The organism is Pseudomonas sp. B19(2017) (assembly GCF_002113165.1).
Classification (GTDB): domain Bacteria; phylum Pseudomonadota; class Gammaproteobacteria; order Pseudomonadales; family Pseudomonadaceae; genus Aquipseudomonas.
This window is the reverse complement of the sequence record NZ_NEJR01000006.1, coordinates 57,242-113,519: the sequence shown is the minus strand read 5'-3', so window position 1 is coordinate 113,519 and position 56,278 is coordinate 57,242. Positions and strand designations below refer to the sequence as shown.

Sequence of the window (56,278 nt, the reverse complement as noted above, 5' to 3'; positions counted from 1 at the left end):
CAAAGCGAACCAGGCGAGGATGTCGGTGATCACCGCGGCATTCATCACCAACGGCGACAATGAACGATGCGGGAACCGCGGATCAGCGAGGATCCCGGCCAGCACCGGAACCGCCGTGGCGCCCATGACGACGCCGAAGAACAGCATGTACGGCAGCCGCTCGACATGCCCTGAAAACACACCATGGCTGACATGCCCGAGCAGCATGCCCGCCAGGCCCGCGCCAATGAAGCCGCACAGGGCAATCGGCAAGGCCTTGCCTGCCTTGGCTTGCGCTGGGCCAGGTTCTGTCGCCCCGGCTTCCAGGCCAAGGCCGAACATGATGAAGATCAGGCCGATTTTGCCCAGTACCATCAACCCCGAAAGGTTGGCGAACAGTGCGCTGCTCAGGCCCGGGTCGAATGCACCGAGGACCATGGGCCCGACAACCACGCCGGTCAGCAGGTAGCCGATGACGGCGGGTTGCCCCAGCCAGTAGCTGATGCGGCCCAGGCAATGGGAGATCCCGAGGATCACCAGTAACTGCAGGAAAATGCTTGCTGTGTTCATGGCCATTCAGTCCTTGGCTAGCGGGTTGCATGCGTGCTGCCCATAAGCCCGCCGCGGGTCCGTTACGCGGCTTTGCCTGGTAAACCAGGCATGCGCAGAAACGCCCAGCAGCGCGATCAGGCAGACCATGACGCTGTAGATGATCGCGGCGATGGCCATGTCGACACTGCCAATCAGGCTGGCGATGACCATCGCCAGCGCGCTGTTCTGGATGCCGATCTCGACAGTGATCGAGCGCCGCTGCTCGCGGCCCAGCCCGGCCAGCCACGCCACCAGCCAGGCCAGGCCCATGGTCGCGCTGAACAGAACCAGCAGGCTGGCCCCCAGGCGCGAGGCGTAGTCTTCGAGCAGCGCGTACTCCCGGACCACCACGGTCAGGATCATCAGCATCAGGAAGGCGAAGCCGAGCAGGCGCAGCGGCTTCTGCAGCCGAACGCTGGCGTTCGGCCATTGACGGGCGATCAGCATGCCCAGGGCCAGCGGCAGCAAGGTGAGCAGAAACAGCCGCCATACCGTTTCGCCCATCGGCAGGCGCACCTCGTGACTGAACAGGCCGAAGTGCGCCAGGGCCAGCGAGGCCAGCAACGGCACACTGACAAACGCCACGCAGCTGGAAATCACGGTAAGCGAGATCGACAGCGCCACATCGCCCTTGACCAGGTAAGTGATGGTGTTGGAGGCCACGCCGCCGGGGCACAGCGCCAGAATGATCACGCCTAGTGCCAAGGCGCCGTCCAGCGCGAACAGCCAGGTGACCCACACGCCCACCAACGGCAACACCACCACCTGGCCCAGGGTACCGATCACCACACCCGCAGGCGCCCGGAGCAGGTTGGCAAAATCCGCGACCTCAAGGCCCAGCCCCATCCCGATCATCATCACGAACAGGATGACCGGCGCCAGGGTCCTGGCCAGTTCTATGGTTTCCATGTGCATGCCTCTGAAGTGTTCGCGGCGAGTCGAGCCTGGAGAAAGGCCACGACCTGTTCCTGGGCCTGGTAAGTGGGATGGCTTGGGTGGTCGACGTAGCTCACCCCCAGCACCGAATGGGCCCAGCGGCCGATCCCGTGCGGGTTGCGCGCACTGGAGTCGATTTCGCATGCCACGAAGCGCTCGCCGAAGGCCTGTTTCAGGCTTTCGAAGCGCGCGTTCGGCACTGCTGGGTCGCCCGTGAAGCGCAGCCCCAGCACCGTGATGTCCTGCTCGCTGGCGCGCCGGCTGATGGTTTCCAGTACCGCGTGCTCTAGGCCCAGTGCCCCTGCTTTGCCAGCAGACAGGGCAAACGGCAGCGACGGGTTGGCGAGCACCGGGGCAATCACCGCGGCATCCGCCATCATGGCCAGGCCGAAACCACCGGTCAGGCACATCCCGATCACGCCTACGCCGGGCCCCGCACAGGCCTCGTGGGCGCAACGGGCCAACGCTCGCAGCCAGTCGGTGATCGGGCTGCGGCGCCGGCTGGCCAGCACCTTGAACTCCCGCGAGATACACACCTTGCCCATGCAGCTGGCCACGGATAACGCCGAAACCCGCACCCCGGGCTCACCGAACAACACCGGCAGCCAGACGCTCAGGCCGGCGTCTGCCAGCCGACGGGCCAGCCGCACCACCCCCTCATGCAACCCGGGGACCTCATGCATCAACAACACGGCCGGCCCTTCGCCCAGGCGAAAGACCTGGCGCGACACGCCTTCATGAGAGAAGCGGAAGTCCGTGAAACCTGCGAACAGTCCGCTGGAGAATGCTGTATCGCTCATCGATACCATCCTTGGTTGAAACATTGGAAAGGGCGGCGCGGCCGATTTCGCTCATGGCCGGCACCGCCAGCGGTCAGGCGAAATCGTGGGCCCGGCCGGCCTTGTGTGGCTGGCCCCGGTCGCGCGGCGCCTGCTGCACTGGCGCCATGCGCAAGTCTTCAAGACGCAAGCCCAGTTCGCGCAGCGAACGGTCGATATGCCGGCCCATGAAAATCCGCCGGCGCACCATGAAGTCCATCAGCGCGAAAATGATCCGCCAGCGGGTACGCCCCGCCTTGCCTTCGCGCACCAGCTTGGCGAACTCCGGTTTGTACGGGTTGTAACCAAGGTGCTTGAGGTCCGAATACATCAGCAGCCAGTTCAAGGTGAAGTTGCTCAGTACCGGGTTGGCGTGCACCTTGTCCTGGACCAGCCCCAGTTCGATGACCGCCCTGGTGACACCTGCCTGGTCGTAGTCCCAGGCATGAAACGGGGCCAGAATGCGCGGCAGCCTGACCTGCCCAGGGTATTGCTGCGGGTTCCAGAACAGCGCCCGCTCGTGCTCCTCGAACACCCCGTTGGCGAACAATTCATGCGGCGTCCAATCCTGGGCAATACGTTCCGGGGCCATTTCGTAGAGCATGCGTTCGGGCTCCGGCTGGCCAGGCGAATAGCCGGTGAAAATCAGCGGGATGTCTTTCTCGAGGGCAAACCGCAACAGGTCGCCCTCACGAATATCCAGCCAGAAATAGCAAACGGTGTGCACCGCCCCCTTGGGGCCTTGATTCATCAGCAGGTGGCGGATGAAGCGGCGGTAGACACTCTGCACCGGGCGGTGCACGTGATGGTCTACCCCCAGGGCCTTGATGGTGCGGCGAATGTTGTCCCAGGTTCTGGGCGGTATGTCGTAGTCGCTGGTATACGCCAGCACTTTCAGGCCGTAATCCTTCACCAGCCGATGCAAGAGGTAGCAACTGTCCTTGCCGCCGCTGAAGGAAACGATGCAGTCGTACTGCCTGCCACTGCCCTTGGCGGCGCGTAGCGTCGACTCCAGATCGTGCTGAAACTGCATGCGCCGCGCCTCCTGGCGCTCATTGCCACCTCCCTGCGCTACGCGGCACAGGTTGCAGATACCGTCAGAGTCGAGTGCCACCCCTTCGACGGCATCGGTCAGCAAGCAGGTGACGCACACTTTCTTGAACATACCGACCAGCTCCTTTCTATCCTTGTCGTATTCGAATAACAGTCCGTGTCAGATCACGCGCCGACCGTCGCCCGGCTGTGCTGCAGGCGGGCGTAGGCCTGCCGGGCCAGTTGCAAGGCCTCACCGAGGAAATCGCCATAAGCGGTCAGTGCCCGCTCGCCAATGGCAACCAGGTGGTCGGTGAACTCGGGCTTGGCCTTGATCAAATTGGCAACGACGCGGAAGTTGATATCGGTATGGCCAAAGTCGAAGCGGACATGTTCGGCCAGGAACGAAATGCTTTGCTGGCCACGCTCGCACAATGCCGCGCTGCAAGCTTTCATCAGCGGTGGGCCATATTGCGTGGTGATCAATTCAATCTCGACATCGATTGCAAGTTCCGCCCATGGCGCATCGCCCGCTACAACATCCTTGTGCAACTGGTGATAACGGCGCACCGACGGCGTCAAGTTGGAAACCAGCAAATCGTCGGCATTGAACGGCATGCCCGGGTTGTTCAAGTTCCACAGGTCGACCAGTTTGCGCACATCCGCAGCCGCCCATTCGTGATGGCCATCTTCTTCTTCGGTGTGTTCCTTGAAAAACTCGGCCAGGTCATGCAGGCCCAACGCCTCGCAGCGCATGCCGGCGGTGGCCAGATACTCGGGGATAGGCGTTGTCAGCGCGGCACTCATGGCGCTCCAGTAGATCATGAAGAGGTTCAGCAACCGAGGCTCCATCGGCGCGTTGAACAAGGCCTGTACATCTTCACGGCTAGCAAACCTTTCCCGCGCCACGGCCATACGTGTCTGGTACTCGTTGATCATTTCCGGGGTCAATTCAACATTCATTTTTCACGCTCCTTTGTAGGATCAATTAAAACCTTATATATCCAGATTTCGGCTGCACGCGGGTGCAAGCACCAACTTGTCGGTTCTTGTCCAGCGTTAACCTTTACCGCCAATCGATGTACCGCACGTTGTTTGATCAGAAGTAGTAATGAACCCCCGCATACAGTTGGTCGTTATCTCGAAACTCACCGAATATGCCTTCGTCATGCCCGGCAAAGTGCATGCCGCCGGCCCGCAGCTCCCAGTCGTCGGTCACCCGCCAACGCACTTGCAAGCGCATGAAACGGTCGGTCATGTTCATGAACTCGCGCCCCTGGAACTCCAGCCAGACATCCTCCCCTTTCAAGGGAACATTGACCCGCCAGGTCACGCTCGGCCGGTATTTGTCCGGTTGCATCTGGCCGTTGTGGTTGCGGATGTAATCCAGGGTGTACTGCAGGTTGACGTAGGTACGCGAAGCGAAGGTGTAATCCATGCCCGCCACGCCCCTGAGCGTGTCCCGGCGTTCCACCAGGCCGGGTACGCTGAGGTCGTAGGAGACGTAACCGGCGTCGGTCACGTAGGCCAGTTCTCCGCGCAGGCCGATGCCGTCGCGCCCCGATTCGAACGCGATCGAGCTGGTGTGCTGGCGGGCGTGGTACGGCTGCACCGTGCCGATTGCCTTGCCCCCCGGGTCGAACCCCTGGATATCGGCACGAAACGCCGCCAGCTGCTCGAAGTGATAGGCGTAGTTGAACGACAGGTCGTAATTGTCACCACGCAACACCCGGCGCAGCGCGAACACGCTTTCACCCAGCCCGCCCGACTCGATGGCGGTGGACCGCTCGGGCAGGCCCAGGCCACGCACATAGTTGTTCTCGACGAACAAGCTCCACTCTTCCCCTGGCTGCGCCAGCAGGTCCTGGCGGAACTGCGGCTGCCAGACCATCTCCACGAAACCGCCATCGTCGAGGAAGTAGCGGCCACTCACCGCCGTCACCGGCCACTTGCGCTCAAACCGGGTATGCACCAGGAAACTGCGAAAATCCTGCGGGGTGAAGCTGTCGATCACGCTGACTTCATCGGCCACACCCCACTGGATCACCTGGCGACCGATACGCCAGTTGGTGCTCTCGCCATCCCATTCCACGAATGCCTCCCAGAGCCGGACCTGGCTTTCGTTCTCGTCAGCCGTGCCGCGCATGTCCTTGTGCTCCAGTTCCATATCCGCCGACAGCACCGTGCGCAGGCCATCGCCCTGATGGTCCAGTTCCACCCGGGCACGCCCGCGCTGGCCGCTGTCCAGGTTGGACTTCAACGCGCTGGAGCCCACTTCACCACCGCTGCCAAGCCCGGCGGCCGAACGCACATCGACAAAGCCGGTGACCGTGCTCTGCCCGTGCGGGCCTGCCCATGCCTGGCTGCTCGCAAGCGGCCCAGTGGCCATCAGCAGGGCAGCGGCCAGCCCGTGGAGGTAACCGCCCATTCACTCCACCATCCCGTTGGTTGCCTCATCGACCACCCGCTGGATCTCTGCCGGGTAGGCAAAGTGCTCGATGCCTTTCTCCATCTGCCGCACCGATACCAGTGCAGCGGGCAGCCCGACATTCACCTGGACCCAACGTCGCTCCAGTTCGGTCTGGTGGCCATTGCGAAAATCCTTCACCTGGACCAGGCGCTCGTAAAGCGCATCGCCGTAAGCCCGGACATCGCTGCGCCGGACTTGCTTGATCAACGTGCCCACGCTGTCGAAGAAGTCGATCCGGCTGGGGAAGTAGCTGCCATCCGCACGAATGTAATAGCGGCGCTTGGCATAGGCGGAGTTCGACGAAGGCTTGGCCACGCAGTCGATGACATGCACGGCAAAGCCGTCCTCGCTGGCCTGCTCCACGTAGCGGTAGGTCCAGTCTTCGAGGTTGAGCTTCTGCAGGTCCTCGTAGATCAGGTCCGAGCCCACCCAGGTCTGGTGCTTCGAGGAAACCCGCCTTACCCGGCTGGCGGCCGGCAGGAACAGATACTGCAAGTCCTCGGCATCACGCACTTCCTCGTTGAAAGTGGCGATGTTGCGGATGCTGCGCGGGTAGAAGAACTTTTGCAGGTCGAGATCGCCTTGCTGGCTTGCCAGGTGATACCACAGCAGGCCACGCTGGCGGCGCACGCCTGCCTGGTCGGTCAGGGTCACCATCAGCATCGACACCGAGTCGTTGCCAATCGGGCGGCCTTCGGAGCGTTCGATCACTGCCCTGGGCTCCTCGGCCGGCGCCGTGGCCTCCGCCAGTGCCAGCGTCGGGCAACACAGCCAGGCAAGCAGGAATATCCGCTTCATGCGTGCATGCCTCCCGCCTGTCGATAGGTCGCCAGCAAGCCACCGGCCATGCCTTTAGGGCGGTACACCTCCTCCAGGCCGACAAACTGGTCGGTTTCTGCCAGAGCCGCGCGAATGGCGGCTGCAGCCGCCTCCAAAGCGCGCTGGCTCTTGCCGGGTACCGCAATCGCAAAGCGCACCTGAGCATCCCCCTGTTCGCTCGAAGCGCCTGGGTTGAGCGCGCCGCGTACACCATGGCTGACATACAGGTGATTGAGGAACGCGCGCGCCGGGCACAGGTGCGCTGCCATGCCGGCGAACGCCGCGCTGCCATGCAGGAACAGCCCATGCGCACCGGCACTCAGCCCGCGACCGGCACCCACCAGGCCATGCAGACGACGCACCTGATCAATGCGTGCACGTACGCGTTCCACCAGGCCGGACGGCTCGTGCATCGCCGCCAGCAGCCGGCGCTTGCCCATCAGGTCCAGGCCGCTGCCGAAGATCAGCGCCTGGTCGAGGCATCGCTCGAACAAGGCACGCTCACGCAGCGCCAGGAACCCGCCGATGGTCGTCGGCATTTCCTTGGTCGCACTCATCAACACACCGTCAGCCAGCTCGCACATGGCCTTGACGATGTGCAACTCGTCACTGTCGTGCCAGCCGCTGGCGTGTTCACGGACCAGGCAGGCATTGCTGATGATCCGCGTCGCATCGAGGATCAGCGCAATGCCGTGCCGGGCAGCCACTGCCTTGATTACCTGCAGGTTCTCGACCGACATCGGCGCACCGCCGATGGCGTTGGTGCACGGTTCCAGCACAATGAACGGCACCCGCTGACGCCCCACGCGACGGATGGCGCGCTCCAGCGCGGCACTGTCGAGGTCGGCAGCGAACGCGCCGTTGCCATCGACCGTCGTCACGCTGCACAGCGAAGCGCCCTTGAGCCGAACGTGAGCCTCGAGCGTGGGGAACGGCGCACTGCCCAGCACGCAGTCCCCTGGTGACACCAGGGCATTGACCAACAAGGCTTCGGCCAGCCGCCCCTGGGCCACGGCAATCACCTGTGGCAGGTTGAAAAGCCCGGCGAAGGCATTCGACAACTGCTCGTCCAGCTCGCGGTCAGCGTCCTGCTGTGCGGGGAAGCTTGGATAGGCCCGGTGCATCAGGCTGTCTGTCTGGTAGTCATCCAGCACCAGGCGTGACGGTACCAGGTCGAGATTGAAGCCGTGCCGGACGAGAATCTGCGCACGGCCTTCGGCGGTTTCTGCCTGCAACGTCATGCCAGCGCCCCTTGCGTGACGTCGAGCACCTTGTGATTCATGCGGTTGAGGTCGAAGAACATCACCTTCGGCAGCACGATCGGCTCGCGGAAACCCGGCACCAGGTCATGCAGCAGGTAGTTGACGCACTCGGTCGCCAGCAACGATGTGGCGATCAGCACGCCAACCGCTACCGTCGGTACCTTGCCGACTTCCAGGCTGCGGACGATGGCCTGCATGTGCTGCGGCACGAAGATTTCGTCGAAAACCCGTGGTAGCGAGCCCTGCTCCTTGGCGCCCTTGAGCGTCTCGGTCCAGTAATCCATGGCCAGCCCATCGGGCGCGGAGCACAGGGCGAAACAACCGAAGCCCATGATCGGCCCCGCGACGCTGAACACCCCTCGCTGGCGTGCCTTGGCGTGGATCGATTCGCGCAGCACGTGGGTGACGTTGGCGTCCAGGCAGTCGACCAGGATATCCGCGCCGCCGAGGAACTCGTCCTGGTTATCGGCAGTGATACCCTCGACGAAAATCTCGACCTTCGCCTGCGGGTTCAGGTCGAGAATCAGCTCGCGATAGACCAGCGCCTTGTTGCGGCCCAGCGTGGCCCCGGTCGCAGCCCATTGGCGGTTCATGTCCGGCGGATCGAAAACCCCCGGGTCCGCCAGTTTGAACGTCTGTACGCCCATGCGGCACAGCGTCAGGGCCATGGCGCCGCCCACGCCGCCGCAGCCGGCGATGACCACGCAGCTGGAAGCCAGCCTGTCGATGCCTGCCTCGGTCAACAGTGCAAGCGAGCGGTTCAGCATATCGTCGTTGCTCATCATGAGCCTCCTTGTTTCCACCTATGTAAATCTTCGCCTCGGGGTTGCCGAACGCTTGCCCGGCCCCCCCCGCAGACGTCTGATCCAGCCTTGCCATCCTGCGCAACGGGCGTGACGCAACTTGTTGCGGCCCGGTCGATGACCCGGGGCCTTGCTGCCCACACCATTAAACTAACGAGTCAATTAAGTAACCAAATTCCAAACACAACTCCGCCGCCATGCAAGTTCAACACGCGTAACAGAGCGCTGAACGGGCATTATTAAAACTGTCAGTTCATTATCACCATTATTAAACTTGAACGTTTACCTGCATGCTTTCCAAGCGCCTATATTGTTAAACCGGCAAGTTTAATTCCGACCTGGAAAAACCCTGAAAAACCGGTTCGAAACAGGCAGCACGACAGGTATCACAGCCTCGGCGATAGAAAATAAAATTCTTATAAATCAACAAGATACTGAACAAGAAACGAAACCATACCCACGCACTGGCCGTAGCCGCTTGCGCACAGGCAGGTGCACTTCCGATACGCCCAGGTACATCGCCTGGCGTTCTCCGGAAGAAACAGTCATTAACTTATAACGAAGACGATACTAAACGCAGAACCCACACTATTCAAGCAACTATTTTTGCAGTTTTGAATTTCCGGGATATTTGCGACGCACTCCGACACGCAGCGACATCTCTGCGCTGGCGTATTAAAACTGAAATATTCGACTTTTGTAGCGGGCGTTTATCCAGGCAAGCGCAGCCCCGACAACGGTCGTGTCGAGGCTGTACCTGGCAGCGGCGGTGGCGTTACGCCACGGCCATGGCCGCGAACGCGGCATTCAGGTCGTCGATCAGGTCGCGGTGATCCTCGATCCCCACCGACAGGCGCAGCAGGTTTTCGCTGATCCCCATCACGCCCTTCTGCTCCGGACTCAGCGAGCAGTGCGACATGCTCCAGGAGTGGTTGATCATGCTTTCCACGCCACCCAACGAGTCGGCCAGCACGAAGATCTGCAGCGCCTCGACCAGGCGGTTGAGTGCAGCGCGGTCGCCCTTGACCTTCATCGCCACCACCGCCCCGCCACTGCGCATCTGCCGTTTGCACAGCTCATGCTGCGGGTGGCTTTCCAGCCCCGGGTAATACACCTGCTCGATCTGCGCGTGGCCTTCCAGGAAGCGCGCTACCTGCAGGGCATTGGCACACTGGCGCTCCATGCGCACATCCAGGGTCTTCAGGCCGCGCAAGGCCAGGTAGCAGTCGAATGGCCCCTGTACCGCGCCAATCGCCATGCTGATGCGGCGCAGGCGCGCCAGCAGCGCTTCATTGGCCGCGACCACCACGCCCCCGGTCAGGTCGGAGTGACCGCCGATGTACTTGCTGGCCGAATGCATCACCAGGTCGACACCCAGACTGATCGGGCGCTGGTTCCACGGCGAGCAGAAGGTGTTGTCGATACAGGTGAGGATGCCCCGCGCCCTGGCCAGGTCGCACACCGCCTTGATATCGACCAGGTGCAGCAGCGGGTTGGTCGGCGACTCGATCCAGATCAGCTGGGTATTCGGTTGGATGGCGGCGGCCACGGCGTCGAGGTCGTTGAGGTCGACGTAGGTGGTGGTCAGCCCCGAGGTGTGGCTGCGGTAGTCTTCGAGGATGCGGAAGGTGCCGCCATAGACACCGTTCATCACCACCACGTGCGCATCCTTGGGCAGCAGCTCGAGCACCGTGGCGGTGGCGTTCACGCCCGAGGCGCAAGCGACCGCGCCAACGCCCTCCTCCAGAGCGGCGACACAGGTTTCGTAGGCATGCCGGGTGGGGTTGCCGACACGGCTGTAGGAGTACTCCGGCTTGTCGTCCAGGCTGCGCTTGGTGAACGAGCTGGCGGTGACGATTGCCGGGAAGATGGCGTTATCGGCGACGCTGAACTGCTCGCCGGCGTGAATGGTACGGGTGGCAAAATTGCGCAGCTTGTCGGACATGGTCAGGCCCATTGGCAGAGAGAAAGCCACCACTATCGCACAAGCCAAAACTTCCAGGCTTGGGGTAATCTGTGAAATATTTTTCGCCACGGCCCCCGCGCAATATGGACAGCTTCGACCAGCACATTCTCACCCTGCTTCAGCGCGATGCGTCGATCTCGCTCAAGGACCTGGCCGAGGCCGTCAACCTGTCTACCACGCCGTGCTGGAAGCGGGTCAGGCGCCTGGAGGAAGACGGCTACATTGTCGGCCGCGTAGCCCTGCTCGACCCGGAACGGCTGGGGCTGGGGCTGACGGTGTTCGTCCAGCTCAAGACCCAGCGCCACGACAGCGCCTGGCTGGAGCAGTTTGCCGCGACCGTGACCGGGTTCGAGGAGGTGATGGAGTTCTACCGCATGTCGGGCGACTGGGATTACATGCTGCGGGTGGTGGTGGGGGATATTGCGGCGTATGACCGGTTCTACAAGAAGCTGATCACCAGTACTGACGGGCTGTCGAACATCACGTCCAGTTTTGCCATGGAGCAGATGAAGTACACCACGGCTTATCCGGTGCATCGTTCCTGATCGGTGCTGGGTTCTTCGCGGGCTTGCCCGCTCCCACAGGTGCTGAAAACTGGGGGGTCCCTGTGGGAGCGGGCAAGCCCGCGAAGAGGCCAGCACAGGCAACCGATCAATCCGCGGCCAGCACCGCCGCAATCCGGCTCCCGGCCTTGGCCTTCTCGACCTTGATCGCCACAAACTTCGAAGTCGGGGTATAAGTTCCCTCGCCATAGCTTTCCAGCGGCACCAGCGGGTTGGTCTCCGGATAATAGGCCGCCGCCTGCCCCTCGGGCACGTCATACGCCACCAGGCGGAACCCCGACACTCGCCGCTCCACGCCATCTTCCCACAGCGACACCAGGTCCACATGTTCGCCCGGCTCGAAGCCCATCCGGCGAATGTCGACTTCGTTGACAAACACCACTTCACGCAGGCCGAACACCCCGCGATAACGGTCGTCCAGGCCATACAGGGTGGTGTTGTACTGGTCGTGCGAGCGCAGGGTCTGCAGGATCAGGTCGGGCTTGTCGCCGCGCGCCAGCACCTTGGCATTCACCAGTTGCTCCGGCAGCAGGTGCGGGCTGAAGCGTGCCTTGCCAGTGGCCGTGCGCCAGGTACGGTCGGCAGCGTTGTTGCCCAGGTGGAAGCCGCCCGGGTGCTGCAGACGCTCGTTGAAATCGGTAAAGCCGGGGATCACATCGGCAATCATGCTACGGATGCGGCCATAGTCGGCAACAGCGTATTCCCAGTCGATCGGCTGCTTGCCCAGGGTCGCCTGGGCCATGCCGGCGATGATCCACGGCTCCGAGCGCAGGTGCGGCGAGCGCGGGCGCAGCTGGCCGTGGGAAATGTGCACCATGCTGAAAGTGTCCTCCACGGTCACGCCTTGCGGCCCGTTAGCCTGCATGTCGATTTCGGTACGGCCCAGGCATGGCAGGATCAACGCATCGCGGCCGGTGACCAGGTGCGAGCGGTTGAGCTTGGTGGAAATCTGCACGGTCAGCGCGCAATTGCGCATGGCGGCATGGGTGCGCGGCGTATCCGGCGTGGCCTGGGCAAAGTTGCCACCCAGGCCGATGAACACCTTGGCCCGCCCCTCTTCCATGGCCTTGATCGCCAGCACCGCGTTGTGCCCGTGGGCACGCGGCACACGGAAGCGGAAGCGTTTTTCGATGGCATCGAGCAACGCCGCCCCGGGCTTCTCGTCGATGCCCATGGTGCGGTCGCCCTGCACGTTGCTGTGGCCACGCACAGGTGACAGACCGGCGCCGGGCTTGCCAACATTACCGCGCAGCAGCTGCAGGTTGACGATTTCCTGAACGGTCGGCACCGAATGACGGTGCTGGGTTACGCCCATGGCCCAGCACATGATTACCCGTTCGGCCTTGCGGTACATGCGCGCGGCCAGTTCGATCTCGGCCTGGGTCAGGCCCGATTGCTCGACGATGTGCGCCCAGGGCGTGGCATCCACGGCTTCCAGGTAGGCGTCGATGCCACTGGTGTGCTCGGCGATGAAGGCATGGTCGAATACTGCCGGCTCGCCGTTGGCCTGGGCCTCGCGCTCCCACTGCAGCAGGTATTTGGCAACGCCGCGCATCACTGCCATGTCACCGCCCAGGGCCGGTCGGAAGTAGGCCGTGTTGGTTGGCTCGGAGCCATTGCTGAGCATCTCGAACGGGTGCTGCGGGTGCTGGAAGCGCTCCAGGCCGCGCTCTTTGAGCGGGTTGAAGCAGACCACCTGGGCACCACGCTTCACCGCTTCACGCAGCGGTTCGAGCATGCGCGGGTGGTTGGTGCCAGGGTTCTGGCCGATGACGAAGATGGCGTCGGCCAGCTCCAGGTCATGGAACACCACGGTGCCCTTGCCCACGCCGAGGGTTTCCGACATGCCCACGCCGCTGGCCTCGTGGCACATGTTCGAGCAGTCGGGGAAGTTGTTGGTGCCGTAGGCGCGGACGAACAGCTGGTAAAGGAACGCCGCCTCGTTGCTGGCCCGGCCCGAGGTGTAGAACTCGGCCTGGTCGGGCGAATCGAGTGCGCGCAAGTGCTGGGCTATCAGCGCAAAGGCTTCTTCCCAGCTGGTTTCGACATAGTGGTCGGTGGCCGCGTCGTAGCGCATCGGGTGGGTCAGGCGGCCCTGGTACTCCAGCCAGTAGTCGGTCTGTCCGGCCAGCGCACTGACGCTGTACCTGGCGAAGAACGCCGGGTCCACCGAGCGGCCGGTGGCCTCCCAGTTGACCGCTTTGGCGCCGTTTTCGCAGAACTTGACCATGTCGTTTTCCGGCGACTCGCCCCAGGCGCAGCCGGGGCAGTCGAAGCCGCCGTTCTGGTTGGTCTTGAGCATGGCCCGCAGGTTCTTGAAGGCATTGTCGCTGCCCAGCCAGCTCTTGGTCACGCTCTTGAGCGCCCCCCAGCCGGCGGCGGCGCCCTTGTAGTCCCTGATATGTTGGTCCTGGCTCATGCGATGAATCCTCACGCTTCGATGCTTTTTTTCAGCCTATGGAGCGCGGGGTAGAGCCGTCCAATCGAAAGATCTTACGGGGTGATAGGCGGTTTCGATCATGCGCCGGCGATGATGATAGAAACGGTCGATCAAATGGTCGGGCAAAGCAATTTGACGGCCTTGCCCCCAGGTTATAGCTTGGAGTGCAGTCCCAACCCATTCGAGCGCGAACGTGGAACAGAACAGCCGGGCCCTGATCGACGGCTTCAACCGGAAAATCGACTACCTGCGGATGTCGGTCACCGACCGCTGCGACTTCCGCTGCGTGTACTGCATGGCCGAAGACATGCAGTTCCTGCCGCGCCAGCAAATCCTCAGCCTCGAGGAACTGTTGCAGGTGGCCGAGCGCTTCGTCGCCCTCGGCACCCGCAAGATCCGCCTGACCGGCGGCGAGCCGCTGGTGCGCCAGGGCATCGTCGACCTGTGCGGGCGCATCGCCGCCCTGCCCGGCCTGCGTGAATTGTGCCTGACCAGCAATGGCTCGCAACTCGGGCGCCTGGCCCAGCCGCTGTTCGACGCTGGCGTGACGCGCCTGAACATCAGCCTCGACAGCCTGGACGCCGACCGCTTCAAGCAACTGACCCGCACCGGCGACCTGCACCAGGTGATCGCCGGCATCGACGCCGCCCGCCAGGCCGGCTTCAAGCGCACCAAGCTCAACTGCGTGGTCCTCAAGGGCCGCAACGATCATGAACTGGTCGACCTGGTGCGCTTTGCCATCGACCGCGAACTGGACATCACCTTCATCGAAGAAATGCCCTTGGGCGTGATCAGCGAACATGAACGCGGCGAGTCGTTCTGCTCCAGCGATGAAGTACGTGCGCTACTGGCCGAGCAGTTCACCCTGGTCGAGTCGACCGAGTCGTCACATGGCCCGGCCCGTTACTGGCGCCTGGCCGAAGCCGCCAACACTCGGGTCGGCTTCATTTCGCCACACAGCCACAACTTCTGCGCCACCTGCAACCGCGTGCGCCTCACCGTCGAAGGCCGCCTGCTGCTGTGCCTGGGCAATGAGCACTCGGTGGACCTGAAGCAGGTGCTGCGCGCCCACCCCGGCAACCCCCAGCGCCTGGAAAAGGCCATTCGTGATTCATTGCACCTCAAGCCCTACCGCCATCATTTCGAAGTCGGGGGCGACGTGCAGATCCTGCGTTTCATGAACATGACCGGCGGCTAGGCAGCCGCCCCTGGATTTCCATGATCGTCCACCCCACCCCCGATGTGCTGCGTGTGCTGTTCACCCTCAAGGGTTCGATCGTCAAGCGCATTGCCCTGCGCTGCCTGATGGTGACCCTGCTGGCCGCACTGATCGTGCTGGTCGAGCGCCACTACCCGGCGTTTTTCTACCCGGTCAGTGCCACGCCGTTCACCTTGCTTGGCCTGTCGCTGTCGATCTTCATGAGCTTTCGCAACAACGCCTGCTACGACCGTTGGTGGGAGGGGCGCAAGGCCTGGGGCAAGCTGATCATTGAAACCCGCTCGTTCGTGCGTGAAAGCGTGGTGATTACCGACGAAACCCTGCGGGCCGAACTGTTGCGCAGCCTGTGCGGCTTTGCTCATGCGCTGAATGCGCGGCTGCGTAACGAGGACGAACTGGCCGCCGCCCGGCCCTGGCTGGCCCGGCCCGAAGCGATCAGCCCGCACAATGTGTGCGATGCCATCCTGCGCGAAATCGGCGGGCATTGCTCGCGGCTGGCCGAACGGCAACAGATCAGTGACTGGCGTTACAGCCTGCTGGAGCAACGGCTGGCAGGCCTGACCGAAGTGCAGGCCACCTGCGAGCGGATCAAGGGCACGCCGTTGCCGTTCCCCTACACACTGTTGCTGCACCGCACCATCTACATCTTCTGCCTGCTGCTGCCGTTTGCCCTGGCCGAACCGCTGGGCTGGCTGGCGCCGCTGTTCACCACCATCGTGGGGTACACGTTCTTCGGCCTGGATGCGATTGGCAACGAACTGGAAGACCCGTTCGGGCGCGATGAGAACGACCTGCCGACCGATGCCATGGTGCGGACCGTGGAGCGCGATGTGCTGGCCGGGTTGGGGGAACAACAGCTACCGCCGGCGTTGTTGCCGGTGGACCATGTATTGAGCTGACCGAATGCAGTGGCCTGTGCCGGCCCTTTCGCGGGTAAACCCGCTCCCACAGGGCCCCCACAGGTTTCGAACCCTGCGCGGTACCTGTGGGAGCGGGTTTACCCGCGAAGAGGCCGGTACAGGAGAAAACTCAGCCCCGGCTTGCACAGGCCTCGATCGGCTTCAGGTGCTTGACGAAGTTGCACGGCCGGTGCCGCGCATCCAGTTGCTCCGCCAGGATGCCCTCCCACGCCGTACGGCAAGCCCCGGTGGACCCAGGCAGGCAGCACACCAACGTGCAGTTGGACAACCCGGCCAACGCCCGGCTCTGCACGGTCGAGGTGCCGATATCGAGAATCGACAACGCGCGGAACAGTTCGCCAAAGCCATCGATGCGCTTGTCCAGCAGGCACTCTACCGCTTCCGGCGTGCTGTCACGCCCGGTAAAACCGGTACCGCCGGTAATCAGCACTACCTGCACCTGCTCATCGGCAATCCAGGTGGCGACCTGGGCGCGGATCTTGTAAAGGTCATCCTTGAGCAACGCCCGCGCCACCAGGCGGTGGCCGATCTCCACCGAGCGGCTGGCCAGCAGCTCACCGGAGGTGTCGTTGTCGTAGGTACGGGTGTCGCTGACGGTCAGCACGGCAATGTTGAGCGGTACGAAGACCGCGTCGGGTTGGACGCGCACGGTGGGGCTCCTCAAGTGGCATTGCCGCCACGCTAGAGGCATGGCCCAGGGGCGTCCAATCGATATGGCGTACCGACTGATCAATGACATCTATCGCAGACGTGGGTTAAGGTCTGCACAACCCGCTACCAGGCACTTCCATGGACATCAAGCAGCTCAAATTCCTCATCGCCCTCGACCAGACCCGCCACTTCGGCCAGGCGGCGGCGCTGTGCCATATCACCCAGCCGACGCTGTCCATGCGCCTGCGCAACCTGGAGGACGAGCTGGACCTGGTGCTGGTCAAGCGCGGCCAGCGCTTCGAAGGTTTCACCGAGGCCGGCGAGCGCATCCTGGCCTGGGCCCGCACCCTGCTCGCCGCCCACGACGGCCTGCAGGCCGAGGCCGCCAGCTGCCGTGGCCAGGTGGTCGGCAGCCTGCGCCTGGGCACCGTGCCGCTGGCCAGTTTCAACCCCATGCACCTGTTGCTGCCGCTGCGTGAAAAATACCCCGAGCTGCACTTCCAGCTCAGCTCGCTCAGCTCGGAACAGATCATCGACGGGCTCAGCCGCAACCAGCTCGACCTGGGCATCTGCTACCTGGACCAGGTCAACACCAGCTTCTTCGAAGTGATCGAACTGGGCACCACCACCATGGGCTTGCTGCACGATACCCGGCACTTCCAGTTCAGCAGCGATACCCTGCGCTGGGACGAACTGGGCGACATTCCGCTGGGCCTGCTGAGCAAGGGCATGCACTACCGCCAGTCGCTGGACCTGAGTTTCCGCAGCCGTGGCCTGGAGCCGAATGCGGTGCTGGAAAGCGATTCGAGCTTCCAGTTGATCCAGGCCATCACCACCGGCATGTGCTGCGCAGTCATGCCGCTGGACTGCGGCCTGGAAGACCTGAGCGAACACCTGCGCATCCTGCCGGTGGCCGACGCCGCCATCCACAGCCCGGTCGGCCTGCTGCTGCGCCGCAGCGAGCCACGTTCGGCGATCGCCGAACAGTGCTTCGATGAGGCGCGGGCGCTGTTTCAGGCCAACTGATCGCTGGTTGCCTGGCGGTACTGGCGCGGGGTGAAGCCGGTCAGTTGCTTGAACTGGCGGCTGAAGGCGCTGTGGTCGGTATAGCCACAGCACATCGCCACTTCGGTGATCGGCAGTTCCGAGTGCAGCAGGCGATGGGCATGTTCCAGGCGTGCCTTGTGGATCATCTGCCGTGGCGTCAGGTGGAACACGCGCTTGCAGTAGCGCTCCAGCTGGGCCACGGAAATGCCGGCGATACGGGTCAGCTCGCCCATGCTGATCGGTTGGTGAAAATGCCGGCGGATATGCTCGTCCACCGCCGCCAGGCGCTGGTAGGCAGGGTGGCTGTCGGAGGCTGACTGCAAGTCGACCGAGATGCCGACCAGGCCGATGATCTCGCCGGCCTGGTTATACAGCGGGCGCTTGTGGGTCAGGCACCAGCCAGGCTCGCGGCTGCCGTACAGGTGCAGTTCCAGCTGGTCTACCAAAACCAACCCTTCCTTGAGGACACGCCGATCCTGCTCGGTGTAGCCGGGGCCCAGTTGTGCAGGGAACACTTCGGCGCTGGTCTTGCCCAGCAGCGGTTGCAGGCGCTTGAGGCCGCAGCGCTGGACCAGGGTGTTGTTGGCCAGCACATAGCGGGCGGCCGGGTCCTTGATGAAGATCGCGGCGTTGGGGATGGCGTCGAGGATCGGCAGTAGCAGGGACACCCCGGCGAGCAGGGCCTCGAGGGTGGCGGGGCGGTGCTGGTCGAGGGACTGGTAGAGGGTTGCCAGGGGGGTGTCGGTCATCTGTCGGTTCTCTGTTGGCTGTGCCGGCCCTTTCGCGGGCGCGCCCGCTCCCACAGGTCCCCCCACAAATTTCGAATCCTGTGCCGTACCTGTGGGAGCGGGCGTGTCCGCGAAGAGGCCAGCGCTACCAACACACCTCTACAGCCCTTATACGGTATGGCTTACAGCCTATCCCCCCACCCTTCCGGCCCGCCACTGTTTTTCTGCAACTGTGCCGATTTCGTCATTCCGCCTGCAGAAAACCATCAAGAACCGTCGCCCCGATCGGTCCACTCTATGCCCCACGCAAGCCGCCCCAAGTCCTACAAGAGCGCGGCACAAAAAGCCGCATCTGGTGACATCAGACCTGCCTATCCAATAACCAACAAAAAGGCGAACCCATGTCAGGCAAATTCAAAAAACAGTTGTCATTGCTGGACCTCACCTTCATCGGCCTAGGCGCCATTTTCGGCTCCGGCTGGTTGTTCGCAGCCAGCCATGTCTCGGCCATCGCAGGCCCGGCCGGCATCCTGTCCTGGTTCCTTGGCGGCTTCGCCGTACTGTTGCTGGGCATCGTCTATTGCGAACTGGGCGCTGCCCTGCCGCGTGCCGGGGGCGTGGTGCGCTACCCGGTTTACTCCCACGGCCCGCTGCTGGGCTACCTGATGGGCTTCATCACCCTGATCGCCTTTTCCAGCCTGATCGCCATCGAAGTGGTCGCGTCGCGCCAATACGCCGCCGCCTGGTTCCCCGGGCTGACCAAGGCCGGCTCCAGCGACCCGACCGTGCTCGGCTGGCTGGTGCAGTTCGCCTTGCTGGGGCTGTTCTTCTTCCTCAACTACCGCAGCGTGAAAACCTTCGCCAAGGCCAACAACCTGGTCAGCGTGTTCAAGTTCATCGTGCCGCTGCTGGTGATCGGCGTGCTGTTCACCTTCTTCAAGCCGGAAAACTTCGAGGTCCAGGGTTTTGCCCCGTTCGGTCTGTCCGGTGTTGAAATGGCGGTATCGGCCGGCGGCATCATCTTCGCCTACCTGGGCCTGACCCCGATCATTTCGGTGGCCAGCGAGGTAAAGAACCCGCAGCGCACCATCCCTATCGCGCTGATCCTCTCGGTACTGCTGTCCACCGCGATTTACGCCCTGCTGCAACTGGCCTTCCTCGGCAGCGTGCCAACCGAAATGCTGAGCAACGGCTGGGCCGCCGTGACCAAGGAACTGGCCCTGCCCTACCGTGACATCGCCCTGGCCCTGGGTGTGGGCTGGCTGGCCTATCTGGTGGTGGCCGACGCAGTGATCTCGCCCAGCGGCTGCGGCAACATCTACATGAATGCCACCCCACGTGTGGTCTATGGCTGGGCGCAGACCGGCACTTTCTTCAAGTACTTCACCCGCATCGATGCCGAGTCCGGTATCCCGCGCCCGGCGCTGTGGCTGACCTTCGGCCTGTCGGTGTTCTGGACCCTGCCGTTCCCTTCGTGGGAAGCACTGATCAACGTGGTTTCCGCCGCCCTGGTACTGAGCTACGCCGTGGCCCCGGTCACCGTCGCCGCGCTGCGCCGCAACGCCCCCGACATGCCGCGCCCGTTCCGGGTCAAGGGCATGGGCGTGCTCGGCCCGCTGTCGTTCATCATCGCCGCACTGATCGTGTACTGGTCGGGCTGGAACACCGTGTCGTGGCTGCTGGCCCTGCAGATCGTGATGTTCGTGCTGTACCTGCTGTGCGGTCGCTTCGTGCCGACCCGGCACCTGTCACTGGCCCAGCAAGTGCGCTCGTCGGCGTGGCTGATCGGCTTCTACGCGGTGACCATCCTGCTGTCGTGGCTGGGCAGCTTCGGCGGCCTGGGAGTGCTCGGCCACCCGTTCGACACCGTGGCCGTGGCCGCCTGCGCGCTGGGCATCTACTACTGGGGCGCGGCCACCGGCGTGCCTGCGCACCTGGTGCGCCTGGAGGGTGAGGATGAAAGCGAAGCCTCCTCCGAAAGCTACCCAGGCCAGCGCCCTGCCGCCGTCGCCTCCTGACCCACTCTTGAATGGATATGCCTATGAAACACGTTCACGTCATCGACTCGCACACCGGCGGAGAACCGACCCGCCTGGTGATGAAAGGCTTCCCGCAACTGCATGGCTGCAGCATGGCCGAGCAACGTGACGAACTGCGCGAGCTGCACGACCAATGGCGCCGCGCCTGCCTGCTGGAACCACGTGGCAACGATGTGCTGGTCGGCGCGCTGTACTGCCCACCGGTATCGGCCGACGCCACGTGCGGGGTGATCTTCTTCAACAACGCCGGCTACCTGAACATGTGCGGCCACGGCACCATCGGCCTGGTCGCCTCGCTGCAGCACCTGGGCCTGATCGCACCGGGCGTGCACAAGATCGACACCCCGGTCGGCCAGGTCAGCGCCACCCTGCATGAAGACGGCGCCGTTACCGTCGGCAACGTGCCGTCCTACCGCTACCGCCAGCAAGTGCTGGTGGACGTGCCCGGCCATGGCCCGGTGCGCGGTGACATCGCCTGGGGCGGCAACTGGTTTTTCCTTGTTTCCGAACACGGCCAGCGCATCGAACTGGACAACCGCGAGGCGCTGACCGAGTACACCTGGGCGATGCTCAAGGCCCTCGAAGCCCAAGGCATCACCGGTGAAAACGGCGCTCCAATCGACCATGTCGAACTGTTCGCCGACGACGCCAATGCCGACAGCCGCAACTTCGTGATGTGCCCCGGCAAGGCCTATGACCGCTCGCCCTGCGGCACCGGCACCAGCGCCAAGCTGGCCTGCCTGGCCGCCGACGGCAAGCTCGACCAAGGCCAGACCTGGGTACAGGCCAGTATCACCGGCAGCCAGTTCCAGGGCCGCTACGAGCACGACGGCGAACGCATTCGCCCGTTCATCACCGGCCGCGCCTACATGACCGCCGACAGCACCCTGCTGATCGACGCACAGGACCCGTTCGCCTGGGGCATCTGACCCCGGCTTTTTCCACAAAAACCGAATACCGCGAGGAGTGACAACAATGACCAATATCTTCACCGGCACCATGCCCGCCCTGATGACCCCCTGCACCGCCCAGCGCAAGCCGGACTTCGACGCCCTGGTGCGCAAGGGCCGTGAACTGATCGAGGCCGGCATGAGCGCCGTGGTGTACTGCGGCTCGATGGGTGACTGGCCGCTGCTGACCGAAGCCGAGCGCCAGGAAGGCGTGGCACGCCTGGTAGCCGCCGGCATCCCGACCATCGTCGGTACCGGTGCGGTGAACACCCGTGAAGCGGTATCTCACGCCGCCCATGCGGCCAAGGTCGGTGCCGCCGGCCTGATGGTCATCCCACGCGTACTCAGCCGCGGGGCCTCGCTGATCGCCCAGAAGCACCACTTCTCGGCCATCCTGGCAGCCGCACCGAAGCTGCCGGCGGTGATCTACAACAGCCCGTACTACGGCTTTGCCACCCGCGCCGACCTGTTCTTCGAACTGCGCCGCGAGTTCCCCAACCTGATCGGCTTCAAGGAGTTTGGCGGTGGCGCCGACCTGCGCTACGCCGCCGAGCACATCACCTCCAAGGATGATGACGTGACCCTGATGGTCGGCGTCGACACCCAGGTGGTGCATGGCTTCGTCAACTGCAACGCCACCGGCGCCATCACCGGCATTGGCAACGCCCTGCCGCGTGAGGTACTGCAGCTGGTGAGCCTGAGCAAGCAGGCGGCCAAGGGTGATGCCAAGGCCCGCCGCCTGGCACGGGAACTGGAAGCGGCACTGGCGGTGCTGTCGTCGTTCGATGAAGGTTGCGACCTGGTGCTGTATTACAAGCACCTGATGGTGCTGAACGGCGACAGCGAATACAGCCTGCACTTCAACGAGACCGATGTACTGACCGACGCCCAGCGCAACTATGCCGAGCAGCAGTACGCGCTGTTCCGCACCTGGTACGCCAGCTGGTCGGCCGAGCAGAACGTGGCCTAAGCAGCCACGGTTTTCTCTGTGGGAGCGGGCGTGCCCGCGAAGCAGGCGACTCGGTGCCTGGCACCGGCTCTGCCGGTGTTCGCGGGCTCGCCCGCTCCCACAGGGTACCTAGTACACCCCTTGCAACTGCATGTGATTTCCAAGGAGGCTCCATGACCCTCACAGGCAACCTGCTGATCGGCCAGACGCCGGTAACCGGCAGCCGCGAAGCCATCCGTGCCATCGACCCGGCCACCGGCCAGGCGCTGGAACCGGCCTACCTTGGCGGCACCAGCGAACACGTGGCCCAGGCCTGCGCCCTGGCCTGGGCGGCGTTCGATGCCTACCGCGAAACTTCGCTCGAACAACGGGCACAATTCCTCGAAAGCATCGCCACGCAGATCGAAGCGCTGGGCGATGAGCTGATCGACCGCGCCGTGGCCGAAAGCGGCCTGCCCAAGGCACGCATCCAGGGCGAGCGCGGTCGCACCTGCACCCAGCTGCGCACTTTCGCCCGCGTGGTGCGGGCCGGCGAATGGCTGGACGTGCGGGTTGACAACGCCCTGCCCGAACGCCAGCCGCTGCCACGTGCCGACCTGCGCCAACGCCAGGTGGCCCTGGGGCCGGTGGCCGTATTCGGCGCCAGCAATTTCCCTTTGGCCTTCTCGGTGGCCGGTGGCGACACTGCCTCGGCCCTGGCCGCCGGTTGCCCGGTGGTGGTCAAGGCCCATGGCGCCCACCCGGGCACCAGCGAGCTGGTTGGTCAGGCAGTGGCAAGGGCCGTGAAGCAGTGCGGCTTGCCGGCTGGTATGTTTTCGCTGTTGTACGGTTCCGGTCGTGAAGTGGGCATTGCGCTGGTCAACGACCCGCGCATCAAGGCCGTTGGCTTTACCGGCTCGCGCAGCGGTGGCATTGCGCTGTGCCAGGCGGCCCAGGCCCGCCCGGAGCCAATCCCGGTGTACGCCGAAATGAGCTCGATCAACCCGGTCTTCCTGTTCGACACCGCCTTGCAGACCCGCGCTGAGGCACTGGCACAAGGCTTCGTCGCCTCACTGACCCAGGGTGCCGGCCAGTTCTGCACCAACCCAGGCCTGGTGATTGCCCGTCAAGGGCCGGCGTTGCAGCGTTTCATCGACGCCGCCAGCGAACACGTGCGCCAGGCTGCGGCGCAGACCATGCTCACCCCGGGCATCTTCAGTGCCTACCAGGCCGGTGTCGGCGCCTTGGCCGCAAACGCCAATGCCCAGGCTGCCGCCAGTGGCCAGGCCGGGCAAGGCCCCAACCAGTGCCAGGCGCATTTGTTCGTGACCCAGGCGGAAGCGTTCCTCGCCGACCCGGCGTTGCAGGCCGAAGTCTTCGGCGCGGCGTCGTTGGTGGTGGCCTGCGTCAACGATGAGCAGGTCCGCCAGGTGGCCGAGCATCTGGAAGGCCAACTGACCGCCACCTTGCAACTGGACGATGCCGACATCGACAACGCCCGCGCCCTGCTGCCAACCCTTGAGCGCAAGGCTGGCCGCATCCTGGTCAATGGCTGGCCGACCGGTGTCGAAGTATGCGACGCGATGGTCCACGGCGGACCGTTCCCGGCCACCTCCGATGCCCGCACCACCTCGGTGGGCACGGCGGCGATCCTGCGCTTCCTGCGCCCGGTGTGCTACCAGGACTTCCCCGATGCCCTGCTGCCGCAGGCGTTGCAGCACGGCAACCCGCTGCAATTGCGGCGCCTGCTCGACGGTAAACGGGAAGGCTGAGCATGGTCGAAACCGCTGAAACCGATATCGCCGTGGTCGGCGCCGGCATTGTCGGCGTTGCCTGTGCGCTGCAACTGGCCCGCCAGGGCCGCCGGGTAACCCTGGTCGACCGCCAGGCACCCGGCCGTGGCGCGTCCTACGGCAACGCCGGGCACCTGGCTACCGAGCAGGTATTCCCGATTGCCGACCTGTCGATTCTCAAGCGCCTGCCGCGCATGCTGCTGGACCCGATGGGCCCGCTGCGCCTGGACTGGAAGTACCTGCCCAAGGCCATGCCCTGGTTCACCCGCTTGCTGCTCAACCTGCGCCCGGGCCCGTATCAGCGCAGCGTGGCCGGCATCCGTGCCTTGAACGAGGGCAGCCTGGGTGCCTGGCAACGGTTGCTGGGTTCGATCGGGCGCAGCGAGCTGTTCCAGGAACATGGCTCGCTGCTGGTGTTCGAGCGGCCGGAGTCGCGTCAGGCCCTGGAGGCCTTGCGTGCACGCATGCAACAGCAGGCGGTGGCGGTGGACGTCTGGTCGGCCGACACCGTGCTTGAAGCGGCGCCGCAACTGAGCCCGTCATTGCTGGGAGGGCTGTTCTTCCCGCGTACCGGGCATTTCATCGACCCGTACCGGGTGGTGTGCGAACTGTTCGAAGCGGCCAAGGCCAGTGGCGTGCGTTTTGTTCAGGCGCAGGTCGACGGCGGGCGGCTGCACAGCGGCGGGGTCAGCCTGGCCAGCGACCAGGGCACGCTGGAGGCCCGCCAGGTGCTGATCAGTTGTGGTGCGCATTCTGCGCGGTTGACCGGCGCGCTGACCGGCAAGCAGGTGCCCCTGGACACCGAGCGCGGCTACCACCTGATGTTGCCTGGCGAGCATCAGCGTTTGCCGTTCGCGGTCACTTCGCTTGAGCGCAAGTTCATCATGACGCCCATGGCCGAGGGCTTGCGCCTGGCCGGTACGGTGGAATTCGCCGGGCTGGATGCGCCGCCGAGCATGCAGCGCGCGTGGCAGTTGCACCGGTTGAGCAAGGGGTTGTTCCGGCAGGAGCTGAGTGTTGAAGGAGCAACGCCGTGGATGGGCTTTCGGCCGTCGTTGCCGGACTCGTTGCCGGTGATCGACCGGGTGTGTGACGGGCGGGTGCTGTTGGCGTTCGGGCATCAGCACCTGGGGTTGACCCAGGCGGCGGTGACGGCGGAATGGGTGGGGCGGTTGGTCGAGCGGGCCGGTGGACCGGATATGAGGGCTTACCGGTTGGATCGGTTCTAGATTCGGGGGCCGCTGTGCGGCCCATTCGCCGGCAAGCCAGCTCCCACCTCGACCGCATAGGCCTCAAGCGGTGTGCAGTACCTGTGGGAGCTGGCTTGCCGGCGAATGGGCTGCAAAGCAGCCCCTTTTACGCCTCAGCGATAACGCTCGAGCCAGTGCGCATACGGTGCCGGCAAGGTCCAGGAGGCCTTCTCAACCCCCAGCTCCTTGGCCGCAAAATAAGCCCAGTGCGGGTCTGCCAGGTGCGCACGCCCTACCGATACCAGGTCCAGCTGGTTGGCCTGCAGCGCGGCTTCCGCCAGTTGCGGCGTACCAAAACCCCACGCCGAAGTTACCGGCAGCTTCGCCTCTCGGCGCACGCGCTCGGCAATCGGCCCCATGAACGCCGGGCCCCACGGAATATTGGTGTCGGGAATGGTAAAGCCGACACTCACGCTCAGCAGGTCGAGGCCGCCAGCCTTGAAGCGGCGCGCCAGTTCGATCGACTCTTCCAGGGTCTGCTCATCGCGGCCATCGTATTCCAGCACACCAAAACGCGCGGTCAGTGGCAGGTTCTCTGGCCACACCTCACGCACCGCTGCCAGGGTTTCCAGCAGGAAGCGGCTGCGGTTGTCGAAGCTGCCACCGTAGGCGTCGGTACGCTTGTTGGAATGCTCGGAGAAGAAGCTCTGGCCCAGATAGCCATGGGCAAAGTGCAGTTCGATCCACTCGAAACCGGCATCACGCGCACGGCGGGCAGCATCGACGAAGTCCTGCTTGACCCGGGCGATGTCGTCCAGGGTCATCTCGCGCGGCACTTGTGGCAGGTGCGCGCCGAAGGCGATGGCGGACGGGGCGATGGTTTCCCAGCCGCGGGCGTCGTCGGCGGCAATGTGATCATCACCTTCCCACGGGCGGTTGGCGCTGGCCTTACGCCCGGCATGGGCAATCTGGATACCCGGCACGGAACCTGCGGCCTTGATTGCCTGCACCACCGGTACGAAAGCCTGGGCGTGGGCATCGCTCCAGATACCGGCACAACCGGGGGTGATGCGCCCTTCCGGTGCCACTGCCGTGGCCTCGACCACCAGCAGGCCGGCACCGCCACGGGCCAGGCCGGCCAGGTGCACGTGGTGCCAGTCGTTGATCATGCCGTCCTCGGCCATGTACTGGCACATCGGCGGGATGGCAATGCGGTTGCGCAGGGTGACGTCCTTGAGGGTATAGGGTTCGAACAAGGCGGACATGGGCAAGCTCCCGAGCTGATTGATTACGATAGTTCGATCATAATCGAACTATGGCAATTAATGATAGCCCCGTTATCATGACGACCATGCGAGCCTACCCACACCCCAATCCTGAAGACCTGACCCTGGAACGTCTGCTCTATGCCCTGAGCGACCCGGTGCGCCTGGATATCGTGCGCCGCCTGGCAGGCGTGACCGAAGCCAGCTGCGGCGAGCTGGATGGCGGCCGGCCGAAGTCGAGCATGTCCCACCACTTTCGCGTGCTGCGTGATGCGGGGCTGGTGCATACCCGCAATGTGGGGACTACCCATATGAATTCGTTGCGTAGCGCGATGCTGGGGGAGCGGTTTCCCGGGTTGCTGGACTGCATTCTGCGGCAGCAATGATTTTCCTGTGCCGGCCTCTTCGCGGGTAAACCCGCTCCCACACGGACCGCGTTGGCCACAGGCTTGGCGCTATCCCTGTGGGAGCGGGTTTACCCGCGAAAGGGCCGGAACAGGCAACAAAAAAGCCACGAGGTCTCCCCCGTGGCTTCTTTCACAACGATGGCCGATTACAGCGCCATGTCATTCTCAGGCTTGCTCTCGACCGGCTGGCTCGGTGCAACCGTGGTACCGACGCTCTCGTCGATCACCGGTGGTTTCTCGAGCTGCAGCACTTCAGCGGTGTAGTTCCACTCCTTCTGGGTGGCCGCCGCCGAGTCGTTCAGCTTGGTGCCGTAGCTTGGCACGATCTGCTTGATCTTGGCCTGCCACTCAGGGGTAGCGACCTTTTCCTTGAACACGGTTTCCAGCACGTTGAGCATGATCGGTGCAGCAGTCGAAGCACCTGGCGATGCACCCAGCAGGCCGGCGATGGTGCGGTCCTCGGAAGCGACCACCTCAGTACCCAGCTTCAGCACGCCGCCCTTCTCGGCATCACGCTTGATGATCTGCACGCGCTGGCCGGCCTGCCACAGGCGCCAGTCTTCCTTCTTGGCGTTCGGGAAGTAGGTACGCAGGGCTTCGAAGCGGTCGTCGTCAGACAGCATCAGCTGACCAGCGAGGTACTCGACCAGCGGGTACTGGTCGATACCGACCTTGGTCATTGGCCATACGTTGTGGGTGGTGGTGCTGCTCAGCAGGTCCAGGTACGAGCCGTTCTTCAGGAACTTGGTCGAGAAGGTGGCGAACGGCCCAAACAGGATCACGCGCTTGCCGTCCAGCACACGGGTGTCCAGGTGCGGAACCGACATGGGCGGCGCGCCGGTCGAGGCGATGCCGTAGGCCTTGGCCATGTGCTGCATGGCCACGGTCGGGTTCTCGGTCACCAGGAACGAGCCGCCCACCGGGAAGCCTGCGTATTCCTTGGCTTCAGGAATGCCCGACTTCTGCAGCAGCTTCAATGCGCCGCCGCCGGCACCGATGAACAGGAACTTGGCGTCGGTGGCCGACTCGGTACCGTCCTTCAGGTTCTTGTACTCGACGTGCCAGGAGCCGTCCTTGTTGCGGGTGATGTCCTGCACTTCGCTGGACAGCTTCAGGTCGAAGTTGTCCTGGGTTTTCAGGTGGCCAACGAACTGGCGGGTGATCTCGCCGAAGTTGACGTCGGTGCCGATTGGCGTCCAGGTCACGGCCAGCTTCTGGTTCGGGTCGCGGCCTTCCATCATCAGCGGAACCCACTTGGCGATCTGCGCGTGGTCCTCGGAGTATTGCATCGGGCGGAACAGCGGGCTGGCCTGCAGCGCGTCGTAGCGCTTCTTCAGGAACTTGATGTTGTCATCGCCCCACACGAAGCTCATGTGCGGCGTGGTGTTGATGAACGAGTGCGGGTTCTTCAGTACGCCCTGGCGAACCTGCCAGGCCCAGAACTGCCGGGAGATCTGGAAGGCTTCGTTGATTTCGATGGCCTTGCTGATGTTGACGTTGCCGTCTTTGTCTTCCGGGGTGTAGTTCAGTTCGGCCAGCGCGGAGTGGCCGGTACCGGCGTTGTTCCAGCCGTTGGAGCTTTCTTCGGCCACGCCATCCAGGCGCTCGACCATTTCCATCGACCAGCTTGGCTCCAGCTCGTGCAGCCACACGGCCAAGGTGGAGCTCATGATGCCGCCGCCGACCAGCAGCACATCTACTTTCTTGGTTTCTGCGGCGTGCGCTTGCATGACGCTTGCAGCGACAGCCAGACCCAGCAAGGTCTTGCCAGCTTTCTTGAACATTGATCGATTCCAGTCAGGAGAACAGGGGTGGGCCTGTGGCTGGCCCAGGTAAAGCGTGTTCTGCAGCGCAGGCTTGTTGTTGATCGTTATTCAGCAGCCAGAGAACCAGAAAACGACTCGGGCTTTTGTCGAATTGACCGACAAGGCTGAATCGTTTTTCCGATTGTAGCTTAAATGCCAGCACAAACAAATTACCGCCCGGAGCGTCAAGGCGACGGGTTGCCCCAGTGGCAGATTGTCACGCCGAAAAACAAAAACCCCCGGTCACGTACATGACCGGGGGCCTTGGATCACGCCGCAAGCGTCGCGATCAGGGTATCGCCAAGATTACTGCTGCTGAGGCAGTTTATCGATCGGGCCGCAGCCACCGATGATCTTGGAGATGGAAACCGAAGGGTGGAACAGGTAGTCGTAGGTGCAGTTTTTCGGCTGGTTGTAAACCTGACCAGTGCAACCCGACAGCAGGGCAACACCCGAAACGACAGCAACGGCAACGGTAGCCTTGAACAGCTTTTTCATACTAAGTCCTTTAATGAATCATCTTCGGCCATCATTCTGATGGCGGCGGGATGATACAGAACCTGGGCATTGGATCCAAGCAGCAACGTGCATTGGCTAGTTGCAGGGATGCAGTTGTAGGAGCGGCCTTGTGTCGCGATGGGCCGCAAAGCGGCCCCTGTCCTACACCTGAAGCTCAGAATAATCCCCTTCCATGTAGGCAATTTCCCAAACATACTGCCAAACCGCTCAAACTGTTGCGACGGATTGGGTCGCGCTCTAGTCTCGGCTTGTCGTTGCAAATCAACGACCGGCTTTGACAGGCCGATTACTCAAGTTTCCGTTGCAGCGCTTTATGGCAGCTGTGCATGGGGCACATTCGTGTGCGCCGGGTCCTTGGGTACCGGTCTGTCAACCCATGTATAGCTGCCTCCATTCGTTTGACAGCGTTGCCAGGCGGCTCCACTTACCCAAGGAGCTTACATGCGCAAGATGGTCCCCGATCCACCCCACTCCCTCGATTCCACCCAGGCTCTGCAAGACACCCTGGTCCAGTCCTCAGAGTACGTACTCTGCGCCCTGTTCGTGGCCCGCCAATCCGTGCAACTCAAACCCACGGCCCCAAGTTCGATCGTGATGCAGGCCGTGATCCATGAAATGGAGGCGGTACAGGGCCTGGTCGAGTCGGCATTGATGCAATTGCGGATGCAGGTCCATTTGCCGGCTGAGCCGCGAACCTTGCACTAGCAGGCCAGGCCTCTTCGCGGGCACGCCCGCTCCCACAGGGGCAATCATTGTCCTCAGGTACTGCGCCATACCTGTGGGAGCGGGCGCGCCCGCGAAGAGGCCGGCCCAGACACCCAAGACTCCAGGGAGTAAAACAATGCCCACCGACGACACAAAGCAACCCACCACAGTCGGCAAGACCTGCTTCTACCAAGGCGAAAACAACACCCACCCGCTTTTCCGCATCGAACCTGGCATCCCCTGCCAGGACGCCCGCGAGCAGGCCTCCGAACTGATGGGCTACGTCCGCGACCTGATCATCACCGGCCTGATGGACGGCGACCAGAAACTGATCTGGGCTTCGCATTACCTGAGTGCGATGGCCAAGGCGCTGCTGGATGATGCAGAACTGGGGATGATGAAAAAATGAACCTAGATATGCCAATTCTCGATCTGGATCTGCGGAACACCAACAACACCCAAGTTCTGATACAGGCGTTGAAAGGAGTATCAAAGGTCACGCACGTTCAGTAGATGGTCACTATCGATCAAGTAAGTTTCAAGCACGCAACGAAAAGCCCCGCTGGCCAAAAGCTGCGGGGTGCTAAATCCCGAACGCTACGCGCGGAAACCCGCTCTCAGCGGGCAGGCCAAACGATGAAAAAGTGCATCCTGGCAACCCGGGTTTGCGGTCAACCAGATCTGCGACTTTGTTGATCCAATCAGAATTCGGCGCCAGCTTTTTAAGCAGGAACCAGATGATGACTACTAACCCGTACGGCCTCGTCAGGGCATTGCTATCTAGGTTCAAAGCCGCGAACAACGGATCGGTCGGTGACGCAGACAGAGGGTTCGGTGATACCTGATTCCAGATTCGAGTGTGATGAGCGCACCGATTGCGCAACAGGTTTATCTCTTGCAGCCAGCGGGCAAACATCTGCACATGATCCAATCCGAACCTTGCCAGAACCTGATTCTGATAGGTACCTCGAAGCATCTCGAAGTAGCGAGATAACGTGCCGAAATCCCACGCTTCCACAGCTACCCAAAACGGGATGGGCCTGCCAGAAAGGCGGTGCCACTGAATAGCGTCTTCATTGCTCCTGCTCAACAACTCACGCTGTTTGCTCTCCCATTCATTCCATTTGTTTCGGACCTTGCCACGCACGGTGAAATCCCGCGTGTATTTAGGCTGGATGAAGCGAGGATCTGTATACGCCATCGGATCGTGGTAGCCGACGATGTGGGCGATTACAGTTTTCAGGTTGACCTCGAGCCGTTCGATCGCATCAAGCATCAGAAGGCGCAGGTGTTTGTCGAACTTGTATAGCTCAACAACGTCATCGAAGCTGACGCCCTCAGCAAAGACGTCACGGCGAAGTGGCTTTTGGGTGATCGTGCAGGTCCTAGGCTGCTTGGTCACCGGGTCTCTATCGAACTCCCGCGCTGGATACCAATAGCCGCTAAGTCGATAGTAGCCCAGTTGAGCAAGCTTTCGCTCTGCCCTCACAGGGTCTGGCACGAGCATGCCGCGTTGCTGCAGAAGAGCAACCAAGTCTGGATAGGTTCGAAAAGGCTTCGGCGCCAGCAAAATCCATTTCCCAGAAATAAGAAGGCCCGAACGTAATGCCGGACTAGCCAGCACCAGAGGATCGGGCGCGATTGGAAATCATACTGCCTAAGGCACCACCAAGCGTCAAGCAACGGTGTTTGCAAAAATGTATCAAAATAGAAGCTGAAACGAAAAAGCCCCGCAGACCTTAATCTGCGGGGCTTTATCTTGTATGGCGGAGAGATAGGGATTTGAACCCTAGGTACTGTTGCCAGTACAACGGATTTCGAATCCGTCCCGTTCGACCACTCCGGCATCTCTCCAATGCCGCGCATCATACCAGCGTTCTTTTGAAAGGCAAACCTTTTTTTCAAAAAAATCGCGTGGTATCAGGCGCTTGCGTGAACGTAGCGCTTACAGCGGCACGCCCAGGCGCTTGGCAACTTCTTCGTAGGCTTCGATCACGTCGCCCAGGCCCTGGCGGAAGCGGTCCTTGTCCATCTTCTTGCGGGTCTCTTTGTCCCACAGGCGGCAGCCGTCCGGGCTGAACTCGTCGCCCAGCACGATCTGACCGTGGAATACGCCGAACTCCAGCTTGAAGTCGACCAGCAGCAGGCCAGCGTCATCGAACAGCTTGCTCAGCACTTCGTTGACTTTCAGCGACAGCTTCTTCATTTCGGCCAGCTGCTCGGCGGTGCCCCAGCCGAACGCGACAACGTGCGATTCGTTGATGAAGGGGTCGCCCTTCTCGTCGTTCTTCAGGAACAGCTCGAAGGTGGACGGCTCCAGCTTGATGCCCTCCTCCACGCCCAGGCGCTTGACCAGGCTGCCCGCAGCGTAGTTGCGCACCACGCATTCGACCGGGATCATGTCCAGCTTCTTCACCAGGCACTCGTTGTCGCCCAGCAGCTTGTCGAACTGGGTCGGCACGCCGGCTTCTTCGAGTTTCTGCATGATGAAGGCGTTGAACTTGTTGTTCACCATGCCTTTGCGGTCGAGCTGTTCGATGCGCTTGCCGTCGAACGCCGAAGTGTCGTTACGGAACAGCAGGATCAAGCGGTCGGCGTCGTCGGTCTTGTAAACCGATTTGGCCTTGCCGCGGTAGAGTTCGTCGCGTTTTTCCATGATTGGGCTCCGCTTGCTTGAGGTGTTGGGCTAGGCGATTTCGCGCCAGTCGAGCCCGTGTTCCTGATTCGCCACCTGGAGCCAGTCCGGGTCGCACCCGAGGGTGTCGACAAAGCACTGGCGAGCCAAGTGTGGCAGGTTGTTCTTGCTGCTGAGGTGGGCCAGCACCAGATGTTGCAGGTTGCTCCAGCCCAACTCGTGCACCAGGCACGCGGCCTGGTGATTGTTCAAATGCCCTTGCATGCCACCCACCCGCTGCTTCAGGAAGGCCGGGTAGTGACCGCGTGCCAGCAGGTCGCGGCAGTGGTTGGCCTCGATCAGCAGTGCATCCAGGCCCTGGTAACGTTCCAGCAGCAGCGCGTCGTAGGAGCCCAGGTCAGTCAGCATGCCGAAGCGCCGCTGGCCATCACTGAGCACGTACTGCAGCGGCTCATAGGCGTCATGCTCGACCCGCGCCGCGGTCACTTCCAGGCCGCCGATACGCAGGCTGTCGCCACAAGCGAGAAAACCGGCCACCTCCACCGGCTTGCGCATGCCGCGCAAGGTCCCTTGGCTGAGGTAGACCGGTACATTGTAGCGCCGCGACAGCAAGCCGACCCCATGCACGTGGTCGGCATGTTCGTGGGTGACCAGTACCGCACTGAGCTGGGCCGGCGACACACCGAGCAGCGCCAGGCGCCGCACGGTCTCGCGCAGAGAGAACCCGCAATCGACCAGGATGAGCGTGTCACCACTGGCGATCAGCGTGCCGTTTCCCTGGCTGCCGCTTCCGAGTACCGCGAAGCGCACTTAGCCCAGGTGGTCCTGAATGGCGCTCAGCACGCGGCGGGCGACATCGGCCGGGGCCACGGTGTTGATGTTCTTCTCGACCGTGACCTGCACGCTCTCACCCACCTTGCTCAGGCGAACCTGGTAGCGCTCGGCACGGGCTTCACGCTCTTCCTTGGTCGGTTCGCTGCCGAACATGCGCCCGAAGAAGCCCGGCTGGTTCTGCTTGTCGTCAGGCTTTTCCGACAGGTTGATGTAGTACAGGCCCAGGCTGCGGTTGATGTCCTCGACACGCCACTCGCCACCCTGCTCCAGGGCACGGCCCACGCTGGACCAGGCGCGGTCCAGGTCGGCGCCCAGGTACAGCACCGGGTTGCCGCTGCCGTCTTCGCTCAGGCTGACGCGGCTTGGCGCGTCGAAATCGCGCGCGGCCAGCAGCGACACCGAACCGCCTTTCTCGGCGCTGCGGTTCATGCTGGCAAGCATTTCGTCGACCAGCAGGGCATCGGTGCCGGTGTTGCTGGAGGTGGACGGGAAATCGGGCTCGGCAGTGCTGCCGGCCGGGCGCTCGACGCTGACCACGTACACCTCGGAGGTGTTGCGCTGTACGCCAGGCTCCATGCGCACACGCACGCGCACTTCGCTGTCAGCGCTGCTGGCAGTGCTGGCCAGGCGCTGGCCGAGCGATGCCGACAGTTCGTCGAAACGCTGCCAGGTGGTGTTGAACTCACCGGTCTGCGGGCGCTCTTCGGCAATGCGGAAGCCGTTGTCCTCGAAGAACTGGCGAGCCACCGGCCATACTTCGGCCGGCGAATGCTGGGCCAGCACCCAACGGCTGCTGCCGCTGCGCTGCAGGCTGTAGTCGGTAACCTGGGCGGCGCCACCGGTCATCGGTTGCGGGCGCGGCACCTCGAACTCGCCGGTGGCGCTGTCGTCGGCAACGTTGCGCGGGATCGGCAGCAGCGGATCCAGGCGCTTGACGTTGCTGGCGTCCGGCGGCAGCTGCATCGGCGCAGTCGGGCGCGCCTGCAGGTAATCGCTGCCGCGGTCGCGGAAATAGCCATCCTCGCCCCACAGCCAGCCACACCCACTGGTGCTGGAGATGATCAGGGCAAGGGCGGAAAGACCAGCCAGTCGCTTCATGCGGTGTACTTCCTCTTAAACCAGTACGCCGGACTGGCGCAAGGCAGTACGGACTTTTTCGTGGCAGCCTTCGCTCAACCAGGTCAGCGGCAGGCGAATGCCCTTTTGCATCAGGCCCATTTCAACGAGCGCCCATTTCACCGGGATCGGGTTGGCTTCGCAGAACAGGTCTTTGTGCAGTGGCATGAGTTTTTCGTTGATTGCGCGGGCCTTCTCGGCATTGCCCTCAAGGGCGGCCTCGCACAGGTCGGCCATTTCGCGCGGGGCGACGTTGGCGGTGACGGAGATGTTGCCCTTGCCACCCATCAGGATCAGTTCGACGGCAGTCGGGTCGTCGCCGGACAGGACGATGAAGTCGCTGTCGACGCCATCGAGGATGGCCTTGGCGCGCACCAGGTCGCCGGTGGCTTCCTTGATACCGATGATGTTCTTTACCTTCGACAGGCGGATCACGGTCTCGGCCTGCATATCGCAGGAAGTGCGGCCAGGTACGTTGTAGAGGATCTGCGGGATGTCGACGGCTTCGGCAATGTGCTTGAAGTGCTGATACAGGCCTTCTTGCGTCGGCTTGTTGTAGTACGGCACCACCAGCAGGCAGGCATCGGCGCCGGCATTCTTGGCGTTCTGGGTCAGGTGCACGGCTTCGGCAGTGGAGTTGGCACCGGTGCCGGCGATGACCGGGATCGGCTTGTTGCTGCGCTTGACGCGCTCGACCACGTGCTTGATGACCAGGATGTGTTCTTCGACATCCAGCGTGGCCGACTCACCGGTAGTGCCGACAGCGACGATCGCGTGGGTGCCGTTTTCCAGGTGGAAGTCTACAAGTTTGTCGAGGCTGCCCCAGTCCACACGCCCTTGTGCATCCATGGGTGTGACCAATGCCACCATACTGCCCGCAATCATGTAACTGCTCCTGCCGGAAAAAGAGAGCGGTAATGGTACTGGGGGCATCGGCCTTGCACAAGCGAAGCAGGCGGGCGGAGCATTCCCCTCGGCGCCTTATTTCGCTACCCTTGATGCTTTGATCGGTGCAGCGCGGCCCGCCGGGCCGTCGACCTTGCTCCCCGCCAGCGTCCACGACCTCGCATGCGAGCCCCGGGCCCTGCCGACAGGAGGCTTTCGCCCGTCCTGTGCCGACCGCTCATCGCTTTAGGAATGCTGCATGTCCACCCCCACCGTCCGCGAACAATTCCTTGTCATCAGTGCCCTGGGCCCCAACCCCATGGAGCTGGCCAACGTCCTCAGCCGCGCTGCGTTCGAGAACCGCTGCGCGGTGGTCACCTCGCGCCTGAGCCGCCACGGCGAGACCAGCGCCCTGGTACTGCAGGTGGGCGGCAGCTGGGACGCCCTGGCGCGCCTCGAAGCCATGCTGCCGGGCCTGGGCAAGAAGCACGGCCTGACCCTGGACGTGGTGCGCAGCGCCGACCAGGAAGTGCGCCCGCAGGCCCTGCCCTACGTTGCCTACGTCAGCGCCGCCTACCGCCCGGACATCATCAACGAACTGTGCCAGTTCTTCCTCGACCACCGCGTCGAGCTGGAAGCCATGACCTGCGATACCTACCTTGCGCCGCAGACCGGCAGCAGCATGCTCAACGCACAGTTCACCGTGATTCTGCCGGCCGGTACCCAGATCAGCTGGCTGCGTGACCAGTTCCTGGACTTTGCCGATGCCTTGAACCTCGATGCGCTGATCGAGCCATGGCGTCCACAGAACCCAATGTAAGGAAACCGACCATGGCTGTAGCACTCGACCAACCTGTTGCCGACTTCCAGGCCCAGGCCACCAGCGGGCAAACCGTCAGCCTGGCCGGGCTCAAGGGCCGGCAAGTGGTGGTGTACTTCTACCCGAAGGACAGCACCCCGGGCTGCACCACCGAGGGCCAGGGCTTCCGTGACCAGCATGATGCCTTTGCCGCGGCCAACACCTTGGTGTTCGGCGTGTCGCGCGATGGCATCAAGTCGCATGAGAACTTCAAGGCCAAGCAAGGCTTCCCGTTCGAGCTGATCAGCGACAAGGACGAAGCCCTGTGCCAGCTGTTCGACGTGATCAAGCTGAAGAAGCTGTATGGCAAGGAATACATGGGCGTTGACCGCAGCACCTTCCTGATCGACAAGGACGGTGTGCTGCGCCAGGAATGGCGCGGGGTGAAGGTGCCTGGGCATGTGGATGCCGTGTTGGCTGCTGCCCAGGCCCTGCACAAGGCTTGAGATTGCTGTGGGCTGCTTTGCAGCCCTTCGCAGGCACGCCCGCTCCCACAGAAATCGAGCCGGAACCTGTGGGAGCGGGCGTGCCCGCGAAGGGCCGCAAAGCGGCCCCAATTGCACTCAAAGCATCGGCGAAACACTCGGCTCCTGCCGCGGCCAGGCATCCAGCACCGCCTTGATCAGCGTCGCCAGCGGGATCGCAAAGAATATCCCCCAGAACCCCCACAACCCGCCAAACAGCAGCACCGCGCAAATGATTGCCACCGGGTGCAGGCTGACCGCCTCGGAAAACAGCAGCGGCACCAGCACGTTGCCATCCAGCGCCTGGATGATCGCGTACACCGTCATCAGGTAGATGAACTGGTCACCCCACCCCCACTGGAACAACGCGATCAACGTCACCGGCACGGTCACCACCACCGCGCCCACGTAAGGCACCACCACCGACAGCCCTACCAGCAGCGCCAGCAGCGCGGCGTAGTTGAGCCCCAGGCTGATGAAGGCGATGTAGGTGGCAATGCCGCAGATCAGGATCTCGATGCCTTTGCCGCGGATGTAGTTGGCGATCTGCCGGTTCATCTCGCTGCCCACCCGGTTAAGCAGGGTGCGCTGGCGCGGCAGATAACCGCTGACCCAGCGGCCGATCAGTTCGCGGTCCTTGAGAAAGAAGAACACCAGGATCGGCACCAGCACCAGGTAGATCATGGCGTTGACCAGCAGCGGCAGGCTCGATAGCGAGAAGGTCAGTGCCCACTGGCCGAACTTGCCGATTTCCCCGCGCACCGACTCGATGGCATGCAGTACCTGCTCGTCCGATACCAGGTGCGGGTAGCGCTCTGGCAACAGCAACAGCAGCGACTGCCACTTGCCGAGCATGCCCGGCAATTCGTTGAACAGGGTGGTCAACTGGTGCCACAGCAGCGGCACCAGCACCAGCATGACCACTGCCAGCGCGCCCATGAACAGGGCGAACACCAGCATCACCGCCAACCGGGTCGGTACCCGCAGGCGCTCCAGGGCATTGACCAGCCCCTGCATCAGAAACGCCAGCACCATGCCCGCCAGCACCGGCGCAAGCATGCCGCCCAGGGTGAGTACCGCAGTAAAAGCCAGGAACAACAGGACCGCCAGCACCACTGCTTCTTCATCGGAGAAGTAGCGTTGCATCCAGTCGCGAAGCACTTTGAACATTGACGATCCTTGGAAAGACTCAGGCCTTGCGCAGCCAGTAAGTGTAGGTGCCGGCCTCGGCCGTTTCACGCAGCAGGGTATGACCTGCCAACTGGGCGAAAGTGCGGAAGTCGCGCTGGGAGCCGGCGTCGGTGGCGATGACCTTCAGCACCGCGCCGCTGGCCAGACGGTTGAGCTCCATCTTGGCCTTCAGCAGCGGCAAAGGGCAATTCAGCCCGCTGGCGTCCAGTTCGGCGTCACAGGTCAGGGTGTCACTCATTACGGGGCTCTCCAAAAGGCATTGCCAGGCTGTATCTGGATTTGGCCGGCTAGGATAGCGCCACTGGTCGCCAACGTGTGAGCCCGCTACAGTAGGTATCTTTGACCGACGCGAGCTTCATGCATGAATCTACTGCGCCCTACCCTGCTGACGCTGGCCTGCCTGTTGGCCCTCCCCGGCCACGCTGACGACCTGCCATCACTGGGTGATGCCAGTTCCGCGATCGTCTCGCCGCAACAGGAGCACCAGCTCGGCCGAGCCTGGCTGAGCCTGCTGCGTGGTCAGGTCAACCAGCTCAACGACCCGCAGCTCAAGGACTACGTCGAAACCAGCGTGTACCGCCTGGCCGAAACCAGCCAGCTGCAGGACCGCCGCCTGGAATTCATCCTCATCGACAGCCGCGAGCTCAACGCCTTTGCCGCCCCGGGCGGTATCGTCGGGGTCAACGGCGGGCTGTTCCTCAACGCCCAGACCGAAGGCGAGTACGCCTCGGTACTGGCCCACGAACTGGCGCACTTGTCGCAGCGCCACTTCGCCCGCGGTGTCGAGGCCCAGCAGCGCATGCAGTTGCCGATGATGGCGGCGCTGCTGGCCGGTATCGTGCTGGCCGCTGGTGGCGGCGGTGATGCCGGTATCGGCATGATCGCCGGTACCCAGGCGGCGGCGATCCAGGAACAGCGGCGCTTCTCACGGCAGAACGAACAGGAAGCCGACCGCATCGGCATCCAGAACCTGGAAAAGGCCGGCTACGACCCGCGCAACATGCCAACCATGTTCGAGCGCCTGGCCCGGCAGTACCGTTACGATGCCAAACCGCCAGAATTCCTGCTGACCCACCCGGTAACAGAGTCGCGTATCGCCGACACCCGCAACCGTGCCGAGCAGGCGCCCAAGGGCGGCGTCGAGGACAGCATGCGCTATCAGCTGATTCGTGCTCGCGTGGCGCTGACCTACGAAGGCACCCCGGGGCTGGCGGCCAAGCGCTTCCGCGCACAGCTGGATGAAGACCCCAAGCTGGACGCCGCACGCTACGGCCTGGCCCTGGCGCAGATCAAGGGCGGCCAGCTGAACGAGGCGCGTGAACTGCTCAAGCCGCTGCTGGCCAAGGCGCCCAACGACATTACCTACAACCTGGCGCAGATCGACCTGGACATCACCAACAACCGCCTGGCCGACGCGCAGCAGCGCGCCGAACGCATGCAGGGGCTGTACCCGGGCAACTACCCGTTGAAGCAAGTGCGTGCCGATCTGCTGGTGAAGCAGAACAAGCCCGCCGAGGCGGAGAAGGTATTGAACGATCTGGTGAAGAGCCGGCCGGATGACCCGGACGTGTGGTACGACATGGCTGAAGTGCGTGGCCTTTCGGGCAATACCATTGGTTTGCACCGGGCGCGGGCCGAGTATTTCACCCTGGTGGGCGATTTCGACCAGGCGATCCAGCAGCTGGACTACGCCAAGCGCCGGGCGGGTGGCAACTTCCCGCTGGCAGCACAGATTGACCAGCGTCAGCGCGAGATCATGGAACAGCAGCGCATGGTTCAGGAAATGATGGGGCGGTGAGGGCCATTCGCGGGCACGCCCGCTCCCACAGGTACTGCACCGCCCTTACAAGCGGTGCAGTACCTGTGGGAGCGGGCGTGCCCGCGAAGAAAGCGACGCGGTCTGGCGTCAGGCGTTACCGGACAACTTCAGGCGTGCGGCCTGGGTAAAGTCCAGCATGCGGTTCAGCGGCTTGATCGCCTTCGGCACCAGTGCCGGGTCGACGAAGATCTCGTTGGTACCCTTGCGCAGGCAATCCAGCACCCGCTCCAGGGTGTTCATCGCCATCCACGGGCAGTGCGCGCAGCTGCGGCATGCCGCGCCGTTACCGGCGGTAGGCGCTTCGACGAACTCCTTGTCCGGGCACAGCTGCTGCATCTTGTAGAAGATGCCGCGGTCGGTGGCGACGATGAAGGTCTTGTTCGGCAGCGTCTGGGCAGCCTTGATCAGCTGGCTGGTGGAGCCCACCGCGTCGGCCAGTTCGATCACCGCTTCCGGCGACTCTGGGTGCACCAGAATCGCTGCATCCGGGTACAGCGCCTTCATGTCGGCCAACTGGCGCGACTTGAACTCTTCGTGAACGATGCAGGCACCGTCCCACAGCAGCATGTCGGCACCGGTTTGCTTCTGGATGTAACGGCCCAGGTGCTGGTCCGGGCCCCAGATGATGGTTTCGCCGTTGTCCATCAGGCTTTCAACGATTTCCAGGGCGCAGCTCGACGTCACCACCCAGTCGGCGCGAGCCTTCACGGCAGCGGAAGTGTTGGCGTAGACCACCACGGTACGCTCGGGGTGCTGGTCACAGAAGGCCGAGAACTCTTCGACCGGGCAGCCCAGGTCGAGCGAGCAGGTGGCCTCCAGGGTCGGCATCAGCACGCGCTTTTCCGGGGTGAGGATTTTCGCTGTCTCGCCCATGAAGCGCACGCCGGCAACGATCACGGTTTCAGCCGGGTGGTTCTTGCCGAAGCGGGCCATTTCCAGCGAGTCGGAGACGCAGCCGCCGGTTTCTTCGGCCAGCGCCTGGATGACCGGGTCGCAGTAATAGTGGGCGACTAGCACGGCGTTCTGGGCCTTGAGCTCGGCAGCGATGGCCGCACGGTATTCGGCCTCCTGCTCGGCTGTCAGCGGGTTGGGCTGCTTGGCGTCGAGGTGGGCCTGAACCACCAGGCGTTCGGAAATCTGGGTCATGATCGCTGGACCTGCAGGCGCGTGCGCGCGTCAAATCGAGTGTATCACCCGGCCCTGACAGATCGGCTAAGGGTGCCGGACGGCAACAGGCCGCCACGGCCCTCTGCGGGCGCGGATTATTATCGGAGGCCGAAGGCTACAGACAATCCAGCGAATTCTAAAGCGGTTTTTGTGTTGCCTGTGCTGGGCCTTTCACGGGCAAACCCGCTCCCACAGGATTTGTGCAGACCCTGTGGGAGCGGGCGCGCCCGCGAAGAGGCCGGTACAGGAGAAGCGATCAGCCCTGCGGCGAAAGGGCCGCCAGCTGCGCCGACATGAGCATGGCGAACTCTTCCACGGTCATTTTCTTGCCGTTGAAGTCGACCATGCCATCGGCATAGTGCAGGCTGGTCACCACATCATTGCCCTGCACCGTGGCCATGCCACTCTGCAGCGCCATCATGCCGACCATTTCCCCGGCCTGGCTCGATTGCATGGCAATGGCCTGGGCGTCGGTCTGGCCATCCAGCAGCGCCTGCAAGGTTGCCAGGTCACCGATCATCGGCTTGGACAACGACAGCTTGCCCTTCACCTCGGTGATCAGTTGCTTGCTCAACTGATCAGGCGGCAAATCGAAGCTGGCGGGGGCGGCGAAACCCATCGACAGGTCAAAGCGGCTTTCGCCATTGGCGGTCTTGAACGACAGGTTTTCAACCGCCACCCGGGGCTTGGCAGCCAGCAGTTTCTGCAGCTCGCCGTGGAACCTGGCCTTCTCCACATCGTTCATCTGGATTTCCGGCACCGGCTGGCCGGCGGCAGCTGCGGCTTCGAACTCCGGCAGGTGGGCCTGGTACCAGGCCGACAGCGCCTGTAACGCCGGGGCGTTGACCGAGGTGATGCTCACTGCCATCTGCGCCTTGCCTACCGCACGACCATCCCAGGTGATATCCCCGACCTTGTACGCCACGCGACCACCCACGGTGTCCGGGCCGTCGAGTGTTTGCAGGGCGTTCTGCTCCAGGCCCTTGACCACCAGCACCTGCTGCCTGGGCCCCAGAGTGACCTTGGTTTCGGCCAGCGCCAGGTCGACGTTGCCCACATAGATGGCCTCGTGCGCGGTGGCCGCCAGTTGGCCACCGACCTTCAGGCCGTTGAGCTCGAAGGTGGCAGGCGGCTGGTCATCACGTACCAGCTTCATCACGAAGCGGTCGGCCTGGCCCTGGAATTTCGAGGCCTTGCCTTCCTGATCACCGCTGACCTGCAGTTGCATGCCCGAGAAGTCGATGCTATTGCCATCCGCTTCGTCGAGCTTGACTGGCGCCAGCCGGACCTGGCTGACCACATTGCCGTCGTAGCCCAGGCTGGTCTGTGCGCTGACCGGGGCCTGCTCGCCTGCGGCGGCGAACCACGGTGCGGTGGCGTCGTCCTTCTGCAGCGTGCTGTTGCTGACCGCCAGCACCGGCATCAGCTTCAACGCCTTTACCCGCGACCAGGGGAACGGGCCGTGCTCGATCTGGTCGGTCACACCCACATCGAAATTCACCACTTCACCGTCGCCCAGGTTGATATCGCGGGCCTTGAGCCGGTATTGGGCGGTACTGCTGAAGAAATGCTGCTCCAGCGACACTCGCTCGATGCTCATGCTGCCACCAGTGCTCACCAACGCCTTCTTCAGTTCGGCGTTGCTGCGGACAAGCGCGTTGTCCAGCTCCGCAGGCAGCTGCTTGCCGGTGTACCAGGCGCCAGCGGTGGTTGCGACGGCGATGGCGATAGCCAGGCCGGAAAGGATGCCGACTGATTTCTTCATGAATAGAACCGATTGCTGTCCATAAGGGCTTCGTAGGGGGCCAGGGGCCGCACAAGACGCCAAGAGTACCACCGCAGCCACGCCTGGCGCTGGCAAGGCGAGAGAAAACCCGTTTTGGGAACCCTTTGACACGCCCCTTCCAAGGGAGACCAGCACTCGTTAATTTTTGCGAACACCAGAATTGATCATAACCGCAAAAAAACGCGCAAAAACCGAACAAAACCCCACTTTAATCGATAAATATTTCAATCCAGTAACATCTTGTCATGTTTAACTTGACACCAAGCTACCCATCGTTTTTTATTTTCACCACTTTGCGCGCTCCCCCCGCGTCCCCGCTGCTCCAACAATAAAGGTGAACAACATGGAGCCCACCCGCTCGCCCTTGCCGCATGCGCAGTACACCGTGCCCGCCGTTTACGCCCAGCCGCAGGAGCCATGCCAGCATGCAGCATGACCACAGCGCCTCCGGCAACGGCCAACTGCGCAAAACCCTGCGCCTCTGGCACGTGATCATCATTGGCCTGGCTTACCTGACCCCGATGACCGTGTTCGACACCTTCGGTATCGTTTCCGGGATTACCGCCGGCCACGTACCCAGCGCCTACATCCTGGCATTGGCCGGGATCCTGTTCACCGCCGTGAGCTACGGCACCCTGGTACGACGCTTCCCGCAGTCGGGTTCGGCCTACACCTATACCCAGCGCGCAATCAACCCGCACGTCGGTTTCCTGGTCGGCTGGTCGTCGCTGCTGGACTACCTGCTGCTGCCAATGGTCAACGCATTGCTGGCCAAGCTGTACCTTTCGGCCATGTTCCCGGAAGTACCGGAGTGGATGTGGGTGGCCGGCTTCGTCACCCTGATCAGCCTGATCAACATGCGCAGCGTGAACCTGGTAGCGCACTTCAACCTGCTGTTCGTGGGCGTCCAGGTGGCGATCATCGCGGTGTTCATCTACCTGTGCCTGCGCGGCCTGGACCAGGGTGAGGGGCTGGGCACCGCCTGGAGCCTGTTGCCGTTCGCCGACAGCCAGACCCAGTTCAGCGCGCTGGCCGCCGGTGCAACCATCCTGTGCTTCTCGTTCCTCGGCTTCGACGCGGTCACCTGCCTGTCCGAGGAAACCCACAACCCGAGCAAGACCATTCCACGGGCGATCTTCCTCACCGCACTGATCGGTGGCGTGGTGTTCATCACCGTGTCGTACTTCATTCAGGCCTACTTCCCGACCATGGCGCGTTTCCATGACCACGAAGCGGCACTGCCGGAAATCGCCCTGTACGTCGGCGGCAAACTGTTCCAGTCGATCTTCATCGCCTGCACCGTGATCAACACCATCGCCTCGGGCCTGGCTTCGCAGACCAGCGTGTCGCGCCTGCTGTACGTGATGGGCCGCGACAACGTGTTGCCGGCCAGCCTGTTCGCCCGCCTGCACTCGCGCTACAAAACGCCAGTGCTGAATATCGCGGTGGTGGGGCTGATTTCGCTGTCGGCGATATTCTTCGACCTGGTCACCGCCACTTCGATCATCAACTTCGGTGCGCTGGTTGCGTTCAGCTTCGTCAATCTGTCGGTGATCAACCACTGCTACCTGCGCGAAGGCAAGCGGCAAGGCCTGGCCAACCAGCTAAAGTACCTGGTACTGCCGACCATCGGCTTCTGCATCATCGTCTCGCTGTGGCTGGACCTGAACGCCCACTCGCTGTTGTTCGGTGGCGTCTGGGCAGTGCTCGGCGTGCTCTACCTGGCCTGGCTGACCAAGGCTTTCAGGAACGCGCCACCCAACTACGTCGCTGAATGACCCATGCTGCCGACAACGCCCGCGTCTGATCGCGGGCGTTGTATTTGATCGAAAAGGAAAGCCCTCATGCCGCTGCGCCGCCTCTCCATCCAGTGGAAAATCACCCTGCTCGCCGGCCTTTGCCTGCTGGCCATCGTCGCCCTGCTGGTAAGTACCTCGCTGGCCCAAGCGCGGCGCAGCGCGGCACTGGTCAACCAGGCCAACACCGAAATGCTCGACAGCAGCGCACGCCTGCGCCTGCAGGCCCATGCCGAAACCCAGGCCCTGCGCATCCAGCGCTATTTCATGGACGCCTACCAGTACGGCAATGGCTTTGCCCGCCTGGTGCAAGTGCTCAAGACCCGTGGCGGCAACGACCTGCGCGCCGAACTGACGCGCCAGGCCCGCGCCAGCCTGGCTGGCAACCCGGATGTGATCGGCCTGTACCTGGTGTTCCAGCCCAACGCCCTGGGCCCGGACAGCCAGTACCTCGGCCAGGACGCCATGGGCAGTAACGAGGCCGGGCGTTTCTCGCTGTACTGGTCACAACCCAGTCCCGGCACCCTGGAGCTCGAAGCCATGCCGGAATCGATGCTCGGCGACGCCAGCATCGGCAGCAACGGCGTGGCGAAGAACCGTTGGCTGACCTGCCCGCAGGACACCGCAAGAACCTGCATGCTCGAGCCATACCTCGACGAGGTGAATGGGCGCCAGGTGCTCATGACCAGCATTGCCCTGCCCCTGCTGGAGCACGGCAAGGTGGTCGGCGTGGTCGGCCTGGACATCGGCCTGGCCAACCTGCAGCAGTTGAGTCTGGACGGCCGCCGGGAGCTGTTCGACGGCCAGGGTCAGGTCAGCATCGCCAGCGCCGCCGGCCTGCTGGCCGGCAACAGCCGCGACGACAGCAAGCTCGGCGAGCCGATGGACAAGACGGTAGCCGACGGCCTGCTGCGTGTTGCCCACCCGTTCACACCAATCCCTGACGCAGCCCCCTGGCAGGTATTGCTGGAACTGCCGGAAAGTGTGCTGCAGGCGCCTGCCGTGGCCCTCAACCAGCGCCTGGACACGCACAACCACAGCGCCAACCTCACCAGCCTGCTGGTTGGCCTGAGCGCTGCGGTAGTCGGCTTGTTGCTGGTGTGGCTGACCGCGCGCGGCGTAACCCGGCCAATCCTGGCCGTGGCCGCGCGCCTGGAAGACATCGCCAGCGGCGAAGGCGACCTCACTCGCCGCCTGGACTACGCCCGCCAGGACGAACTGGGCCAGCTCACCGGCTGGTTCAACCGCTTCCTCGACAAGCTGCAGCCGGTCATAGCCCAGGTCAAAGGCTCACTGCGGGAGGCCCGTAGTACTGCCGACCAGTCGGCAGCCATCGCCAGCCAGACCAGCAACGGCATGCAGCAACAGCACCGTGAAATCGAACAGGTGGCCACCGCTGCCAACGAGATGAGCGCCACCGCCCTGGATGTCGCCCATAACGCTTCGCAAGCGGCCCAGGCCGCACGCGCAGCCGACCAGGCCAGCCGCGAGGGCCTGCAACTGATCGACAGCACCCGGCAGGGCATCGATCGCCTGGCCGCCGGCATGAACACCGCCATGGACGAGGCACGCGCGCTGGAAGGCCGCAGCGGGCAGATCGGTTCGGTGCTGGAAGTGATCCGCACCATTGCCGAGCAAACCAACCTGCTGGCGCTCAACGCCGCCATCGAAGCCGCACGCGCTGGCGAAGCCGGGCGTGGTTTTGCCGTGGTTGCCGATGAGGTGCGTGGCCTGGCCCAGCGCACGCAGACATCGGTGGAGGAAATTCGCCAGGTCATCGAGGGCTTGCAGCAAGGCACCCAGGATGTGGTGGGTGCCATGCACGAAGGCCAGCGCCAGGCCCAGGACAGCGCCGCGCGGATGGAACAGGCGCTGCCGGCACTTCAGCGCATTGGCGAGGCGGTGGCGGTGATCAGCGACATGAACCTGCAGATTGCCTCGGCGGCTGAGGAGCAGAGTGCGGTGGCTGAAGAAGTGAACCGCAACGTGGCCGGCATTCGCGATGTAACCGAATCGCTGGCTGGCCAGGCCGATGAATCGGCGCGGATCAGCCAGGCCTTGAACCGGCTGGCGAACCAGCAACAGGCGCTGATGGAGCAGTTCCGCGTCTAGTCTGTCAGGGCCAGTGCGCCTGCTTCGCGGGCTTGCCCGCTCCCACAGGATATGTACAGCCCTTTGGGGTGGAGCCATACCGTGTGGGAGCGGGCGAGCCCGCGAAGAGGCCCCATCAGGCAATACCGCATCATCGATTTTACCGAGCACAATTTATGCAAAACCCAACCAGAACCACCTTCTTCGACATCACCAGCGAACAGGGCCTGCTACGCACCTCGATCGCCGTCACCCTGTTCATAGCCACCATCGGCATCGCCTTCGGCCTGGCCTCCGGCTCGTTCTCCATCGTGTTCGATGGCGTCTACTCGCTGGTCGACGCCAGCATGAGCGGGCTGTCGCTGGTGGTGGTCAGGCTGATCACCGCGCACACCACCAGCGTGCAGATGTCGCGCAAGTTGCGTGAGCGCTTCACCATGGGCTTCTGGCACCTGGAACCCATGGTGTTGGCGCTCAACGGCATCCTGCTCAGCGGCGTGGCCATCTATGCACTGATCAACGCCGTCAGCAGCCTGCTGCAAGGCGGGCGCCACCTGGAGTTCGGCATCGCCATGGTCTACGCGGTGCTGACCGTGATCGCCTGTGTGACCATCGCCATTGTCGAGGCCCGCGCCAACCGCAAGCTGGGTTCGGATTTCGTGCGAATGGACGTCAAGGGCTGGGTGATGTCGGCCAGCATCACCGCCGCCCTGCTGATCGCCTTCTGCTTTGGCTATGCGGTGCAAGGCACGTCGCTGGAGTGGGTGTCGCCGTACATCGACCCGGCGGTGCTGGCGCTGGTCTGCCTGGTGATCGTGCCGTTGCCGATGTCGGTGGTGCGCCAGGCCCTCGCGGAAATATTCCTGGTGACCCCTGGCGACCTCAAGCTGCATGTGGACGAAGTCGCCAAAGCCTTCGTCGCACGCCATGGGCTGCAGTCGTACCGCGCCTATGTGGCCAAGGTCGGGCGCTCGCGGGAGATCGAGCTGTATTTCATCGTGCCCAAGGCCATGGCCGCGAAAACCATCGATGAATGGGATGCGTGGCGCAACGAGATTGGTGATGCGGTGGGGGGTGAAGGGCCGGACCGTTGGCTGACAGTGGTGTTTACCGGGGATCCGGAGTGGGCTGAATAAGCTGGGGGCGCTTTGCGCCCCCGAAGCGCCGAAAACGAAAAAGCCCGCAACCATTTCTGGTTGCGGGCTTTGACGTAATGCATATGGTGGGTCGTGTAGGATTCGAACCTACGACCAATTGGTTAAAAGCCAACTGCTCTACCAACTGAGCTAACGACCCGTTGGATGGCGCGTATAATACTGATTTCTAACGGGAAATCAATACCCCATCAAACTTTTTTCAAAAGTATCGCGTCGGGTCTTCGACACCAGCTGCCTTGAAGCCGTCGGCACGCAGGCGGCAGCTGTCGCATTTGCCGCAAGCGCGGCCGTCATCATCGGCCTGGTAGCAGGAAACGGTCAGGCTGTAATCGACGCCGCGAGCCATGCCGGCCTGCACGATCTGCGCCTTGCTCATGTTCTGCAACGGCGCCTGGATACGGAAGCCCTGCCCTTCGACGCCGGCCTTGGTCGCCAGGTTGGCCATGCGCTCGAAGGCTTCGACGAACTCGGGGCGGCAATCTGGGTAGCCGGAGTAATCCACGGCATTGACGCCAATAAAGATGTCGCGAGCATCCAGCACCTCTGCCCAGCCCAGGGCCAGGGACAGGAACACGGTGTTGCGCGCCGGCACGTAGGTGACCGGGATGCCTTCACCCGGGGTTTCCGGCACGTCGATGCTGCTGTCGGTCAATGCCGAACCGCCGATGCCGTCCAGGCTCAGGCCGATCACCTTGTGCTCGACCACGCCCAGGTCGCGGGCAACGCGGGCGGCGGCGTTCAGTTCGGCACGGTGGCGCTGGCCGTAGTCGAAACTCATCGTGTAGCAGCTATAACCTTCGGCCTTGGCCATGGCAACCACGGTGGCCGAGTCCAGGCCGCCGGACAACAGGATTACTGCGCGTTTTTCGGTCATGTGTGCTTGCTCCTCAATCAATGTCCGGGTTCGTCGTTCCACAGCAGCTTGTGCAGCTGCAGCTGGAAGCGTACGGGCAGGTTGTCGGCGACGATCCAGTCCGCCAGGTCGCTGGCGTTCACCTGGTGGTGGCTGGGCGAGAACAGTACCTCGCCAGCACGCTCGGCAAGGTTGTACTGGATCAGCTTGGAGACCGCCCAGTCGTAGTCCTCACGGGAACAGATGACGAACTTGACCTGGTCGTTGCGGGTCAGCTGCTCGATGTTCTCGTAACGGTTACGGTGCGACTCTTCGGAGCCAGGGGTCTTCAGGTCGACCACGCGGCTGACACGGGTGTCGGTGCCGGCGATATCCAGTGCGCCGCTGGTTTCCAGCGACACCTGGTAACCGGCGTCACACAGGCGCTGCAACAGCGGCAAGGCGTTGGGCTGCGCCAATGGCTCGCCACCGGTGACGCAGACGTAGCGCGGCTTGAAGCCGGCGACCTGCTCGAGGATCGAATCGAGGGTGCGAATGGTACCGCCACTGAAGGCATAGGCACTGTCGCAGTACTGACAGCGCAGGGGGCAACCGGTGAGGCGCACGAATACCGTGGGCAGCCCAGCCGTTCGCGTTTCACCCTGCAAAGAGTAAAAGACTTCGGTAATGCGTAATGTGTCTTGCATGCTCGCCACGGGCGTGACAGCTAAACAGGCTGTCCGCCTCCGTCAGGCACTGTCGCGGACTCGACATAGCGTTATCCGCAGCAGCGTGTTTACGAAAAAAGGGCTGTGATTCTAACGAAAAAACCCGCGGCAGGCGCGGGTTTCTTTCAAACGGTGCAGCTTAGAGCTTCTGCAGGTCACGCTGGGCCAGTTGTGCGGCCGAGGTGCCTGGGTACTGGGTGATGACCTGCTGCAGAATACCCTTGACTTTGTCGGTGTGGCCCATGCGGCGCTCGACGTCGGCCAGCTTGTACAGCGAATCCGGCACCTTGCTGTGCTTCGGATACTTCTGGCTGACCTGGGCGAAGGCCTGGCTGGCAGCCGGCAGGTCGCCCTTGGCCAGGTTCACCTCACCCAGCCAGTACTGGGCATTGCCGGCGTACTGGCTGTTGGGGTACTTGCGCAGGAAGGCGTTGAACGCCTGGCTGGCCTTGTCGAAGTCTTTCTGCTTGATCAGGTCGAAAGCAGCATCGTAGTAGAGCTTTTCTTTCGCCGGATCACCGGGCTCGCTACTGGCGGCCGGTTGTTGCGCAGCAGCACCTGCTGCTGCATCGGGGGCGGCACCGGATGCACCACCACCGGAGGAATTGTCAGGGGTCGCGGCAGGCGCGGCGCCACTGTTGATGCGACGGTCCAGGTCCTGGTAACGCTCCAGGTTTTCCTGCTTCATGCGCGACACATCGTTCTGCAGCTCTTCGATGATGCCTTGCTGGCGGGAAAGCTGATCCTGCATCTGTTGCAGCTGCATGAACAGCTGGCCCTGTGCAGAGGCAGGGGCCGAAGCCCCTGACCCGGCATAGGCGCCGCTCGTGCCATAACCCGCAGGCGGATAGCTGCCTGCGTTGTCATCAACTACAGGGACCTCAGCCCAGGCCGCGAGCGGCAGGCTGAGTGCGAGGACGGTTACTACACGGCGGCACATACGCATAAGAACTTACTTACGCAGTTCTACGCGACGGTTCTGAGCCCAGGACTGCTCGTCGTTGCCAGTGGCAACCGGACGCTCTTCACCGTAGGAGACCAGTTCCAGCTGAGCAGGGGAAACGCCCTGCAGAACCAGGTAACGCTGAACGGCCTTGGCACGACGCTCACCCAGAGCCATGTTGTACTCGCGGGTGCCGCGCTCGTCGGTGTTGCCTTCCAGGACAACGCGGTTGCCGTTGGCTTTCAGGTCCTTGGCGTGAACGTCCAGAGCGCGCATGGCTTCTGGCTTCAGGTCCGAGCTGTCGTATTCGAAGTAGAAGGTGGTGATTGCGCGCAGGGCAGCTTCTTCGCTCAGGGAGCCGTCAACAGCACCAGTGTTGGCACCGTAGCCAGCGTTCGGATCTACAGCAGCGCCTTCGCCTGCGTTGTCACCGCCCTTGGAGGAGCAACCTACAGCTACGGCCATGGCCAGAGCCAGCGCAGCAAATTTACCAAACTTCAGCATTTCCATCGTGAAACTCCTAATGAAACCCCAGTGTGTTAAGCAAAAATTATTACGCCGCAATCAGTTCAGGTAAGGGGACCAGGACGGTTCTCTGACTTCGCCTTGAGCGGTAGGAAGTGGGAGCCTCACGCGGCCATTAAGCGACACGAGCATCAAGACTCCCCGGCCCTGCTGGCGGGTGGCGTAGATTAGCATGGTGCCGTTTGGCGCAACAGTGGGAGACTCATCAAGACTCGTTTCCGAGAGAATCTTTACACTTCCGCGTTGCAAATCCTGGGCCGCAACTTTGAAGTTGGTGAAGCCCTGCTGGCGATGGATCATCACCAGGGTCTTTTCGTCCGCCGACAGTTTCGGGTTGGCGTTGTAGTTACCCACGAACGTTACACGCTCGGCACCACCGCCACTGACCGACTGCTTGTAGATCTGCGGCTTGCCGCCACGGTCGGAGGTGAAGTACAGGGTGTTGCCATCCTTGCCCCAGAACGGCTCGGTGTTGATGCCCGGGCCGGCGGTGACACGGCTGATCTGGCGCGAGGCCACGTTCATCACGTAGATGTCCGGGTTGCCGTCCTTCGACAGCACGAATGCCAGGCGGGTGCCGTCCGGCGACCAGGCTGGCGCCCCGTTCAGGCCTTCGAAGTTGGTGACCTGCTCGCGGCGACCGGTATCGATGTGCTGGACGAAGATGCGCGGGCGCTTCTGCTCGAACGAGACATAGGCGATGCGCTTGCCATCCGGCGCAAAGCGTGGCGACAGGATCGGTTCACGCGATTGCAGCAGGGTAACCGCACGCGCACCGTCGTAGTCCGAACGCTGCAGGGTATAGCGGGTATTGTTGGTGGAGAAACGCTCGGCCGTCACGTACAGCATGCGGGTGGAGAACGCACCCTTGATGCCGGTGAGCTTCTCGAACGACTGGTCGGAAATGTAGTGCGCCATGTCGCGCAGCTGATCGACGCTGCCTGCCACGCTACCGGTCAGCACTTGCTGCTCGGTGGCGACGTTGAACAGCGCGTACTGCACCTGCAGGCGACCGCCCGACGGCACGATGCTGCCGACCATCACGTACTGCGCGCCCAGCGCTTTCCAGTCACGGAAGATCACTTCGCTGGCCTGCGACGGCTGGCTGATCATGTTCTGCCGCGGAATCGGCGAGTAGTAGCCGGAGTTGCGCAGGTCGTTGCCGATGATGTCGGCCATGTCTTCCGGCAGCACGCTGCCGCCCTGCAGACCGAACGGCACTACCGCGATGGGCGTGGCCCGGTCGCTGCCGCTGGTGACCAGGATGTTCTTTTCCTCTGCCACGGCCATGCCTGCCACGCAGCACAGCATGACCAGCAGTCCTCTCAGACGTTTAATCACAACGCTAGATCCTCAGGTGTAAATGTCATCTTGAACGAACGATATTGGTTGAAATCGCTCGGCTTCATACCCTGCATCTCGGTCAAACGACCAATGTTCTTCACCGCAGCCACCGCCGAACTGTCGTACGGGCCGTCACCACTGGACCGGGCCACGCTGACGTTGGTGATGGTACCGTCCGGCAACATGTTGATCTGCAGGACCACCGTCATGCCCTTGCGCGCGGATGGCGGACGTGCCCAGCCTTCGGCCGCGCGCAAGCGAATCAGGTCGTCGAAGTCGCCGGCCACCTGGTCACCCTGCTCGTCGGCCAGCGCCTGCTGCCGTTCGGTGGTGTCGGACAACAGCTCGGCCAGGGCCTGGGCTTTCTTGTCTTCCGCCGCCTTGCGGGCCGCTTCCTGTGCCTTTTTCTTCTGGGCGTCTGCAGCGGCCTTCTTCTTGGCCTCTTCAGCTGCCTTCTTCTTCGCGTCCTCGGCCGCCGCTTTCTTCTTGGCGTCCTCGGCTGCTTTCTTCTTGGCCTCTTCGGCTGCCTTTTTCCTGGCATCCTCGGCGGCTTGTTTCTTCGCCTCTTCAGCGGCCTCTTTCTTGGCCTCTTCTTCGGCTTTTTTCTTCTCTTCCTCGGCCTTCTTCTTGGCGATGTCGGCCTGCTGCTTCTCGGCAGCCTTCTTCGCCTCTTCGGCCTTCTTGGCTTCGGCGGCTTTCTTGGCCTCGGCAGCCTTGGCGGCCTCGGCAGCGGCCTCGGCTTTCTTGGCTTCGGCGGCCTCGCGGGCCTCTTCGGCCTTTTGAGCTGCGTCGGCTTTCTTTTGTTCCGCGGCCTTCACGGCCTCTTGCTCGACCTTCTTCTGTTCCAGCTGCTCGACCTCGGTCTGGCGCGAAGCGGTTTTCTTCGCTTCCCCGGCAATCTTCTGATTGGTCTGGGTAGTCGCCTGGCTCTTGGACTTGAGCTGGTACAGGGTAGCCTGGACGATCGGCTTGGATGGCGGCAGCTCAGGCGTCATGGCAAAACTGACGAACAGCAGGGCGAACACCAGCACATGCAGGCCGATGGCCCAGACACTGGGCCAGAAGTAGCTTTCCGAGGCGGATGGCTCTCGCTGTTGCATCAGGGCGCCTCGGTAATCAGGCCAACGTTACCGACACCGGCCTTCTGCAACCCGCCCATGGCACCCATGACCGCGCCATAGTCGACAGCCTTGTCGCCACGAATGAACACCTGGGTCTGTTTGCCCTGGTCACGGCCGGCAGCAATGATCTTGGTCACCGCGTCGGTCATGGCAGGCAAGGTCATGGCCTTGTCCATCTGCTTGTCGGTATCGACTTCGCTGCCGAGGTTCCAGTAATAGGTCTTGTCGGCCTTGATGGAGATGGTGAGGATCTGGACGTTGTTGTCCTGCGGCAAGGCTTCACTGGAAACCTTGGGCAGGTCTACCTTCACGCCCTGGTTGAGCATGGGCGCCGTCACCATGAAGATGACCAGCAGTACCAGCATCACGTCGATGTAGGGCACCACGTTCATCTCGGCGACGGGCTTGCGTTTGTGGCGAACTCGGGCCATGGGCTTCTACCTGATTACTCTTCGCTGGTGTGCACTTTGCGGTGCAGGATCGCCTGGAACTCGTCGGCGAAGGTGTAGTAACGGCCGATCAGCACTTCGCTGCGGGCCGAGAAGCGGTTGTAGGCAATGACCGCCGGGATTGCCGCGAACAGGCCGATGGCGGTAGCGATCAGCGCTTCGGCGATACCCGGGGCAACCGTGGCCAGGGTGGCCTGCTGGGCGCTGGCCAGGCCGCGGAAGGAGTTCATGATGCCCCATACGGTACCGAACAGGCCGATGTACGGGCTGGTCGAACCGACAGTGGCCAGAAACGGCAGGCTCTGCTCGAGCTTTTCTTCCTCACGCGAAATGGCCACGCGCATGGCACGGGCAACACCCTCCATGACCGCGTCCGGGTCAACGCCCGGCTGCTGGCGCAGGCGCGAGAACTCCTTGAAGCCGGCACGGAAGACCTGCTCGACACCGGAATCCGGGTCTGGGTTGCTGCCTGCCTGGCGGTACAGCTTGGACAGGTCGATGCCCGACCAGAAGCGCTCCTCGAAGGTATCCAGCGCACGACGACCGGCGCGCAGCATGGTGCTGCGCTGGAAGATCATGATCCATGAGGTGACCGAGGCGGCCACCAGGATCAGCATTACCAGCTGTACCAACACGCTGGCATTGCTGACCAGACTCCACATGGAGGTATGGTCGACGACGTTAGCTTCCACGCTTATTCTCCTGCATTCGATTGAGTACCCGAGCCGTCGGCCGCAAAGGCGTCACGCAGCTCCGGGGGTATGGCTCGGGGTTTGAAAGTATCGGCGCGCACGGCAGCCACCAGGAACTGCCCTTCGCAGAGCAGCGTTTCATCCTTTTCCCGCCAGACCTGCTGCACGAAACGCAGGCTGGCGCGATTGAGTTCAAGTACTTGCGCGGTGACCCGCAGCGCGTCGTCCAGCCGCGCCGGCGCGTGGTAACGCGCTTCGCTGGAGTGGACCACGAACAGCAGGTTGTCTTCGGCCAGTTGCGCCTGGGAAAAACCCAGGTGCCGCAGCCGCTCGGTACGCGCGCGCTCCATGAATTTCAGGTAATTGACGTAATACACCACGCCACCGGCATCGGTATCCTCGTAATAGACACGACAACGGTGTGCGAACGGTTCCAGGCCATTTTGCGCGCGCATACTCTAGTGCTTACTCCTCAGCTTGCCAATCCGCTGTGGCAACTGTTTTTTCTTCATTAATGTCTTATTGCCAGCGCACCCTTGGCATGCCAGCGGTAGGACCACGAAAAGCCGTTTTCGATCTGTCACTCATCGCCCGTTTCGGAAAAATCCCCTCCCTCCCCCAGGCGCCCGGGCACATTCAGGCCAAAGTGCAGGTAGGCATGCCGGGTGACCACGCGACCGCGCGGCGTGCGCATGATGTAGCCCTGCTGGATCAGGTACGGCTCGAGCACGTCCTCGATGGTGTGGCGCTCTTCACTGATGGCTGCCGCCAGGTTGTCCACGCCGACCGGGCCACCGTCGAACTTCTCGATCATGGTCAGCAGCAGGCGGCGGTCGGAGTGGTCGAAACCGCGCTCGTCGACGTCCAGCAGGTTGAGCGCCATGTCGGCCACGGCCTTGGTGATCTGGCCCTTGCCGCGCACCTCGGCGTAGTCGCGCACGCGGCGTAGCAGGCGGTTGGCGATACGTGGCGTGCCGCGGGCCCGGCGTGCGATCTCGTAGGCACCCTGGTCTTCGATGGCCAGGCCGAGGATGCCGGCCGAACGGCTGACGATGGTGGCCAGGTCCTTGTCGCTGTAGAACTCCAGGCGCTGGACGATACCGAAGCGGTCCCGCAGCGGGTTGGTGAGCATGCCGGCACGGGTGGTGGCACCGACCAGGGTGAACGGCGGCAGGTCGAGCTTGATGGAACGGGCCGCTGGCCCTTCGCCGATCATGATGTCGAGCTGGAAGTCCTCCATCGCCGGGTACAGCACCTCTTCGACGACCGGTGACAGCCGGTGGATCTCGTCGATGAACAACACGTCGTGCGGTTCCAGGTTGGTCAGCATGGCCGCGAGGTCGCCCGGGCGCTCGAGAATCGGCCCCGAGGTGCTCTTGACCGACACGCCCATTTCCTGGGCAATGATGTTGGCCAGGGTGGTTTTGCCCAGGCCGGGCGGGCCGAAGATCAGCGTATGGTCGAGCGACTCGCTGCGGCCACGGGCGGCCTGTATGAACAGCGCCATCTGTTCGCGCACCACCGGCTGGCCGATGTACTCGTCCAGCCGCAGCGGGCGGATCGCACGGTCCTGGACTTCTTCACGGTCGCGGCCACTGGCGGCGATCAGGCGGTCGGCTTCGATCACTTGGTAATCATCCCTTTCAGGCTGCGGCGGATCAGCTCTTCACTGCTCAGGCCGGCCTTGTCCTTGATCGCGGCGATCGCCTTGCTGGCCTCCTGCGGCTTGTAGCCGAGCGAAACCAGGGCGCTGACTGCGTCGGCCTCGGCTGTGGATGCGCTGGCGACCGGCAGCGGCCCATCGGAGACCAGGGTGAACATGGCCGGGGACGTTTCCCACGCCTTGAAGCGGTCCTTGAGCTCGACCAGCAGGCGTTCGGCGGTCTTCTTGCCGACACCGGGCACGCGCACCAGGGCCGAGGTGTCCTGGGCCTGCACGCAGCGCACCAGCTCGTCCACCTCCAGCCCGGACATCAGCGCCAGGGCCAGCTTCGGCCCT

The 56,278-nt window shown here is 63.0% G+C and carries 54 protein-coding genes, 2 tRNA genes and 1 pseudogene (2 of these 57 cut by a window edge); 19 read left to right on the top strand and 38 right to left on the bottom strand.

What is annotated here, in order from left to right; translation table 11 throughout:
- From CAF70_RS11250 to CAF70_RS11205, 10 genes are all read right to left on the bottom strand, one after another.
- Positions 1–549: the start of a cation:proton antiporter gene (locus CAF70_RS11250; RefSeq protein WP_158090316.1), read on the bottom strand. Its footprint begins 717 nt before the window's first position; only the first 549 of its 1,266 coding nucleotides appear in the window; its start codon is at positions 547–549; the stop codon falls past the left edge of the window.
- 6 nt (positions 550–555) lie between these two features.
- Entirely contained in the window at positions 556–1,479 is a 924-nt protein-coding gene (locus tag CAF70_RS11245) for a bile acid:sodium symporter family protein (protein ID WP_158090315.1), read from the bottom strand.
- On the bottom strand, positions 1,467–2,306 hold the full coding sequence (locus CAF70_RS11240; protein ID WP_085622893.1) for a dienelactone hydrolase family protein: 840 nt from the start codon (positions 2,304–2,306) through the stop codon (positions 1,467–1,469). Before CAF70_RS11240 ends, CAF70_RS11245 begins: the two co-directional genes overlap by 13 nt.
- 73 nt (positions 2,307–2,379) lie before the next feature.
- Complete coding sequence (locus CAF70_RS11235; protein WP_178076373.1) at positions 2,380–3,489, bottom strand: hypothetical protein; 1,110 nt, start codon at positions 3,487–3,489, stop codon at positions 2,380–2,382.
- A gap of 53 nt (positions 3,490–3,542) precedes the next feature.
- Positions 3,543–4,319, bottom strand: a complete 777-nt coding sequence (locus CAF70_RS11230) for a hypothetical protein (protein WP_085622891.1) — start codon at positions 4,317–4,319, stop codon at positions 3,543–3,545.
- 136 nt (positions 4,320–4,455) lie between these two features.
- A complete protein-coding gene (locus tag CAF70_RS11225) occupies positions 4,456–5,784 on the bottom strand; it encodes a DUF1302 family protein (protein ID WP_085622889.1) in 1,329 nt (442 codons plus the stop codon).
- Positions 5,785–6,624 carry an outer membrane lipoprotein-sorting protein gene (locus CAF70_RS11220; RefSeq protein WP_085622887.1) on the bottom strand — a complete coding sequence of 280 codons (840 nt, stop codon included), beginning with the start codon at positions 6,622–6,624 and terminating at the stop codon, positions 5,785–5,787. It abuts the gene before it with no gap.
- Complete coding sequence (locus tag CAF70_RS11215; protein ID WP_085622885.1) at positions 6,621–7,886, bottom strand: beta-eliminating lyase-related protein; 1,266 nt, start codon at positions 7,884–7,886, stop codon at positions 6,621–6,623. Before CAF70_RS11215 ends, CAF70_RS11220 begins: the two co-directional genes overlap by 4 nt.
- Positions 7,883–8,689, bottom strand: a complete 807-nt coding sequence (locus tag CAF70_RS11210) for a ThiF family adenylyltransferase (RefSeq protein ID WP_158090314.1) — start codon at positions 8,687–8,689, stop codon at positions 7,883–7,885. The genes CAF70_RS11215 and CAF70_RS11210 overlap by 4 nt, the downstream gene beginning before the upstream one ends.
- A 796-nt stretch (positions 8,690–9,485) precedes the next feature.
- A complete protein-coding gene (locus CAF70_RS11205; RefSeq protein ID WP_085622881.1) occupies positions 9,486–10,667 on the bottom strand; it encodes a PLP-dependent aspartate aminotransferase family protein in 1,182 nt (393 codons plus the stop codon).
- Between the two features lie 92 nt (positions 10,668–10,759).
- Between CAF70_RS11205 and CAF70_RS11200 the strand changes: the two genes are divergently transcribed.
- Complete coding sequence (locus CAF70_RS11200; RefSeq protein ID WP_038410090.1) at positions 10,760–11,221, top strand: Lrp/AsnC family transcriptional regulator; 462 nt, start codon at positions 10,760–10,762, stop codon at positions 11,219–11,221.
- 106 nt (positions 11,222–11,327) lie between these two features.
- Here the strand turns inward: CAF70_RS11200 and CAF70_RS11195 are convergent, their stop codons facing one another.
- A complete protein-coding gene (locus CAF70_RS11195; protein ID WP_085622879.1) occupies positions 11,328–13,658 on the bottom strand; it encodes an FdhF/YdeP family oxidoreductase in 2,331 nt (776 codons plus the stop codon).
- A gap of 214 nt (positions 13,659–13,872) precedes the next feature.
- Between CAF70_RS11195 and moaA the strand changes: the two genes are divergently transcribed.
- Together moaA and CAF70_RS11185 are read left to right on the top strand one after the other, a co-directional pair.
- Complete coding sequence (gene moaA / locus CAF70_RS11190; RefSeq protein WP_085622876.1) at positions 13,873–14,877, top strand: GTP 3',8-cyclase MoaA; 1,005 nt, start codon at positions 13,873–13,875, stop codon at positions 14,875–14,877.
- A gap of 20 nt (positions 14,878–14,897) precedes the next feature.
- Positions 14,898–15,797 carry a bestrophin family protein gene (locus tag CAF70_RS11185; RefSeq protein ID WP_085622874.1) on the top strand — a complete coding sequence of 300 codons (900 nt, stop codon included), beginning with the start codon at positions 14,898–14,900 and terminating at the stop codon, positions 15,795–15,797.
- Between the two features lie 130 nt (positions 15,798–15,927).
- Here CAF70_RS11185 and moaB read toward each other — a convergent pair whose 3' ends face one another.
- Entirely contained in the window at positions 15,928–16,467 is a 540-nt protein-coding gene (moaB, locus tag CAF70_RS11175) for a molybdenum cofactor biosynthesis protein B (RefSeq protein ID WP_085622870.1), read from the bottom strand.
- Positions 16,468–16,607: 140 nt separating this feature from the next.
- Here moaB and CAF70_RS11170 point away from each other — a divergent pair, with 140 nt between their 5' ends.
- Positions 16,608–17,495 carry a LysR family transcriptional regulator gene (locus tag CAF70_RS11170; RefSeq protein ID WP_085622868.1) on the top strand — a complete coding sequence of 296 codons (888 nt, stop codon included), beginning with the start codon at positions 16,608–16,610 and terminating at the stop codon, positions 17,493–17,495.
- On the opposite strand, the gene CAF70_RS11165 is transcribed toward CAF70_RS11170, so the two are convergent.
- Positions 17,483–18,265, bottom strand: a complete 783-nt coding sequence (locus CAF70_RS11165) for an AraC family transcriptional regulator (protein ID WP_085622865.1) — start codon at positions 18,263–18,265, stop codon at positions 17,483–17,485. The genes CAF70_RS11170 and CAF70_RS11165 overlap by 13 nt on opposite strands.
- A 380-nt stretch (positions 18,266–18,645) precedes the next feature.
- On the opposite strand from CAF70_RS11165, the gene CAF70_RS11155 reads away from it, so the two are divergent.
- The 5 genes from CAF70_RS11155 to CAF70_RS11135 all read left to right on the top strand — a co-directional run bounded on the left by CAF70_RS11155 (position 18,646) and on the right by CAF70_RS11135 (position 25,183).
- Entirely contained in the window at positions 18,646–20,262 is a 1,617-nt protein-coding gene (locus CAF70_RS11155) for an APC family permease (protein WP_085622861.1), read from the top strand.
- Between the two features lie 23 nt (positions 20,263–20,285).
- Entirely contained in the window at positions 20,286–21,212 is a 927-nt protein-coding gene (locus CAF70_RS11150; RefSeq protein WP_085622859.1) for a 4-hydroxyproline epimerase, read from the top strand.
- Between the two features lie 46 nt (positions 21,213–21,258).
- Positions 21,259–22,203 (top strand): dihydrodipicolinate synthase family protein, encoded by a 945-nt coding sequence (locus tag CAF70_RS11145; protein ID WP_085622856.1) that lies wholly within the window; start codon positions 21,259–21,261, stop codon positions 22,201–22,203.
- A gap of 152 nt (positions 22,204–22,355) precedes the next feature.
- Positions 22,356–23,933, top strand: a complete 1,578-nt coding sequence (locus CAF70_RS11140; RefSeq protein ID WP_085622854.1) for an aldehyde dehydrogenase (NADP(+)) — start codon at positions 22,356–22,358, stop codon at positions 23,931–23,933.
- A 2-nt stretch (positions 23,934–23,935) separates the two neighbouring features.
- On the top strand, positions 23,936–25,183 hold the full coding sequence (locus CAF70_RS11135) for an FAD-binding oxidoreductase (RefSeq protein WP_085622851.1): 1,248 nt from the start codon (positions 23,936–23,938) through the stop codon (positions 25,181–25,183).
- A gap of 134 nt (positions 25,184–25,317) precedes the next feature.
- Here the strand turns inward: CAF70_RS11135 and xenA are convergent, their stop codons facing one another.
- Positions 25,318–26,409 (bottom strand): xenobiotic reductase XenA, encoded by a 1,092-nt coding sequence (gene xenA / locus CAF70_RS11130; protein WP_015271369.1) that lies wholly within the window; start codon positions 26,407–26,409, stop codon positions 25,318–25,320.
- A gap of 50 nt (positions 26,410–26,459) precedes the next feature.
- On the opposite strand from xenA, the gene CAF70_RS11125 reads away from it, so the two are divergent.
- Complete coding sequence (locus CAF70_RS11125) at positions 26,460–26,795, top strand: helix-turn-helix transcriptional regulator (protein ID WP_085622849.1); 336 nt, start codon at positions 26,460–26,462, stop codon at positions 26,793–26,795.
- Between the two features lie 167 nt (positions 26,796–26,962).
- On the opposite strand, the gene mqo is transcribed toward CAF70_RS11125, so the two are convergent.
- Entirely contained in the window at positions 26,963–28,600 is a 1,638-nt protein-coding gene (gene mqo / locus CAF70_RS11120) for a malate dehydrogenase (quinone) (RefSeq protein WP_085622847.1), read from the bottom strand.
- A gap of 327 nt (positions 28,601–28,927) precedes the next feature.
- On the bottom strand, positions 28,928–29,119 hold the full coding sequence (locus CAF70_RS11115; RefSeq protein WP_003254720.1) for a YhfL family protein: 192 nt from the start codon (positions 29,117–29,119) through the stop codon (positions 28,928–28,930).
- Between the two features lie 462 nt (positions 29,120–29,581).
- Here CAF70_RS11115 and CAF70_RS11110 point away from each other — a divergent pair, with 462 nt between their 5' ends.
- Both CAF70_RS11110 and CAF70_RS11105 read left to right on the top strand, forming a co-directional pair.
- Positions 29,582–29,845, top strand: coding sequence for a hypothetical protein (locus CAF70_RS11110; RefSeq protein ID WP_085622844.1), 264 nt, complete (start codon positions 29,582–29,584; stop codon positions 29,843–29,845).
- Positions 29,846–29,981: 136 nt separating this feature from the next.
- Positions 29,982–30,254 carry a DUF3077 domain-containing protein gene (locus tag CAF70_RS11105; RefSeq protein WP_025340252.1) on the top strand — a complete coding sequence of 91 codons (273 nt, stop codon included), beginning with the start codon at positions 29,982–29,984 and terminating at the stop codon, positions 30,252–30,254.
- A gap of 174 nt (positions 30,255–30,428) precedes the next feature.
- Here the strand turns inward: CAF70_RS11105 and CAF70_RS11100 are convergent, their stop codons facing one another.
- From CAF70_RS11100 to dapA, 6 genes are all read right to left on the bottom strand, one after another.
- Positions 30,429–31,469: an Abi family protein gene (locus CAF70_RS11100; protein ID WP_256573268.1), complete on the bottom strand. Its 1,041-nt coding sequence runs from the start codon at positions 31,467–31,469 to the stop codon at positions 30,429–30,431.
- Between the two features lie 140 nt (positions 31,470–31,609).
- Positions 31,610–31,699, bottom strand: a tRNA-Ser gene (locus tag CAF70_RS11095).
- A gap of 91 nt (positions 31,700–31,790) precedes the next feature.
- Positions 31,791–32,501 carry a phosphoribosylaminoimidazolesuccinocarboxamide synthase gene (gene purC / locus CAF70_RS11090; RefSeq protein WP_004375217.1) on the bottom strand — a complete coding sequence of 237 codons (711 nt, stop codon included), beginning with the start codon at positions 32,499–32,501 and terminating at the stop codon, positions 31,791–31,793.
- A 30-nt stretch (positions 32,502–32,531) separates the two neighbouring features.
- Entirely contained in the window at positions 32,532–33,290 is a 759-nt protein-coding gene (locus CAF70_RS11085; protein WP_085622840.1) for an MBL fold metallo-hydrolase, read from the bottom strand.
- The gene (gene bamC, locus CAF70_RS11080; RefSeq protein ID WP_085622838.1) at positions 33,291–34,412 is read right to left on the bottom strand and encodes an outer membrane protein assembly factor BamC; all 1,122 of its coding nucleotides are present in this window, start codon (positions 34,410–34,412) and stop codon (positions 33,291–33,293) included.
- 15 nt (positions 34,413–34,427) lie between these two features.
- On the bottom strand, positions 34,428–35,315 hold the full coding sequence (gene dapA / locus CAF70_RS11075; RefSeq protein ID WP_085622837.1) for a 4-hydroxy-tetrahydrodipicolinate synthase: 888 nt from the start codon (positions 35,313–35,315) through the stop codon (positions 34,428–34,430).
- 259 nt (positions 35,316–35,574) lie between these two features.
- On the opposite strand from dapA, the gene CAF70_RS11070 reads away from it, so the two are divergent.
- Together CAF70_RS11070 and CAF70_RS11065 are read left to right on the top strand one after the other, a co-directional pair.
- Positions 35,575–36,135, top strand: coding sequence for a glycine cleavage system protein R (locus CAF70_RS11070; protein ID WP_013973793.1), 561 nt, complete (start codon positions 35,575–35,577; stop codon positions 36,133–36,135).
- An 11-nt stretch (positions 36,136–36,146) separates the two neighbouring features.
- The gene (locus CAF70_RS11065) at positions 36,147–36,620 is read left to right on the top strand and encodes a peroxiredoxin (RefSeq protein WP_085622834.1); all 474 of its coding nucleotides are present in this window, start codon (positions 36,147–36,149) and stop codon (positions 36,618–36,620) included.
- A gap of 117 nt (positions 36,621–36,737) precedes the next feature.
- Here CAF70_RS11065 and CAF70_RS11060 read toward each other — a convergent pair whose 3' ends face one another.
- Both CAF70_RS11060 and CAF70_RS11055 read right to left on the bottom strand, forming a co-directional pair.
- A complete protein-coding gene (locus tag CAF70_RS11060) occupies positions 36,738–37,808 on the bottom strand; it encodes an AI-2E family transporter (RefSeq protein ID WP_085622832.1) in 1,071 nt (356 codons plus the stop codon).
- A gap of 19 nt (positions 37,809–37,827) precedes the next feature.
- The gene (locus CAF70_RS11055; protein WP_008097503.1) at positions 37,828–38,067 is read right to left on the bottom strand and encodes a sulfurtransferase TusA family protein; all 240 of its coding nucleotides are present in this window, start codon (positions 38,065–38,067) and stop codon (positions 37,828–37,830) included.
- Positions 38,068–38,190: 123 nt separating this feature from the next.
- Between CAF70_RS11055 and CAF70_RS11050 the strand changes: the two genes are divergently transcribed.
- Complete coding sequence (locus CAF70_RS11050) at positions 38,191–39,627, top strand: M48 family metalloprotease (protein ID WP_085622830.1); 1,437 nt, start codon at positions 38,191–38,193, stop codon at positions 39,625–39,627.
- Positions 39,628–39,735: 108 nt separating this feature from the next.
- Here CAF70_RS11050 and nadA read toward each other — a convergent pair whose 3' ends face one another.
- Both nadA and CAF70_RS11040 read right to left on the bottom strand, forming a co-directional pair.
- On the bottom strand, positions 39,736–40,794 hold the full coding sequence (gene nadA / locus CAF70_RS11045; RefSeq protein ID WP_085622828.1) for a quinolinate synthase NadA: 1,059 nt from the start codon (positions 40,792–40,794) through the stop codon (positions 39,736–39,738).
- Positions 40,795–41,071: 277 nt separating this feature from the next.
- Entirely contained in the window at positions 41,072–42,580 is a 1,509-nt protein-coding gene (locus CAF70_RS11040; protein ID WP_085622826.1) for a YdgA family protein, read from the bottom strand.
- 446 nt (positions 42,581–43,026) lie between these two features.
- Between CAF70_RS11040 and CAF70_RS11035 the strand changes: the two genes are divergently transcribed.
- From CAF70_RS11035 to CAF70_RS11025, 4 genes and pseudogenes are all read left to right on the top strand, one after another.
- A complete protein-coding gene (locus tag CAF70_RS11035; RefSeq protein WP_085622824.1) occupies positions 43,027–44,379 on the top strand; it encodes an APC family permease in 1,353 nt (450 codons plus the stop codon).
- Positions 44,380–44,445: 66 nt separating this feature from the next.
- Positions 44,446–45,651, top strand: a pseudogene (locus tag CAF70_RS28125) (HAMP domain-containing protein); the annotation flags it as partial.
- Positions 45,652–45,753: 102 nt separating this feature from the next.
- Complete coding sequence (locus tag CAF70_RS28120) at positions 45,754–46,509, top strand: methyl-accepting chemotaxis protein (RefSeq protein ID WP_371915949.1); 756 nt, start codon at positions 45,754–45,756, stop codon at positions 46,507–46,509.
- A gap of 155 nt (positions 46,510–46,664) precedes the next feature.
- Entirely contained in the window at positions 46,665–47,624 is a 960-nt protein-coding gene (locus CAF70_RS11025) for a cation diffusion facilitator family transporter (protein ID WP_085622819.1), read from the top strand.
- 84 nt (positions 47,625–47,708) lie between these two features.
- On the opposite strand, the gene CAF70_RS11020 is transcribed toward CAF70_RS11025, so the two are convergent.
- The 12 genes from CAF70_RS11020 to ruvA form a co-directional block, all read right to left on the bottom strand.
- Positions 47,709–47,784: transfer RNA gene (locus CAF70_RS11020), tRNA-Lys, on the bottom strand.
- Positions 47,785–47,844: 60 nt separating this feature from the next.
- Complete coding sequence (queC, locus tag CAF70_RS11015; protein ID WP_085622817.1) at positions 47,845–48,519, bottom strand: 7-cyano-7-deazaguanine synthase QueC; 675 nt, start codon at positions 48,517–48,519, stop codon at positions 47,845–47,847.
- Positions 48,520–48,536: 17 nt separating this feature from the next.
- Positions 48,537–49,184 carry a 7-carboxy-7-deazaguanine synthase QueE gene (gene queE / locus CAF70_RS11010; protein ID WP_085623159.1) on the bottom strand — a complete coding sequence of 216 codons (648 nt, stop codon included), beginning with the start codon at positions 49,182–49,184 and terminating at the stop codon, positions 48,537–48,539.
- 160 nt (positions 49,185–49,344) lie between these two features.
- The gene (ybgF, locus tag CAF70_RS11005) at positions 49,345–50,151 is read right to left on the bottom strand and encodes a tol-pal system protein YbgF (RefSeq protein ID WP_085622815.1); all 807 of its coding nucleotides are present in this window, start codon (positions 50,149–50,151) and stop codon (positions 49,345–49,347) included.
- A gap of 6 nt (positions 50,152–50,157) precedes the next feature.
- Positions 50,158–50,658 carry a peptidoglycan-associated lipoprotein Pal gene (pal, locus tag CAF70_RS11000; RefSeq protein ID WP_003254755.1) on the bottom strand — a complete coding sequence of 167 codons (501 nt, stop codon included), beginning with the start codon at positions 50,656–50,658 and terminating at the stop codon, positions 50,158–50,160.
- Positions 50,659–50,712: 54 nt separating this feature from the next.
- Positions 50,713–51,984 carry a Tol-Pal system beta propeller repeat protein TolB gene (tolB, locus tag CAF70_RS10995; RefSeq protein ID WP_218191423.1) on the bottom strand — a complete coding sequence of 424 codons (1,272 nt, stop codon included), beginning with the start codon at positions 51,982–51,984 and terminating at the stop codon, positions 50,713–50,715.
- A gap of 26 nt (positions 51,985–52,010) precedes the next feature.
- Complete coding sequence (gene tolA / locus CAF70_RS10990) at positions 52,011–53,117, bottom strand: cell envelope integrity protein TolA (RefSeq protein ID WP_085622811.1); 1,107 nt, start codon at positions 53,115–53,117, stop codon at positions 52,011–52,013.
- Positions 53,117–53,569 carry a protein TolR gene (tolR, locus tag CAF70_RS10985; RefSeq protein WP_003254760.1) on the bottom strand — a complete coding sequence of 151 codons (453 nt, stop codon included), beginning with the start codon at positions 53,567–53,569 and terminating at the stop codon, positions 53,117–53,119. Before tolR ends, tolA begins: the two co-directional genes overlap by 1 nt.
- A 14-nt stretch (positions 53,570–53,583) precedes the next feature.
- Positions 53,584–54,279 carry a protein TolQ gene (tolQ, locus tag CAF70_RS10980; protein ID WP_085622809.1) on the bottom strand — a complete coding sequence of 232 codons (696 nt, stop codon included), beginning with the start codon at positions 54,277–54,279 and terminating at the stop codon, positions 53,584–53,586.
- A gap of 2 nt (positions 54,280–54,281) precedes the next feature.
- Positions 54,282–54,734 carry a tol-pal system-associated acyl-CoA thioesterase gene (ybgC, locus tag CAF70_RS10975; protein ID WP_085622807.1) on the bottom strand — a complete coding sequence of 151 codons (453 nt, stop codon included), beginning with the start codon at positions 54,732–54,734 and terminating at the stop codon, positions 54,282–54,284.
- 125 nt (positions 54,735–54,859) lie between these two features.
- Positions 54,860–55,906, bottom strand: coding sequence for a Holliday junction branch migration DNA helicase RuvB (ruvB, locus tag CAF70_RS10970; protein WP_004375289.1), 1,047 nt, complete (start codon positions 55,904–55,906; stop codon positions 54,860–54,862).
- On the bottom strand, positions 55,903–56,278 hold the 3' portion of the coding sequence (gene ruvA / locus CAF70_RS10965; RefSeq protein ID WP_015271473.1) for a Holliday junction branch migration protein RuvA. 242 nt of this gene lie beyond the right edge of the window; 376 of the gene's 618 nt are visible here — the last part of the coding sequence; its start codon lies off the right edge, out of view; it ends in the stop codon at positions 55,903–55,905. The genes ruvB and ruvA overlap by 4 nt, the downstream gene beginning before the upstream one ends.

Bases quoted from the DNA above. Each gene is read 5' to 3' on its own strand.
- CAF70_RS11185 (WP_085622874.1), top strand. From the start codon at position 14,898: ATGATCGTCCACCCCACCCCCGATGTGCTGCGTGTGCTGTTCACCCTC.
- CAF70_RS11125 (WP_085622849.1), top strand. From the start codon at position 26,460: ATGGCAATTAATGATAGCCCCGTTATCATGACGACCATGCGAGCCTAC.
- CAF70_RS11060 (WP_085622832.1), bottom strand. From the start codon at position 37,808: ATGTTCAAAGTGCTTCGCGACTGGATGCAACGCTACTTCTCCGATGAA.
- CAF70_RS11225 (WP_085622889.1), bottom strand. From the start codon at position 5,784: ATGGGCGGTTACCTCCACGGGCTGGCCGCTGCCCTGCTGATGGCCACT.
- CAF70_RS11155 (WP_085622861.1), top strand. From the start codon at position 18,646: ATGTCAGGCAAATTCAAAAAACAGTTGTCATTGCTGGACCTCACCTTC.
- nadA (WP_085622828.1), bottom strand. From the start codon at position 40,794: ATGACCCAGATTTCCGAACGCCTGGTGGTTCAGGCCCACCTCGACGCC.
- CAF70_RS11070 (WP_013973793.1), top strand. From the start codon at position 35,575: ATGTCCACCCCCACCGTCCGCGAACAATTCCTTGTCATCAGTGCCCTG.
- CAF70_RS11040 (WP_085622826.1), bottom strand. From the start codon at position 42,580: ATGAAGAAATCAGTCGGCATCCTTTCCGGCCTGGCTATCGCCATCGCC.
- CAF70_RS11135 (WP_085622851.1), top strand. From the start codon at position 23,936: ATGGTCGAAACCGCTGAAACCGATATCGCCGTGGTCGGCGCCGGCATT.
- tolA (WP_085622811.1), bottom strand. From the start codon at position 53,117: ATGCAACAGCGAGAGCCATCCGCCTCGGAAAGCTACTTCTGGCCCAGT.
- CAF70_RS11230 (WP_085622891.1), bottom strand. From the start codon at position 4,319: ATGAATGTTGAATTGACCCCGGAAATGATCAACGAGTACCAGACACGT.
- CAF70_RS11245 (WP_158090315.1), bottom strand. From the start codon at position 1,479: ATGGAAACCATAGAACTGGCCAGGACCCTGGCGCCGGTCATCCTGTTC.
- tolR (WP_003254760.1), bottom strand. From the start codon at position 53,569: ATGGCCCGAGTTCGCCACAAACGCAAGCCCGTCGCCGAGATGAACGTG.
- CAF70_RS11025 (WP_085622819.1), top strand. From the start codon at position 46,665: ATGCAAAACCCAACCAGAACCACCTTCTTCGACATCACCAGCGAACAG.
- CAF70_RS11220 (WP_085622887.1), bottom strand. From the start codon at position 6,624: ATGAAGCGGATATTCCTGCTTGCCTGGCTGTGTTGCCCGACGCTGGCA.
- CAF70_RS11215 (WP_085622885.1), bottom strand. From the start codon at position 7,886: ATGACGTTGCAGGCAGAAACCGCCGAAGGCCGTGCGCAGATTCTCGTC.
- tolB (WP_218191423.1), bottom strand. From the start codon at position 51,984: ATGCTGTGCTGCGTGGCAGGCATGGCCGTGGCAGAGGAAAAGAACATC.
- queC (WP_085622817.1), bottom strand. From the start codon at position 48,519: ATGACCGAAAAACGCGCAGTAATCCTGTTGTCCGGCGGCCTGGACTCG.
- CAF70_RS11165 (WP_085622865.1), bottom strand. From the start codon at position 18,265: ATGACCGACACCCCCCTGGCAACCCTCTACCAGTCCCTCGACCAGCAC.
- pal (WP_003254755.1), bottom strand. From the start codon at position 50,658: ATGGAAATGCTGAAGTTTGGTAAATTTGCTGCGCTGGCTCTGGCCATG.
- CAF70_RS11115 (WP_003254720.1), bottom strand. From the start codon at position 29,119: ATGAAAAAGCTGTTCAAGGCTACCGTTGCCGTTGCTGTCGTTTCGGGT.
- CAF70_RS11150 (WP_085622859.1), top strand. From the start codon at position 20,286: ATGAAACACGTTCACGTCATCGACTCGCACACCGGCGGAGAACCGACC.
- CAF70_RS11105 (WP_025340252.1), top strand. From the start codon at position 29,982: ATGCCCACCGACGACACAAAGCAACCCACCACAGTCGGCAAGACCTGC.
- xenA (WP_015271369.1), bottom strand. From the start codon at position 26,409: ATGTCCGCCTTGTTCGAACCCTATACCCTCAAGGACGTCACCCTGCGC.
- bamC (WP_085622838.1), bottom strand. From the start codon at position 34,412: ATGAAGCGACTGGCTGGTCTTTCCGCCCTTGCCCTGATCATCTCCAGC.
- ybgF (WP_085622815.1), bottom strand. From the start codon at position 50,151: ATGCGTATGTGCCGCCGTGTAGTAACCGTCCTCGCACTCAGCCTGCCG.
- CAF70_RS11055 (WP_008097503.1), bottom strand. From the start codon at position 38,067: ATGAGTGACACCCTGACCTGTGACGCCGAACTGGACGCCAGCGGGCTG.
- CAF70_RS11110 (WP_085622844.1), top strand. From the start codon at position 29,582: ATGCGCAAGATGGTCCCCGATCCACCCCACTCCCTCGATTCCACCCAG.
- mqo (WP_085622847.1), bottom strand. From the start codon at position 28,600: ATGTTCAAGAAAGCTGGCAAGACCTTGCTGGGTCTGGCTGTCGCTGCA.
- queE (WP_085623159.1), bottom strand. From the start codon at position 49,184: ATGCAAGACACATTACGCATTACCGAAGTCTTTTACTCTTTGCAGGGT.
- ybgC (WP_085622807.1), bottom strand. From the start codon at position 54,734: ATGCGCGCGCAAAATGGCCTGGAACCGTTCGCACACCGTTGTCGTGTC.
- purC (WP_004375217.1), bottom strand. From the start codon at position 32,501: ATGGAAAAACGCGACGAACTCTACCGCGGCAAGGCCAAATCGGTTTAC.
- dapA (WP_085622837.1), bottom strand. From the start codon at position 35,315: ATGATTGCGGGCAGTATGGTGGCATTGGTCACACCCATGGATGCACAA.
- CAF70_RS11235 (WP_178076373.1), bottom strand. From the start codon at position 3,489: ATGTTCAAGAAAGTGTGCGTCACCTGCTTGCTGACCGATGCCGTCGAA.
- CAF70_RS11205 (WP_085622881.1), bottom strand. From the start codon at position 10,667: ATGGGCCTGACCATGTCCGACAAGCTGCGCAATTTTGCCACCCGTACC.
- CAF70_RS11065 (WP_085622834.1), top strand. From the start codon at position 36,147: ATGGCTGTAGCACTCGACCAACCTGTTGCCGACTTCCAGGCCCAGGCC.
- CAF70_RS11145 (WP_085622856.1), top strand. From the start codon at position 21,259: ATGACCAATATCTTCACCGGCACCATGCCCGCCCTGATGACCCCCTGC.
- CAF70_RS11240 (WP_085622893.1), bottom strand. From the start codon at position 2,306: ATGAGCGATACAGCATTCTCCAGCGGACTGTTCGCAGGTTTCACGGAC.
- CAF70_RS11035 (WP_085622824.1), top strand. From the start codon at position 43,027: ATGCAGCATGACCACAGCGCCTCCGGCAACGGCCAACTGCGCAAAACC.
- CAF70_RS11140 (WP_085622854.1), top strand. From the start codon at position 22,356: ATGACCCTCACAGGCAACCTGCTGATCGGCCAGACGCCGGTAACCGGC.
- CAF70_RS11050 (WP_085622830.1), top strand. From the start codon at position 38,191: ATGAATCTACTGCGCCCTACCCTGCTGACGCTGGCCTGCCTGTTGGCC.
- CAF70_RS11210 (WP_158090314.1), bottom strand. From the start codon at position 8,689: ATGAGCAACGACGATATGCTGAACCGCTCGCTTGCACTGTTGACCGAG.
- CAF70_RS11170 (WP_085622868.1), top strand. From the start codon at position 16,608: ATGGACATCAAGCAGCTCAAATTCCTCATCGCCCTCGACCAGACCCGC.
- CAF70_RS11200 (WP_038410090.1), top strand. From the start codon at position 10,760: ATGGACAGCTTCGACCAGCACATTCTCACCCTGCTTCAGCGCGATGCG.
- CAF70_RS11195 (WP_085622879.1), bottom strand. From the start codon at position 13,658: ATGAGCCAGGACCAACATATCAGGGACTACAAGGGCGCCGCCGCCGGC.
- CAF70_RS28120 (WP_371915949.1), top strand. From the start codon at position 45,754: ATGCAGCAACAGCACCGTGAAATCGAACAGGTGGCCACCGCTGCCAAC.